Raw genomic sequence first — 54907 nt, forward strand, 5'->3', positions numbered from 1 at the left:
ACGGCATTCACGACCGACGCACTCACGCCCGCACTGTCCGCCCAGGCGCCCGCGCCCTCTGCTGGACCGTGCGCGCGTAGCCACGCCCACGCCGCCTCCTGCTTCGGCGTGAGCTTCCCCGGGCCCGCGTCGCGCGCCGCGAACCCACCGGTCACGCGGTGACGGACGTCCACGTGCGCCACGTCACGCGCGCGGTACGCCGTGACCGTCCGCGCACGCGGCTCGAACGTCTCGTCCAACAGGCCCTGCGCACGAATGGCGTCCAGCAGCGCTTCATCGAAAGCGCCCGCGTCCGTCCAGGCGGCGGTGGGCACGCGCCGCCCGAACGGGCTGAGGTCCGCGTCCGGCACGGCCCGCACGCGGTGCGTGACGCGCGCCTCCCAGCCGACCCCCACGAAGTCGCACCACAGCAGCCCGAGCGGCGTGCGCGCGAGCTGCGCGTGCTCCTGCAGTGCCGCCACGAACCCGGCATTCACCCAGGGGCGCCCGCCGTCCAGCACGGCCACAACCTCACGCAGGCGGTGCCCGCTCGCGTCGTCCGCGCCGACGACCACACCGACCTGCAGTTTCCCCTGCCACGGCACCAGCACCCGCGCGCCCACCGGCGCGGGGCCGCCGTGCCCGTGCGGCGGCGCAAACGCGTACGCCGGGATGGGGAGCGGCACCACCACCAGCCAGGCGGGGGAGGGGAGGGCACCGTCGGACATCGCGCCCAGTATCGAGCAAACCCGAGGGCGCCGGATGTGCCCGGCGCCCTGTATGAGTCCTGCGCGTGTGCTCACGCCATTGGCGGCGACGCCTGCGTCGTCAGTACGGCTGGGCTTCGTGGCCCTGCGTTTCGGCCTGCTGCACGGCCGCTTCCTGCTTGGCCTTGATGGTGTCCACGTCGAGCTTGAGGCCTTCGGCGACGCGGCGGCCGTAGTCGGCGTCGCACTGCGACAGCAGGTACACCATGCGTTCCTGGATGTGCGGTTCGGCGTCGCCGAGGCCGCTCACGAGGTTCGCGATGAGCTCGTCGCGTTCGAAGTCGCTGAACAGGCGGTAGCGTTCGCCCGCCTGCCCGAAGTCGTTGGTCTTCTCGATCTTCTGGCGCACGAGGCGGCCGCTGACTTCCGGCTGGTGTTCCACGCCGGCCGGCTGCGCTTCGTGCAGGCCGCCGAGCGAGGACGGTTCGTAGTTCACGTGCGGGTTCGTGCCGGTCTGGTCGACGTGGTACGCCATCTGCCCGCCGCGCTGGTGGGTGGCGACGCGCGTTTTGGGCGCGTTGATGGGGAGCTGCAGGTAGTTGCTGCCCACGCGGTAGCGCTGCGTGTCGCTGTACGAGAAGGTGCGGCCCTGCAGGAGCTTGTCGTCGCTGAAGTCGAGGCCGTCCACGAGGACGCCCGTGCCGAACGCGACCTGTTCGGTTTCTGCGTGGTAGTCGGTGACGTTGCGGTCGAGGACCATGCGGCCGACCGGCAGGAACGGGAACTGGTCTTCCGGCCAGAGTTTGGTGGGGTCGAGCGGGTCGAAGTCGAGTTCGGGATGCTCGCCGTCCTCCATGATCTGCACGCACAGTTCCCATTCGGGGAAGTCGCCGCGTTCGATGGCGAGGTACAGGTCCTGCGTGGCGTGGTTGAAGTTCTTGCTCTGAATCTGTTCCGCTTCGGCCTGGGTGAGGTTGCGGATGCCCTGCTTGGGTTCCCAGTGGTACTTCACGAGGACGCCGACGCCGTCCTTGTTGACCCATTTGTAGGTGTTCACGCCGCTGCCCTGCATCTCGCGGTAGTTAGCGGGGATGCCCCAGGGGCTGAACAGGAAGGTGATCATGTGCATCGCTTCGGGGGTGTTGCTGACGAAGTCGAAGAAGCGGCCCATGTGCTGCACGTTGGTGATCGGGTCGGGTTTGAAGGCGTGCACCATGTCGGGGAACTTCATGGCGTCGCGGATGAAGAACACCTTGAGGTTGTTGCCCACGAGGTCCCAGTTGCCGTCTTCGGTGTAGAACTTCACGGCGAAGCCGCGCGGGTCGCGGAGCGTTTCGGGCGAGTGGCCGCCGTGGATGACGCTGGAGAAGCGGACGAACACGGGCGTGCGTTTGCCGTTCTCCTGGAAGAGTTTCGCGCGGGTGTACGTGCTGACGGGTTCGTCGCCGACGGTGCCGTACGCTTCGAAGTACCCGTGGGCGCCGGCGCCGCGGGCGTGGACGACGCGTTCGGGGATGCGTTCGCGGTCGAAGTGCGTGATCTTCTCGAGGAAGTGGTAGTTCTCGAGGGTGGTGGGGCCGCGGCGGCCGACGGTGCGGTTGTTCTGGTTGTCGGTGACGGGGTGGCCCTGGCGGGTGGTGAGGATGCGGGGGTTGTTCTGGTCGCTCATGCGGTCCTCCTGCGGTTACTCGAGGGTGGCTTCGACGGTGATCTGAAGGTTGCCGCGCAGCGCGCCGGACACGGGGCAGCCCTGCTCGGCCTGTTCGGCGAGCGCCTGGAATTGCGTCTGGTCGAGGCCGTCGGCTTTGCCGCGGACGACGAGGTGCATGGTGGTGAGTTTCGGGCCGCCGTCCATGCTCATGCCGAGGGTCGCTTCGGTGGCGAGGTCGCGCGGTTCGTACCCGGCGGTTTTGAGGACGTTGCTGAACGCCATGGTGAAGCAGCCGGCGTGCGCGGCGGCGATGAGTTCCTCGGGGTTAGTGCCGGGCTGGTCCTCGAAGCGGGTGCGGAAGCTGTAGGGTGCGGCCTGCAGGACGCCGCTGGGGGTGGTGATGGTGCCGCTGCCGCTCTTGAGGTCGCCGGTCCATTGCGCGTTGGCTTTTCGGTGGATGTTCGCCATGAGGTGCTCCTTGAACGGGTTGGGTGAGGGCGGTGGGCGCCGCGCCTGAGGTCAGGGCGGCGAGCCGTTGGGGCTGGCCACACAATACTTTGCACACAAACTAATTGCCAGCCTGGGCATGCCATACTCCCTAACACACGCCCGCCCGCCCGAACTCGCCGCCGGACACTGAATGAAGGGACGACGAGCATGACCACCCGCAAACTGCCGTCCGACACCCCCAGCCAGCACCTCGAGGACCAGCTGTGCCTCGACCTGTACGTCGCGTCCCGCGCCATCATCGGCGCGTACCGCCCCTACCTCCACCCGCACGACCTCACGTACCCGCAGTACCTCGTGCTCCTCACCCTGTGGGACCACGGCCCGCAAAGCCTGAAGGCCCTGAGCGCCCGCCTCACCCTCGACGCCGGCACCCTCAGCCCGCTGCTCAAACGCCTCGAAGGCCGCGGGTACATCACCCGGGCCCGCGCGCCCCACGACGACCGCGCCCTCGCCATCACCCTCACGCCCACTGGCGAGGCCCTCAAGGCCACGCTCGCCGACGTCCCCCATCAGGTCGCGTGCATGACCGGCCTCAGCCCCCGCCAGTGGCGCGACCTGCGCGTCGCGCTGCAGGCCCTCACCGTCAGCCTCGGCACGACCGACAACGCCCCCCCCGACGACCCGCAGTAACCCCCTACGCCGCGGGCCGCAGCTCGCCGGCCCGAAAGCCCACGACCGGGTGCATCCATCAGGGCCGTTCCGGCTGAAGCTCGAACGACCCGTCCGCCTGCACGGTCACGGTCACCGTGCCGTTGCGGTCCGTGCGGTACACCTTCGCGCCCACGCTCTTGTACAGGTTCAGGGCGGTGCGCGTCGGGTGCCCGTAGTTGTTCTTCCCGACGCCGATCACGACGTTCTGGGGCTGCACTGCCGCGAGCCACGCGGCGTTGTCGCCGTTCGCGGCGCCGTGGTGGATACTCTTGTACACGTTCACGGGGCCCAGGCCGTCCAGTGCGCCCGCGGCCAGCCACGCTTTCGTCTCGGCCGTTTCGCTGTCGCCGGTCATCAGCGCGCGGAACGCCCCGAACTTCACCAGCACCCCCACCGAATTCAGGTTCTGGTCGTCCGGCATCCCGGCGGGCGGCGGCAGGATCTGCACGGTCGCGTCGCCCAGCGTGAACGTCCGCGCGGACGCCTTCACGAACGTCGTCTTCTGCGCTTGCAGGGCGTCCACGAGGCGCCGCCACGTGTCGGTGGTGCCCGCCAGGCCGCTGTTCACGAAGTAGCGCACTTTCGCGTCCTTCGCGACGGCTTCCAGGCCCGCGATGTGGTCGAAGTCCGCGTGCGACGCGACCATCAGGTCCACCTGATGCACCCCGAACGCCTGCAGGTGCGCGCGCATGCGCGTGGTGCTGCGCCCCCCGTCGTACAGCATCGTCTTGCCGTCGCTGGTCGTGACGAGCACGGCGTCACCCTGCCCGACATCCAGGAAGCGCAGGGTGAGCGTCCCCGACGGGCGGTCCGGCTTCGTGCGGGTGCCGGCGCTGCTGGCCCCCGCGTCTGCCTGGTCGCCTTTCTTGGGGGTGCAGGCGCTGAGCGCCACGAGCGTCACGGCAAGCAGAAGGGAGAAGCGCACCATGCTTCAGGGTAACGCGCGCACCTGAGCGGCGCGTGGCCCGCCCGGGCCATACAGCGCGGCGCCCCCTCGGATGAGGGGGCGCCAGCGTGCGCGTGCGGCTCGGCGTCCGAGAACCCCGCCTGGGCGGGTTGTCGATGCGTTCCGGAGTGGACGCTTTACCGGCCTTCAGGGTACGTGCGGGGGCGCCGCGCGGCATCCCCCGAAAGGCGTATGTCGAAATCGCCACACGCGTGGCTGGTCCTCAGCGGGCCAGCAGCGTCCCGCTCGCCAGCTGCCGCACGATCTCCTCAACGGCCACGACCGCGTGGTGCCGGCCGTTCTCGATGAACACCTGGTTCGTGCGCCCCGCGAAGCCCGCGCTGCCCGCCACGAACAGCCCCGGCACGCTGCTCTCGAAGTGCTCGTTCAGGACCAGACATTCGTCCTCGTGCTGCGCGAGGCCCAGGCCCTCCAGGAACGACAGGTCCGGGCGGTACCCGGTGAGCGCGAACGTGAAGTGCGTTGGCAGTTCCCACGCGCCGTCCGGGCCGTCCACGATGACGCTGTCCTCGCGGATTTCCGTGACGCGCGAGTTGAAGTGCGCCTGGATGCTGCCCTCCCGGATGCGGTTCTCAAGGTCCGGGCGCACCCAGTACTTGATGGTGCTCTTGAGTTCGGGTGCGCGGACGATCATGGTGACGTTCGCGCCGCCGCGCCACAGGTCGAGGGCGGCGTCCGCGGCGCTGTTGCCCGCGCCGAGCACCGTGACGTTCAGTTTCCAGAACGGGTGCGCCTCGGTGTAGTAGTGTGAGACGTTCTCGGCGTCCTCACCGGGAATGCCGAGCTGCACCGGGTTGTCGTAGTACCCGGTGGCGACGATCACGCGCCGCGCCTCGAACGTGCCGGGCGTCCCGTCGCGCCGCTCGGCTTCCACCGTGAAGCCCGCCGGGGCGGCGTGCACGCGCGTCACCTCGGTGTACTGCTCGATGTTGAGGGCCTCGCGGTCCGCGACGAGGCGGTAGTACATCAGGGCGTCCTTGCGGTCGGGCTTGTCGTGCCCGGTGACCATGGGGTGCCCGCCGATTTCCAGTTCCGGCGCGGTCGTGAAGAACGACATGTACGTCGGGTAATCGAAGATTGCGTTCACGACGCAGCCTTTTTCCAGCACCACGTAACTGAGGCCCGCGCGTTTGCACGCGATGGCCGCTGCGAGCCCCACCGGGCCCGCTCCGATAATCGCCACATCGAACATGTCCCGAATTGTGTCACGCGGACACCCGCGCGGACCGTGACGCGGCAAACGCCCCCGCCCAGGGAGCGGGGCGTTCAGGGCGCCTCAATTCCCGAGGTACTGTTCGAGGTCGTCGAGGACGCGGTTCGCGGCGAGAATGCCGATGCCCAGGAACCAGTGGTCGTCGTTCACCGCGAAGGCCCGCTTGTTCCGCACGGCGTTGAGGCGCGCCCACAGGGGACTGCTCAGGAACGCGCGCTGGTCGGTGGCGTCGGCGGGACCGTAGGTGCTGTAGAACAGCACGCTGCCGTCCGCGGCGGGCAGGCCCTCGGCGCTGATAACGTCCGAGAAGGTGTCCTTGCGCTGCGTGGCGGGGCGCAGCAGGCCGGCGTCGTCAAGGATGGTGCCGATGAAGTTCGCACGCTGCATCAGGCGCACCTGCCCGGGCACGAAGCGCAGGACGCTGATGGTGGTGCGTTTGCGGTCCACGCGGACCTGCAGTTTCTTGAGGCGCGCGTAGTAGGTCGAGAGGAGTTTGTTCGCCTGCGCTTCGCGGCCGAGCGCGCGGGCGTCGAGTTTGAGGTTGTCCTTCCAGACGACCCCGACCGTTTCGGCCATGACGGTCGGCGCGATGCGGCTGAGCTGCGCGTACAGGTTCCCGTGCCGGAGTTTGCTGCTGAGAATCAGGTCTGGTTTGAGCGCCAGGATGCGTTCCAGGCTGGGCTGCTGGATGGTGCCGACGTCGGCGACGCCGTCGGTGCGCCCCTTGAGGTAGGTGGGGAAGCCGCTGCCGAGCGCCGTGACGGCACCGACGGGTTTCACGCCGAGCGCGAGGACGCTGTCGAGTTCGCCGGTGTCGAGGACGATGACGCGTTTCGGGCTGTTGGGCACGCAGGTGGTGCCCATGGCGTGTTTCACGGTGCGGCCGGTGCAGGAGGTGTCCTGCGCGGCGGCGGTGCCGAGCGCGGCGGTCAGGAGCAGCGGGAGGAGTCGTTTCATGCGGAACCTGCTTTCTGGGGGGAAGGCGCCCGGCCTTAATCCGAGCGCAACGGTCGGAATAATACGGTGGCGGGTCGCCGCTCGGCAACGCACCGCTGTTCCCCGCAGCGTAACGAGCGCCCCGCGTTACACTCGCGTCATGACGAACACCCGCATCGAATCCGACACCATGGGCCAGCTGGACGTCGAATCCAGCCGCTACTGGGGCGCGCAGACGCAGCGCAGCATCCAGAACTTCCCCATCGGCCGCGACACGTTCGTGTGGGGCCGCCCGGTCATCCGCGCGCTCGGCATCCTCAAAAAAGGCGCCGCGCAGGCCAACGCGGACCTCGGCGAACTCCCCGGCAACATCGCCGACCTGATCGTCCAGGCCGCCGACGAGGTCATCGCCGGCAACCTCGACGACCACTTCCCCCTCGTGGTCTTCCAGACCGGCAGCGGCACCCAGAGCAACATGAACGCCAACGAGGTCATCAGCAACCGCGCCATTGAAATCGCCGGCGGCGAGATGGGCAGCAAGAAACCCGTCCACCCCAACGACCACGTGAACCGCGGCCAGAGCAGCAACGACACCTTCCCGACCGCCATGCACATTGCCGTCGTGCTGGAACTCAACGAACGCCTGTACGGCGCCGTCGCCAAGCTCCGCGACACCCTCGCCGCCAAGGCCGAGCAGCACAAGGGCCTCGTGAAGGTCGGCCGCACGCACCTGCAGGACGCCACGCCCATCACGCTCGGGCAGGAAATCGGCGGCTGGGTCGCGCAACTCGACTACGCCCTCGCGGAAGTCCGCCACGCCGAAAAAGGCCTGTACCAGCTCGCCATCGGCGGCACCGCCGTCGGCACCGGCCTGAACGCGCACCCGCAGTTCGGCGACCTCGCCGCGAAGAAATACAGCGAGGAAACCGGCTTCCCGTTCGTCAGCGCCGACGACAAGTTCGCCGCGCTCAGCGCGCACGACGCGCTCGTGCAGACCAGCGCCGCGCTGCGCACCCTCGCGGGCGCCCTCATGAAAATGGCGAACGACGTGCGCTGGCTCGCGTCCGGCCCCCGCAACGGCATCGGCGAGATCACCATTCCCGAGAACGAACCCGGCAGCAGCATCATGCCCGGCAAGGTCAACCCCACCCAGAGCGAGGCGCTCACCATGGTGGCCACGCGCGTGTTCGGCAATGACGCCACCGTCGCGTTCGCGGGCAGCCAGGGGAACTTCCAGCTCAACGTCTTCAAGCCCGTGATGGTGCACGCCGTGCTGGAAAGCATCCGCCTCATCGCGGACGCCAGCCTCGCCTTCAACGACAACTGCGCCGTCGGCATCGAACCGAACCTCGAGCGCATCCAGCACAACCTCGACATCAACCTGATGCAGGTGACCGCCCTGAACCGCCACATCGGCTACGACAAGGCGGCCGCCATCGCCAAGAAGGCCCATAAGGAAGGCACCAGCCTCAAGGACGCGGCCCTGGCGCTCGGGTACGTCACCGAGGAGCAGTTCGCCGACTGGGTCAAGCCCATCGAAATGACCCGCCCCACGATCTGAGCACCCCACGAGCAGGGCGGCCCCGGCAGTGGGCCGCCCTTTTGGGTTGCGGGGAAGCTGCCTGGGCAGCGGTCACCGGTGCTGGTCTGCACATTCGCGCCGCGTCGCCACAGAACTTGCCACAATGAAGATCCTGTGAAGTTTCGCACCTTCGCCCTGACCCTGCTGATGCTGACGGCCCCCGCCGCCCCCGCCGTCCCCACCACGCCTGGGCAGGTGCAACCCGTCGCGCCCGGCACCCGCGCCGAAACGGCCCTGCCGCAACTGCACCTCACGCCGCCCATCCCGCAGGTCGCGCACATCGAGTACGCCAGCAACGGCCACCTCACCGTCGCGCACGCCCTGCTGCTGCTCCAGCCCGACGAGCAGGCCCGCGCCCGCACCCTCGCCGCCGAAACCGCACGCCGCGCCCTCCAGGCCCTCCCCACCCTGAGCGAGGTGGACGTCAGCGTGTACCACCGCAGCACCTACGCCGGCCCGGGCGGCCCGCTGCCGCTGTTCACCGCGAGCGTCCCGCGCGCGCGCCTGCAGGACTTCGCGCGGTACGCCACGAACGCCGGGCCGTACGAGCGCGCCTGGACGAACCCCCGCCCGGACGCGCCCGGCGGGTCGGTCTGGCCCGCCCGCCCGCGCCCGCCCGAGGCGCTGGCCACCCGCACCCGCGCGCTCGCGGCGTACGGCGCGAACCGCTTCGCGGCGCGCCTGCTCGGCGGGGACCGCGACGGCCTGATCTACTGGGGCAACACCGGCCAGCCTCTCGCGGCGCTCACGTTCGATGACGCGCCGCACCCGCTGTACGCGCCGCTCGTGCTGGACGCCCTGCGGCGCGCGGGCGTGCGCGCGACGTTCTTCTGCATCGGCCGGAACGCCGAGGCGTACCCGTACTTCGTGCGCGACATGGTCGCGCAGGGCCACGAGGTCGCGAACCACACGTACCACCACGTGCGCCTGCCGGACCTGCCCGCCGCGCAGGTCCGCGAGGAACTTCTGCGCACGAACGCCGTGCTGCAGGGCATCACGGGCCGCCCCGTGCGGTACTTCCGCCCGCCCGGCGGGCGCTTCACGCCGCAGGTGCTGGACGCCGCGCGCGACGCCGGGCTCGTCACGGCGTTCTGGACGAACGACCCGGCGGACTTCGCGAACCACGGCGACACCGTCCTGCTCGGGCGCCTGGATCGCCTGCGCGGCGACGGTATCGCTCTGCTGCACGACAACGCGCCCGCCGCCCTCCGTATCCTCCCGGAGTTCCTGCAGCGCATGAATGCGCGCCGCCTGCGGCTGGTTTCCCTGGGTGAACTGGCCGGCACCTTTCGCCCCGTCGTCGCGCGGAAGTAGACGCGGGGGCACCCGGGGGCCCCGACCACGGATACGCGGCCTAGGGCCACGCCCTGAGACGCGCGCCGTGGCCCGTGCACCCGGCGCATAGACTTGACGTGGGCTGCATACCGGGCTAAACTATTTTTATCACCGCCGAAGAAGGCGGCTTTTTTTATGCCTCCTGCAGGAGGGCGCGGGCGGTGGGTTCGTCCACCACGAGGGTGTTCATCAGGCGGCCCCGCAGCGCCGCGCGCAGCGCCTCGACCTTCCCGAGGCCGCTCACGACGCAGATGGCGTGCGGCACGCGCGTCATGAGGGTCAGGTCCGGGCCGCTCGCGCGGGCGTTCATGGGGACGTTCGCGTGCGTGCCGTCCGCGCGGAAGAACACCGTGGCGATGTCGCCCACCACGCCGTCACGCTGCAGCGCCTCCAGGTCCGCCGGGTCGAGGTACGCGCCCGCGTACACGTGGCTGGGGGTGCGCGCGTTGGTGCTGCCGACCGAGTAGAGCAGCACGTCCGCGCGGTCCTGTAGTTCCAGCACATGCTGGACGCTGCGTTCGCGCCACATGGCGGCCTTGGTGTGCGGGTCGTCGAAGAAGGTCGGCACGGGGAAGAGGTACGCGCGCGCGTCGTAGTTGCGGGCGAGGCGCTGCAGTGTGTCGGTGACGAAGCCGTTCATCAGGTCGAGGGGGCTGGCGCTGCCGTTAAGCTGCACGAACGTGAGGTCGGGGACGCTGCGGGGCGTGAGGGCGCGGCTGACGGCGGCGAGGGTATTGCCCCACGCGAGGCCGACGACGTGGCGGGGGCGCAGGGTGTTGCTGAGGACCTGCGCGGTGTGCTGCGCGACGCGTTCCAGCCAGACGTCCTCGGTGCTGCCGGGGGGGACGCTGACGACGTGCGGGGTGAGGAACGGGTACGCGCTGCGCAGGTCGCCTTCGAGCGCCTGCGGGTGGGCGCTGGGGTCATGGATGCGGATCTCGACGAGGCCGGCGCGGCGGGCGTGGGTGAGCAGCCGGGACACCTTGGGGCGCGACAGGCCGAGTTCCTGGGCGATGGCGTCGGTGGTAAGGCCCTGGTAGTAGTACAGGCGCGCGACCTGCACGGCCAGCGCGTTGGTGTTGGAGGCGGCGGTCATGACGGTGCGTTCAGGGTAGCGCACCGGCCTAGACGGACACGCCCGGATTTGAACACTTGTTCATCATGCTTGACAAATCGTTCAATATGGGCCGAAGATTGCCCTGAACAGCACACTTCAGGTCGCGGGCCCCGGCTCGCGCTTCGCGTGAACGCTCATGCGAGGCAAGGGAGGAACGTATGACATTCACACGCACGCAGGAGTTCATGGCCGAACTGCTCGGCACGATGGTCCTCATCCTGTTCGGATGCGGCGTCGTCGCCATGGTGGTCCTCTTCGCCAACACCAACCCCACGATCCCCGGACAGATCGTGAACGGCGGCTACACCAACATCACCCTCGGGTGGGGCTTCGCCGTGCTCATGGGCATCTTCATCAGCGGCACCATCAGCGGCGCCCACCTCAACCCCGCCGTCACCATCGGCCTCGCCGCCACCGGCCGCTTCCCCTGGCGCAAAGTCGCGCACTACATCGCCGCGCAACTCATCGGCGCGTTCATCGGCGCGGCCATCGTGTTCGCCGTGTACCACGCCAAATGGATCCAGTTCGACCCCGGCCTCGCCAGCACCGCCGGCGTCTTCAGCACCTTCCCGGCCGTGCCCGGCTTCTGGCCCGGCTTCATTGACCAGGTGGTCGGCACCGCGCTGCTCATGGCCCTGATCCTCGCCATCGGCGACAAGCTCAACAACCCGCTCGGCGCGAACTGGGGCGGCCTCGCTGTCGCGTTCCTCGTGATGGCCATCGGCATGAGCTTCGGCGGCATGCACGGCTACGCCATCAACCCCGCCCGCGACCTCGGCCCGCGCCTGTTCTCCGCCCTCGCCGGCTTCCAGAACACCGGCTTCCAGAATGGCGTCTGGCTCGTGCCTGTCCTCGGCCCCATCGTGGGCGCCGTCATCGGCGCGTTCGTGTACGACCTCGGCATCGGCCGCACCCTGAATCGCGCGCACCTCGCCGCGCAGGGCGAACAGGGCGTCGACCCCGCGTACAACCTCGAAACCCGCTAACGCCGAAAGGACCCACCGCATGAGCCAGCTCAGCCAGGAACAGTTCATCCTCGCCCTCGACCAGGGCACCACCAGCAGCCGCGCCATCGTCTTCGACCGCACCGGGAACATCCGCGCGACCGCGCAGAAGGAATTCCGTCAGATCTTCCCGCAGCCCGGCTGGGTGGAGCACGACGCCACCGAAATCTGGAGCACCCAGATCGGCGTGGCGCAGGAAGCGCTCGCCAAAGCGGGCCTGCGCGCCAGCAACGTCGCCGGCATCGGCATCACCAACCAGCGCGAAACGGTCGTCGTGTGGGACCGCAAGACTGGCCAGCCCATCCACCACGCCATCGTGTGGCAGGACCGCCGCACCGCCGCGTACTGCGACGAGCTGCGCGACGCCGGACACGAGCAGACCATCCGCGAGAAGACCGGCCTGCTGATCGACGCGTACTTCAGCGGCACCAAACTCAAGTGGATCCTCGACCACGTGGACGGCGCGCGTGAACGCGCCGCGCGCGGCGAACTCGCGTTCGGCACGGTGGACTCCTGGCTGGTGTTCAACCTCACCGGCGGACACCTGCACATCACGGACGCCACCAACGCCAGCCGCACGCTGCTCTACAACATCCACACCGGCGACTGGGACGACGACCTGCTGCGCCTGCTGGACGTGCCCCGCGAGGTCCTGCCGGAGGTGCGCGGCAGCAGCGAGGTGTACGGCGAGACCGCCGAAGGGCTGTTCGGCACGCGCATCAAGGTCGCCGGGATTGCCGGGGACCAGCAGGCCGCGACGTTCGGGCAGGCGTGCCTGGAGCGCGGCATGGCGAAAAACACCTACGGCACCGGCTGCTTCATGCTGATGAACACCGCCGGGGAGGCCGTGCCGAGCCAGAACAAGCTGCTGACCACCGTCGCGTGGCAGCTGGGCGGCGAGCGCACGTACGCGCTGGAAGGCAGCGTGTTCGTGGCGGGCGCGGTGGTGCAGTGGCTGCGCGACGGCCTGAAGATCATCCGCAGCAGCAGCGAGGTCGAAGCGCTCGCCAGCAGCGTGGCGAGCAGCGAGGGCGTGTTCCTGGTGCCGGCGTTCGTGGGGCTGGGCGCGCCGTACTGGGACAGCTACGCGCGCGGCACCATGGTGGGCCTGACGCGCGGCACGACCGCCGCGCACATCGCGCGCGCGGCGCTGGAAGCCATCGCGTACCAGTCGGCGGAGGTGCTGCAGGCCATGGAGCACGATTCCGGCGCGGCCCTGAAGGAACTGCGCGTGGACGGCGGCGCCAGCACCAACAACACGCTGATGCAGTTCCAAGCGGACGTGCTGGGCGTGCAGGTCGTGCGGCCGAAGGTCACGGAGACGACGGCGCTGGGCGCGGCGTACCTGGCGGGCCTGGCGGTGGGGTACTGGAGCAGCACCGAGGAGATCACGACGCAGTGGGCGGAGGACCGGTGCTTCGAGCCGCAGATGACTGCGGACGAGCGCAGCGCGCGCATGGCGAAGTGGCGCCGCGCGGTGGAGCGCGCGCGCGACTGGGACCGCGAGCTGTAACGCCACCCCGGACGCTGTGGCGGAGGGGCGGTCCGGGCTGCCGGTCGCCCCTTTCCCACGCTTACAGTATGAACATCTGTTCATCAAATATGATCATTTGTGCAGAAGGTTTCGTCCTCACCTAAGGAGCCACCCATGACCACCGACCCCCGCACCACCACCCTCAACGCCCTCAACGCCCACGAACCCTGGGACGTCCTCGTCATCGGCGGCGGCGCCAGCGGCCTCGGCGCCGCCGTCGAAGCCGCCACCCGCGGCTACAAGACCCTGCTCGTCGAAGCGTTTGATTACGCCAAAGGCACCAGCAGCCGCAGCACCAAACTCGTGCACGGCGGCGTCCGCTACCTCGCGCAGGGCAACGTCAGCCTGGTGCGCGAAGCCCTGCGCGAACGCGGCCTGCTGCGCCGCAACGCCCCCCACCTCGTCCGCGACCTCGGCTTCGTCGTCCCCGCCTACGACTGGTGGGCCGGCCCCTTCTACGGCATCGGCCTCAAGCTCTACGACGTCCTCGCCGGCAAACTCAACCTCGGCCACAGCAAACTCCTCGACCGCGACGCCGCCCTCGCCCGCACCCCCACCCTCCAACGCGAAGGCCTGCGCGGCGGCATCCTCTACTTCGACGGACAATTCGACGACGCCCGCCTCGCCATCACCCTGCTGCGCACCTTCGAGGACCACGGCGGCGTCGCCCTCAACCACGCCCCCGTCACCGGCCTCATCAAGGACAACGGCAAAGTCGTCGGCGCCCGCCTGCGCGACGCCGAAACCGGCCAAGAACACGAAGTCCGCGCGCGCGCCGTCATCAACGCCACCGGCGTGTTCGTCGACGCCATCCGCCGCATGGACAACCCCGAAACGCCCGACATGCTCAGCCCCAGCCAGGGCGTGCACGTCGTCGTGGACCGCAAATTCCTGCCCGGCGACAGCGCCATCATGATCCCCCGCACCGACGACGGCCGCGTCCTGTTCGCCGTGCCCTGGCACGACCACGTCGTCATCGGCACCACCGACACCCCCGTCCCCGAAGCCAGCCTCGAACCCAAACCCCTCCCCGAAGAAATCGAGTTCATCCTCCGCACCGCCGGACGCTACATGGACCCCGCCCCCACCCGCGACGACGTCCGCAGCGTCTACGTCGGCCTGCGCCCCCTCGTGAAGGCCGAAACCACCGACGGCGCCGGCAGCACCGCGCAACTCAGCCGCGACCACGTCATCCGCATCAGCGACAGCGGCCTCGTCACGCTCACCGGCGGCAAATGGACCACCTACCGCCGCATGGGCGAAGACGCCGTGGACCGCGCCGCCCGCATCGCCGAACTGCCCGAACGCCTCACCGTCACGCCCGCCCTGCACCTCCACGGCTGGAGCGAAGACGACCGCCCCGACCACTGGAAGGTCTACGGCACCGACGCCCCCCACGTGCAGGCCCTGCCCGGCGCCACCACCCCCCTGCACCCGGACCTCCCATACACCGAAGCGGAAGTCCGCTGGGCCGCCCGCAAGGAACAGGCCCGCACCGTCGAGGACGTCCTCTCACGCCGCACCCGCGCCATCCTCCTGAACGCTCGCGCCAGCAGCGAAGCCGCCCCCAAAGTCGCCGCGATCCTCGCCGAGGAACTTGGCCGCGACGCGCAGTGGCAGGCCGCCCAGGTCCACGACTACCAGACGCTCGCGCAGCAGTACCAGCTGTAGACCCACTGAAAACCACAGCAAAGCGGACGGGGCCTGCGCCCCGTCCGCTCGCGTCAGAGCCTCAGAAGGCCCACTCGCCGCCGCGCATCACCGGCTCGCGCTCACCGTCGGCGCGCACGCCATCCACATCCACCTGCGCGCTGCCGATCATCCAGTCCACGTGAATCAGGCTGTCGTTCCCGCCGTCCTCCGCGCGGACCTTCCCGCGCTCGAAGTTGAAATCGTACGCGCGGCCCAACGCGAGGTGAATGGCGGCGTTCTCGTCGAACAGCGTGTCGTAGTACAAGTGCCCGGTGCGCGCCACCGGCGCCGACGCCGGCACGAGCGCCACCTCACCCAGGTGCCGCGCGCCCTCATCCGTGTCCAGCAGCGCCGTCAGGACGTCCTGCCCCGTATCGCTCGTGGCCTCCACGACGCGCCCCCCCTCGAACCGCACGCGAATCCCACTGATGGTCGTGCCCCGCGCGATCAGCGGCTTCGTCGCCGTCGCCACGCCGTCCACGCGGTCCCGGTGCGGCGCCGTGAACACCTCGTCCGTCGGCAGGTTCGGCACGCCCACGACGCCGTTCTGCGCCGCCCACGCCCCCCCCGCCCACACGTGCCCGTCCGCGAGGCCCACCGTCAGGTCCGTGCCCGGCCCCGTGAACTGCAGCGCCGCGTACCGCCGCCCGTTCAGGTGATCGCGCACGCGCGCCAGCTGCTTCAGGTGCGCGTCCCACGCGGCCACCGGGTCCGCCTCGTCCGCGCGGCTCACCGTGAAGATCGCGTCCCACAACCGCGCCACGGCCTCACCGTCCGGCACGCCCGGGAAGACCTTGCGCGCCCAGCTCGCCACCGGCATCGCGCCAATGCTCCAGTTCACCGCGAACGCGCTCATCTTCTGGCCCACCGGGCGGCTCGCGATGGCCAGCGCCTTCGAACGCACCCCGATCCGCTCCGCGTTCACGCCGCCCAGCAGGTCCGGGTCGTTACCGGTCAACGTCAGGAACGCGTACCCATCCGCGATCTTGTGCAGGCGCTCCTCCGCGAACCACTCCGGCACGAACGCGACCGCGCCGTCCTGCCCGTCCGTCAGGCGGCTGCGGTCCAGGTGCTCGTCCACGTACCGCACGTCCACCTCGGCGGCGCCCGCACGGTACGCCTCGCGCGTGATGAGCCGCGCGAGTTCCACCGCGCCCACCGGCGCGCTCAGGTGCAGCTTCCCGCCCGGCTGCAGGTTCACGCCCACCCGAACGAGCAGACGCGCGTAATTCTCGAGCTTCTGCTCGAACGACAATGCATTGGTCATGCCGCCCACTGTAACCTTCCGTCCATGTCCGGCGGGGGTCACGCACCGCGTCACTCATGCCGCCCACCACCCCACGAGCGCACGTCCAGCGGAACACCGTCCGGGCAGGCCCCGAAGAGGCCGACGCCGCACCCTCGCTCCCAGAAGCGCCGCCCACCTCCGGTACGGTGACCGTGCCCGAGGGAGCAGGACCAGGACCCGGCGGCCGGAGGCTGGGAGAACCCGTCCCCCGGGGTGTACCTCCGCGTGAAGCACGACGCCCGCGGCGACCTGTAGAGGGAGCAGTCCGTCACGACAACCGACGACGCCTTCCTCCGGCTGGTGCAGCGCAATGAGGAAGAGCTCGTTGCCCTCAGGGAGGGAAGATGGGCACCGCCGATCAAAGGGGACGCGGACCTTCGCCGTGGGCCGCTGATGCGGTCGCTATCCATGCCCGGAAAGCGCGTGAAAGCGGCACCCACGCAGGTGCCCCGATCCACAGGAAGCAGGGCCGCCCCCGCCGGGGGTGGTCCTGCTTCCTGAACGCACATGCCGTGGGGGTCCGCGTGACTGTGGTGAGCGCCGCCCGGACCGCGCCCGCTACCCTTCGAGGCCCTCGTCGTGCACGACGGGCATGCCCCGCGCGGACGCCCACGCGCTCACGTCCTGCCGGCCCAGCGCGGCCGCCATCAGGTCCGGGAAGTGCTCGGGCGTGCACGCGAACACCGGGATCCCCATGCCCGCGAGCGCCGAAGCGTTCTGCCGGTCGAAGCTCGGCTTCCCGTTGCGGTCCAGTGCGAGCAGCACGACCACCTGCACGCCCATGTCCCGGAACTCCCGCAGGCGCCGCAGCATCTCCGCGCTGCCGGAGCCTTCGTACAGGTCGCTGATCAGCACGAAAATGCTCTCCTCCGGCTGCGTCAGCAGGTCCTTGCAGTACCGCAGCGCGAGCGGCGTGTCGTTCCCGCCGCCCAGCTGCACGCCGAACAGTACGTCCACCGGGTCCTGCAGCTGATCCGTGAGGTCCACGACCGCCGTGTCGTACACCACCACGTTCGTCTTGATGGCGGGCAGGCTCGCGAGGACCGCGCCGAACACGCCCGCGTACACGACGCTGTCCGCCATGCTGCCGCTCTGGTCGACGCATAGCGTCACGCTCCGCATCTGCCGCCGCGCGCGCGCGTACCCCACCAGGCGCTCCGGGATGATGGTCCGCCGGTCCGGCTGGTACGTGCCCAGGTTCGCGCGGATCGTGCGGCCCCAGTCGATGTCCCGCGGGCGCGGGCGGTTCGTGCGGGCCGCGCGGTTCAGCGTGCCGGTCACGGCGGCGCGCAGCGGCTCCTCCAGGCGGCGCGTGAGTTCGTCCGTCACGTGCCGCACCACGCTGCGCGCGCGTTCCTTCGCGGCGTCCGGCATCACGTCCTTGAGGCTCAGCAGCGTCACCGCGAGGTTCACGTCCGGCTCGACGGCGTCCATGAGTTCCGGCTCCAGCAGCAGCTGCTTCAGGTTCAGCCGCTCGATGGCGTCCTGCTGCATCACCTTCACGGTGCCCTGCGGGAACAGCTCCCGCACCTCCGCGAGCCAGCGCGCCACTTTCGGGGCGCTCTTGCCGCGCCCGACGTTCAGGCGGTCCTTGCGCTCCACCTCGCCGCCTTCCGCGTCGCCGTACACCGCGGCCAGGGCCGCGTCGATCCGCTCGTCCTGCCCGCCCAGCGCGCAGCCGGTCCCGTCGGCGCTGCCGCCGCCCAGCACCAGCCGCCAGCGCCGCAGGCGTTCTTCCGTTCCTGTGGTCATGCATTCACCCCCAGCAGCCTGAGCACGAACGGCACGGGCAGCGCCGACCGCGCCTCGTGGACCTCCACGACCTCACCGCCGCGCCGGTGCCCGCGCACCTGCTCCCCGAGTTCCCGGCGGTCCCCGACGCTGAGGCGCGAGAACACCCGCCGCAGCGGCGGCAGCACCCCCTCGAACGCCTCGTCCGGCAGGCCCGCCAGCCAGGTGTCCAGCAGGTTCAGCAGGCGCGCGTCGTGCAGCAGCAGCGTCGCGTCCGCACCGAGAAACCCGTCCAGCCACGCGCTCACCGCCACGGGCGAACGCGCGGGCGCCAGCGCCAGCCCCACGCGCGCGCGCACGTCGCCCTCCGCGAGCGTGCCCGCATCGCGCAGGCGGCGGGTCGCGTCGCCCAGCAGCAGGTCATGCGCGCCGTCCTGCCCGGCCAGCTCGTGCAGCGCCGCGAGCCACACGCCCTGGCACTCCTCGTCGTTCACGAGCCGCACCGCCGCGTCCGCGTCCGCCACGACCCGCACGAGCGCCTGCGCCGCGTCGTCCGCGAGGTTCAGCGCCGCGCCCGGCAGGTTCAGCGCGCCGCGCGTGAGCAGCGTGCGGAACACCTCCAGTGCGCCCTCGTCCTCCTCGCGGGAGCGCACGTCCCCGTACCGCGCGAGCCGCGCGAGCGGCGGCAGCGCGCCCAGCAGTTCCGCCGCGTCCGACGTGGCCGCCCCGCGCGCGTCCAGCTGCGCGAGCGCCACGCGCGCCGCGTCCCGCAGGTTCGCGGCGCGCACGTCCTCCAGCAGGCCCGTAAGTTCAGGGAGGGTCCGCGCCGCCCGCGCCACCTGCGCCGCGCGCGCATTTGCGGCGCGCACGACCGTCCCGCCGTACCGCGAGGCCTCCACCAGGCGCACCGCGAACTCCGGCATCCACTTCAGCGCCCACGCCTCCTTGAACGTGCCGCGCCCGCCCACGTACCGCCGCTCACCCCACGGCACGCCCAGCACGTTCAGGCGGTGCAGGAACACACTCCGCGCCAGCCCGGCATCCTCGCGCAGGTCGAGCGTCACCTCGCGCACCACCGTTTCCGGCTTGAGCCGCAGGGTCTTTTGCTGCGCGGCCACGTCCTGCGCGAGCGGCACGCTCGGCACGTCGGTCGGCACGACCCCCAGCGCCGTGCCGATCACCAGTTCCTGCTCGATCAGCTGCAGGGGCGCGTCACTCACCCACGTGAACACGGCGCGCGCCGCCTCCATCAGCTCCGGCAGGCCCGCGAGCGGCAGCCCGCGCAGCGCCGCGAGCGCCTCGGCCAGGCGCGACGCCTCGATCACGTGCGCGCTCGAAATGTCCACGCCGCGCCCGCGCAGCATCCGCGCCGCCTCGGTCAGCCACGTCTCCACGGGCCGCGCGTGCCCGGCCCACAGGTGCGCGTACCACCCGGGCGAATGCACGCCCGCGCCGTACCCGCTCGCGTACGTGAGGCGGTCATGCGACCACGGCACCCACGTCACGCTCGTCTTCACCTTCGGCAGGCCCTTCAGGAGTGCCGCGTCCTCCTTCGCCCTGCCTCGGGCGTCCAGGTCCTCCAGCGCGGGCGCGTGCCACGCGCCGCACACGACCGCCACGCGCTGCGCGCCCGCTTTGAGCGCCGCGCGGATCGTCTGGCGCATCTGCGCTTCGCGTTGCGCCTCGCGTTCCGGCAGGTCATGGTCCTCGCGCGCCACGCGCATCAGGTCCCGCACCGCCGCGAACACGTCCTCGCCGCTCGGCGCGGCTTCCGCGAGTGCTTCCCACCACCGCTCGAAGTCCGTGAAGCCCGCCGCGCGCGCCATGGTGCCCAGCGGGTCCCGGCGCAGCAGGTCGGCTGGGGAGGGCTCGGCAGGCACCGCCTCGTTTTCCGTGGTGTCCTGAGGGGCTTCCGGAACATCCCGCTCGGCGAGCGTCACGCTCGACGGCAGGTCCATGAAGCCCGCGCGCACCCCGCGCTGCAGCGCCCAGCGGAACGCCACGAACTCCGGGCTGAACGCCGCGAACGGGTACATCACGCTGCGGCCCTCCTCGCCCGGCACGTACGCCAGCAGCGCCACCGGCGGCACCAGCGCCTCGTGCGCCAGGAACGGCAGCAGCGCGTCCGCGTCGGCGGGGCCCTCCACCAGCACCACGTCCGGCTGCAGCGCCTCCAGCGCGCCCAGCAGGCTGCGCGCCGACCCGGGGCCGTGGTGCCGGATGGGGAACACCTGCACCGCCGCGTCGGGCATCAGCCTACCTCGCGGCAGGCGCTGTAGAAGTCGCCCCAGCCGGCGCGTTTCTTCATGGCGGTTTCCAGGTACTCACGCCAGATGACGGGGTCCTGCGCGGGGTCCTTGATGACGGCGCCCGTGAGGCTCGCGGCGAGGTCGTGCGCGGTGGGGGTGCCGTCGCCGAAGTGCGCGGCGAGCGTGAGGCTCTGGTTCATGACGCTGATCGCTTCGGCGGTGCTCAGCGTGCCGCTCGGGGATTTCAGGGTGGTTTTGCCGTCGAGGGTGGCGCCGCCGCGCAACTCGCGGAACACGGTGATGACGCGCCGCACCTGCTCGTGCGCGGGGGGCACGTCCGGCAGGCCGAGCGCGCGCCCGAGCTGCTGCACCCGCTGCGTGACGATGCTGACCTCCTCGTCGAGCGTGGCGGGGGTGGGCAGGACGACGGTGTTGAAGCGGCGCTTCAGGGCGCTGGACAGTTCGTTCACGCCCTTGTCGCGGTTGTTGGCGGTGGCGATCATGTTGAAGCCGCGCGTCGCCTGCACCTCGGTGCGCAGTTCCGGCACGGGGAGGGTCTTCTCGCTGAGGACGGTGATGAGGGTGTCCTGCACGTCGCTCGGTACGCGCGTGAGTTCTTCGAGGCGCGCGATCTTGCCTTCGCGCATGGCGTGCATGACCGGGCTTTCCACGAGGGCCGCCTCGCTGGGGCCGTCTGCGAGGAGGCGCGCGTAGTTCCAGCCGTAACGGATGGCTTCTTCGCTGGTGCCGGCGGTGCCCTGCACGAGCAGGGTGCTGTCGCCGCTGATGGCGGCGGCGAGGTGTTCGCTCACCCAGCTTTTCGCGGTGCCGGGCACGCCGATCAGCAGCAGCGCGCGGTCCGTGGCGAGCGTGGCGACGGCCACTTCCATGAGGCGCTGGTCGCCGACGTATTTGGGCGTGATGACGGTGCCGTCCCCGAGGGTGCCGCCCATCAGGTACGTCACGACGGCGCGGGGGCTGAGGTTCCATTTCGGCGGGCGCGGGTGCGTGTCGTGCTGCGCGAGCGCGGTGAGTTCGTGGGCGTAGGCGTGTTCGGCGTGCTGGCGGAGGACGTTCGGGGTGGGGGTCATGCGGGCTCCTTGAGGTCGAATGCCGCCAGAATCTCGCGGCGGAGAAGCAGGGTGTGGGTGAGGTCGTTCCACTGCTGGCGGGCGTCGTCGGTGACGTTGTCCGGCAGGTCCGGCAGGTCCGGCAGGGGGGTGTGGACGCTGGCGTTCACGGCGGCGTCCCCCACGGCGGACGCCCAGCGCCAGCGGAAGCTGTAGTCGGGGCGTTGCTGGGGGGATGGCGCGTCGCGCGGGGCGGTGCGGGCGAGGGCGGCGACGGCGGCGGCACTCACGCGGGCGTTCCACGGGGCGGGCAGGTGGTGCAGGCCGCTGTGGTGCCCGTCGTGCCAGTTGGGGGTGCCTTCCAGCCACGCGAGGACGTGCGCTTCGAGGTCCGCGGGCGGCAGGTGCGCGATGAGGTCATCGGCGGCCTGGTGGCGGCGGGTTTTGGTGAGGGCCTGCGCGAGGTCGCCGCCGGGAGCGTTCGCGTGCGCTTCTTCGAGGGCCTTCAGGGCGTTGAGCTGCACGGCGCGCCGCACGGCGAGCGCCGCGTCCGGCCCGAGGACGTTCAGGACCGCCTGCGGGTGCATCAGGGGCAGCAGGGCGCGCAGGGCGTCGTGCGCCTTGAGGGGGCCGGCGGGCAGGTCGTCGCGGTGCGCGTCCGCGTCGGGCACGTAGTCGTTCAGGGTGGGTTTGGTGTCGCGCAGCGGGTTGAGTTTCGCGAGGCCTGTCGCTTCGGGGGGGAGGCGCACGAGGGCGCGCAGGCGGGCTTCCATGCGCGCCTGGTAGGCGGTGCCGGGCAGGCGCCGGAGGAGCTGCGCGGCGAGCGCCTGCGCGTTCTTGTTGCGGCCGGCGCGGGCGGCGTCCAGCGTGGCTTCGAGGGTGGCGTCGGCGTCGTCGAGGGTGCCCAGCAGGACGCGCAGCAGCCGTTCCTGCATTTCGCCGCGTTCCTGCGGGAAGCGCGCGGCGAGGAACGTGCGGGCGGCGTCCGGGTCGGCTTCGCGGGCGGCGCGGAACAGTTCCTCACGTACGGCGGGCGTCGCGTTCGTCCAGGTGTCCTCGTCGGGGAGGGCGGCGGGCAGCGCGAAGCGCCACTGCGGGTTCTGCCGGGCGAGCCAGGTGCCGCGCGCGCCCAGGACGGGCCGCACGGCGCGGCGGACGTCCGGGTCGCTGGCGGTGAGGTCCAGCACGTCCGGCAGCCAGCGGGCGGGGAGGTGCTGTCCGGCGGCAGTGCAGGCGCCCAGCCACGCGAGCAGCATGGGGCGCTGCGCGAGCACGGTGCCGAGCAGCGCGGCGGCGCGGTCGCTGACGGGCGGGGTGGGTTCGGGCGGGGCAGGGGCGGTGGGCTCCTGCGGGGCGGGGCGGGTGGTGCGTCCGGCGAGACGCGCGGCGCCGAGGACGGCGGCGCGGTCCAGCAGGGCGAGGGCCGCGTCGTTCCGTGCGGGCAGCGCGGGTTCGTTCGGGGTGCGTGGGGGGAGGGGGGCGCGGGCGGTGCCGAGCGCCGCGGCCTGCCGCAGGGCTGTCCAGGCGTCAGTCATGGTGGACCTCCAGCAGGCTGAGGGGCGTGAAGATCGCGCCGTCCCACTCGCCGAAGCAGGTGAGGGCCTGCCCGCCGCCGAGGGCGTGCAGGCGGAACAGGTCGTGGTCCGTGCCGCCCAGGGGGAGCGCCTGCCCGCGCGCGTCCACGAGGTGCCAGGGCGCGCCGGGCGCGAAGCGCACGCGGGTGACGTGGTGCGCGCTGCGTTCCAGCCAGGGGTTGCGGGCGAGTTGCGCGGCGTGCCGGTCGAGCACGTCGTCCAGGTGGCGTTCGGGAAGGCGGACGTCGAGGGGACGCGGGGCGCCCGTTTCGCCAAGGAGGGCGCGTTGCGGGTGGGCGGTGGCGGGGAAGTGCACGCTGGCGTGCACGGTGGTGTGGGCCATCAGGCCGGGCGGGAGGGGGCGGCCCTGCGGCGCGAAGTCCAGCAGCAGCGCGTCGCGGTTGGTGGTGGCGTCGTGCAGCCAGGTGCGCCGGACCGTGAGGTGATCCTCGGCGATGACGAGCTGCCCGAGCACGTGCCAGTCGGTGGTGATGGGGGGCTGCGCGAGGATTTCGGCGGCGTCGAACGGGTAGCCGACAGCGCTGCGGACCTCCTGCGCCTCTTCGGGCGTGAGGGTGGTCAGGTTTGCCCAGGCGCGGCACAGCAGGTGCAGGCGGCCCAGGTGCATGAGCAGCGCGTCCGGGTGGCTGAGCAGGGCGGGCGTGTGGCGGACGAGGCGGGCGGCGCCGGGGGCCTGCGCGTCGATGAGGCGCGCGGCCTGGGTGTCCCAGTCGCTGTAGGGGCGGTGTTGCGCGGCGGCGAGGCCGCCTTCGATCAGGTCGCGCAGGAAGAGGGCGAGGCCGTCGAGGCCGGCGGTGACTTTGGCGTCGCGGGCGGCGCGGCGTTGATTGGCGGCGGGGGCGCTGGCGTGCTCGGCGGCCCGGGTGGCCTTTTCGGTTTTCTTCTCGGCGCGTTCGCTGCGGCCGGTGAGCCAGGTCTGGATGGCGTCGGGGGGGGTGGTGGTGCCGAAGTGCCCGGGGTGGGTGGCGCGCAGGAGCATGAGGGCGAGGGCGTGTTTGCAGGGGAACTTGCGGCTGGGGCAGGAGCATTTGCTGGCGCCGCCCGCGTCGCGGAGGTCCACGGCGGTGAGGTAGGGGTGTTTGCCGCTGCCCTGGCATTCGCCCCACAGGGCGTGGTCGGTGGCGTGCAGGGTGGGCCATTTGGTGGGGGTGGCGAGGCCGCGGGCGTTTTTGGCGCTGCTGGCGTCGGGGGCGAGGGTCAGGATGCTGTCGGGTGTGAGTTCGACCAAGGCGTCACCTGCTTCGTAAATCCAAATCTATATTACGCTTAGAACGTAACACAGTTCGGATTCCACGTCCAGCGTACCCGCCACCCCCACCCCCGGCGCTCAGGGCGCCGCGCCCACCTGCCCCACCACCTCCGCCCGCTCACGCTCCAGCAACGCCCGCTTCCGCTCCACACCCCAGCGGTAACCGCTGAGCGCCCCACCACTCCGCACCACCCGGTGACACGGCACCACCAGCGCCAGCGGATTCGTCGCGCATGCCCGCGCCACCGCCCGCACCGCCGCCGGCGCCCCGATCATCGCCGCGACCTGCGCGTACGACCGCGTCTCCCCGTACGGAATGTCGCGCAGCGCCGCCCACACCCGATGCTGAAACGCCGTGCCCGGTGCGTCACTCGCCAGCGGCAACGCCCGCTGCACGCCCGCCAGATGCGCCTGCAGGGCCTCCACATACGCGCCCACCGCCTCGGCGGAGCGCTCCAGCGCCGCGTTCGGGTACTCCCCGCGCAGCTCCCGCTCCAGCGCGTCCGCCTCCCCGAACCGCACCGCCACCAGCCCCCGCGCCGTCGCGGCCACCAGCATCGGCCCCTGCGCGCTCTCCGCCACCGTGAAGGCAATGCGCTCCCCCGCCCCGCCCGCGCGGTACGCGCCCGGCGACATGCCCAGCTGATCGGTCGCGCGGTCGTACAGCGTGCGCGGCGACGCGTGCCCGGCGTCATACAGCGCCACCGTGACGCTCGCACCCTCACTCAGCCGACGCTTCAACCGCTCCGCCCGCCGCGCCATCGCGTACTGCTTCGGACTGACCCCCACGGCCGCCTTGAACACCCGCTGCAGATGAAACGCACTCACCCCCACCGCCTCCGCGAGCTGCGCGAGCGTCGGCGTGGGCTCAGCCGTGTCGAGCAGCTGCTGCACCTGCAGCACCACGGCCTGCCGGACGTGCACCTCATTGGGCGTGCAGCGTCGGCACGGCCGGAACCCGGCCCGCTCAGCGGCGTCCGCCGCCTCGAAGAACGTCACGTTCTCCCGGCGCGGCCGACGCGACGGGCAGGAAGGACGGCAATAGATGCCGGTGGTGCGCACGGCGTACAGGAACAGCCCATCCTGCGCGGCCTCACGCTGCACTACAGCCTGCCATCGGTCTTCGTCCAGCAACGCTCTCGTCATACGCCTCCTCGGACCCTCAGCGTAGCGAGGCGCCCGAACCGGCACCATCCGTTTCTTGCGGTCAAATTCAAATCCGCCGCCCACCGGACAGGCGCGCCGCGCGGTGGCAAGATACCCCTTGACGCATGTGGCATCAGACGACCCTCACCCTCCCGCCCCGCCCGCGCGGCTTTCACCTCATCACCCGCGACGTCCAGGTGGCGCTGCCCGAACTGCGGCAGGTCCGCACCGGCCTGCTGCACGTGTGGATTCAGCACACCAGCGCCAGCCTCACCGTCAACGAGAACGCCAGCCCGGACGTGCGCCGCGACTTCGAGCGGTACTTCAACCACGCCGTGCCCGACGGTTGGCGCGCCTTCGAGCACACCCTTGAAGGGGACGACGACATGCCCGCCCACATCAAAGCCAGCCTGCTCGGCCCCTCCGTCACACTGCCCGTCCGGCACGGCGCGCTGGCGCTCGGAACCTGGCAGGGCCTCTACCTGTGCGAGCACCGCGACCACGGCGGCCCCCGCACCCTCATCCTGACCCTGCACGGCGAACGGACCTGAGCCGCCCCCGGCGCCGCCCATGCATAAAAGCACCGTGAGGGCCACCGCGAACACACCCGCGCGCGCACGCGCCTACGATGACCGGGAGAAGGCAGGCTGGGGGCGACCCGTGGCCGGCCCCAGGAGGAGCACATGGTACGGACGTTTGCGCTCATCATCGGCATCATCTACCTCCTCGTGGGGATCATGGGATTCATTCCCAGCCTCGTGTCCGCGCCCACCGGCCCGGACCTCGTCGTGCACGCCAACCACGGGCGCCTGCTCGGCCTGTTCCCGGTGAACCTCACGCACAACCTCGTGCACCTCGCCATTGGCGTGTGGGCGCTCGCCGCGTCCCGCTCGTTCAGCGGGTCCGTGGGCTTCGCGCGGGGCCTCACCGTGCTGTACGGCCTTCTGGCGATCATGGGCCTGATCCCCGGCCTGAACACCATGTTCGGCCTCGCTCCGCTGCACGGCAACGACGTGTGGCTGCACGCCGGCCCCGCCGCCGTCGCCGCGTACTTCGGCTGGGTGGCGGCCCGGCGTGACGCCCCCGCCGACACCGGCACGCACCGTCACGTCTGACGCGGGCTGATGGGGCGCGCCGGGGCGAGCCCCGGCGCGCCTGCTGTGGTGGGCGGGCTCAGGCCGCGCCGAGACGCCCGAGCCACACGCCCACGCCGAACACCACCGCGCCGCCCACAATCACCTGCGTGATCGTCTGCGCCAGGGGGCTGCGCATGTAGCGGTAGCGGATGAACGCGATGACGAGCAACTCCACGACCACAACCGCGTACGCGAGCGTCAGGGCGGCGCGCAGGTCGGCGAGCAGGAACGGCAGGGTGTGCAGCATCCCGCCCACGATGGTCGCGAAGCCCGTGATGACGCCGCGCGCTGTGGGATGCCCGCGCCCGGACAGGACGCCGTCGTCACTAAGGGCTTCGGCGAGGCCCATGCTGATGCCCGCCCCGACGCTCGCCGCGAGGCCCACGTAGAACGCGTCGAGGGGCTTGCCCGTGAGGCCGGCGGTGGCGAACAGCGGCGCGAGGGTGCTGACGCTGCCATCCATCAGGCCGAGCAGGGCGGGCTGGATCTTCTGCAGAATGAAGGCCTGAGCGGGCGTGGACGTCGGCGAGGGCGAAGTCATGCCCCCCACTCTACTCCTTATTGGGAAAAATTCCTGATAAGGAGATTCAAGGGGACATTCCGCCGCGCGCCCAGCCGCCACACTCGAACGACATGGCCCTGCCCGCGCCTACCCACCCCCACGCGCGCACCGAAGCCAGGCGCTACCTCACCCAATACCACCACGAACGCGCCCTGCCCGGCCTGCACGACCGTCTCCACCAGCTCGACCACGACCTCCACACCCACGGCACCCCCACCCTCACCACCGACGAACTCACCTACGGCGCCCAACTCGCCTGGCGCAACAGCAACAAATGCATCGGCCGCCTGTACTGGCCGTCCCTGCACGTCCGCGACCTCCGCCACATCCACCACCCCGACGACATCTTCACGCACCTCGTCGAGCACCTCCGCCACGCCTGGAACGGCGGACACCTCCGCCCCACCATGAGCGTCTTCGCGCCCGGCGTCCGCCTCGTGAACGACCAACTCATCCGCTACGCCGGCTACCGCCAGCCCGACGGCCGCATCATCGGCGACCCCAAAAACGTCCCCCTCACCGACTTCCTGCACCGCCACGGCTGGACCGGCGGCCCCCGCACCCCCTTCGACGTCCTGCCCATCGCCATCCAGGCGCACGGACGCACCCACCTCTACACCCTCCCGCCAGACGCCGTCCACGAAGTGCCCATCACGCACCCGGACGCCCCCCGCATCGCCGAGCTCGGCCTGCGCTGGCACGCCCTCCCCGCCATCAGCGACCTCGCCCTCAGCGTCGCCGGCCTCACCTACACCTGCGCGCCCTTCAACGGCTGGTACATGGGCACCGAAATCGCCGCCCGCAACCTCGCCGACACGGACCGCTACAACACCCTGCCCGCCGTCGCCCGCGCCCTCGGCCTCGACACCCGCAGCGAACGCACCCTCTGGCGCGACCGCGCCCTTGTCGAACTCAACGTCGCGGTCCTGCACAGCTTCGACACGCACGGCGTCAAAATCGAGGACCACCACACCGCCACGCGCCGCTTCGTGCGCTTCGAACACAAAGAAGCGCAGGCCGGCCGCGCCGTCACCGGCCGCTGGTCCTGGCTGGTACCTCCCCTCAGCCCCGCCACCACCCCCGTATGGCACCGCACCTACACCGACACCCTCGTCACCCCCAACTTCCTCCCGCAGGCGCCCGCGTGGTCCGCCGAACTCCTGCGCCGCTGCCCCTTCCACTGACGCCCGGCCCGGGACCCACGCTCAACGCGCCCCGGCAGGCAGAGGCCGCAGATCGCCCGGCAGGGCCGCCCCGCCCCACCATGCCCGCAGTGCCCCCACCAGCAGGTCCGGGCGGCGCCCCAGCCACGCGTGATCCCCGCCCGGCACCACCGCCCCCCGCGCCCCCGGCACCCACGCCACCAGGTCCTGGGCCGACCGGACATTAAGCGCGCCCTCACGCGCGCCCACCAGCACCAGTGTCGGCACGCCCGGCCCCGGCCCGCCCGGCACGCGGAACGCCACGCCCTCCTCCAGCACCGCCCGCAGGGCCTCCGCTGTCAGCCCCAGCTGCTCACGCACGAACACCTCGCGGAACGCCTCCGGCACGCCCAGCAGGCGCGCCTGCACCGCCAGCACGCGCCGCCGCCGCACCCACCCACCCACCTGCAACGACGCGCCCACGAACGCCCGCTCGAACGGCACCGGCCGCGCCGTCACCCCGATCAGCACCGCGCTGCGCACCACCTCCGGGTGCGCCGCCAGCAACCGCGCCGCCACCGCCCCGCCCAACGAATGCCCCACCACATGCGCCGCCCCCTCCGGCACCTGCGCCCGAATAAACGCCGCCACCGCATCAGCCGCGCCCGCCACCCGGAACGGCCCCTGCGCGCCACTCCCCCCCAGGCCCGGCAGGTCCGGCGCGAACGTCCGCATGCCCGGAAACGCGCCCAGCACGTCCGCCCACATCCAACCCGACACGGCCGCCCCGTGCAAAAACACCACCGCCGGACCACCCGCCACGCCACCCTCACGGAAGAACAAACCCATACCCGCAGTGTCCGGGTACCCTACCGGAAATGACACCCCCCGATTCCGGTAGCGTCACCGTCCGCGACGAACCCACCGCGCACGCCCTCCTCGACCCCCGCACCCCCCGCATCCTCGGCGCCTTCTGGGACGCCCCCCGCAGCGTCAGCGACGCTGCCCGCCACCTCGGGATGCCCCTCGACCACCTGCTGTACCGCGTGCGCCGCCTCGAAACCCTCGGCCTGCTCCACGCCCCCACCCGCCAACCCCGCCAGGGCCGCCCCATCAAGCTCTACCGCACCACCGCCAGCGCCTACTTCGTCCCCTTCGAAGTCACCCGCCACGACACCCTCGAAACGTACCTCGCCGCCGCCGAACGCGACGTCATCCACCTCGTGCAACGCAACGTCACCCGCGCCCTGCGCGCCGCCGGCGACCACTGGGGCCTGCGCATCGCCCGCGGCCCCGACGGCCACATCCACACCAAACTCGCCCGCCAGGCCGACCAGGACTGGACCATGACCGACGACGGCCCCGCCCTGCTCTCCTTCGTGTACCCCACCCTGCACCTCGACGACCCCGACGCCAAAGCCCTCCAGGCCGAACTGCTCAGCGTCTTCAGCCGCTACGCCGCCCGCACCGGCGCCCGCCCCTACCTCTGCCAGATGGTCCTGTGCCCCGTCACCGACCCCCTCAGCTAACCAGCACCGCCAACGCCCCCCGCACCGCCCGCAACGCCGCACCAATCTGCCACGACGCCCGGTCCCGCGGACCCACCCAGTTGCTCACCCCCCGCACCTCCACCGCCGGCACCCCCGCCAGGAACGCCGCGTGCGCCACGCCCGCCCCCTCCATCCCCTCCATCACCGCGTCCGCATAACGCGCGCGCAACGCCGCCGCCGACCGCGCACTCCCCGTTGCCGTCTCCACCGTCACGAACGCCCCCAACGGCGCCCCCAGACGACCCGCGAACGCCGCCGCCCCCGACCACGCCGGAAACACCCCCACGTTCCCCGGCGCGACCTCCAACCCCAACGCCCCCAACGGCAGGAACGCCTCCCCGTCCTCCGCGCCCAGCTGCCCGTACACCATGCGCGACGACACCGCCACCCCGCCCAGCGCCGCCCCGCACCCCTCGAACGCCCCGCCGATCCCCGCGCTCACCACCAACGCCGCCCGCCCGGACGCCAACGCCCCCGCCGTCGCGAGCGCCGCCGCCACCGCCCCCACCCCACTCACGACCACCCGCACACCCAGGTCCCGCAACAAGGCCGCCTCACCCTCCGTCGCCACCACCACCAACACGTCCATCCCGCCAGGGTACGGCACGGCGCTCAGTTCGTCAGACGGTTCCATTCCGCCACGTACGCGGCCAGCTCAGCGGGCGAACTCACGATGCGCGCGGCACGCAGGCGCCGCTCCGCGATCTCTACTGCGTAGGGGTCGACCCGCAGCGCCTGGTTGCCCAGCAGCACCACCCGTGACCACTCGTGCGCGGCCTCGGCCTCACCAATGAGGCGTTCAAGCGTCAGAAGCAGTGTCGTGCGCACACGGTCGCGCATGCCGTCCACCCATTCACTGCCCGAGAAGCCCGGCAGAAACTCCCCACGGTACGCGGCGAGCGCACCCGCCACGTTCCCCTCCGACGCGAACTTCAGGGCCCGCTGGGAATCCAGCGTCACGGCCACCTTGCGGCTGAGGGTGTACCTGGGGGCCCGGTAGGGCCCTTCGGACAGCAGGACGTCGCCCCCCAGCCCTTCCCGGATGGCCTGCAGGCATTTCCGGACATACGCTCCCGCGCTTTCCGGTTCCCGGTCGGGGAACAACGCGGCCTGCACGTCCCCTCGGGTGCTGCCCGGGTGCAGCGCCAGATACACCAGAACAGGCACGACGCCCGCGACGCTGAAGGACACGGGCACGCCATTTTTCAACGCGGACTGCTGACCCAGCGTCAGGAGTTCCAGCGTCGACGACGGTGCGAACACGTCTGCAGGCATCGCCCCGCTGAGGTCCGCGAGATGCTCCATGACGCTGGGAAGGTACGGCGCCATTTCCGGTTGCAGCGAAGCGTAGTACAGCAGTTCGCTCAGCTCCTCCAGCTCCGGACGGATGCTGGTAGGCCCCCGTCCGCCTGCGATTTCGAGCAGGCCCTCAATGGCCGGCAGGAGGTCGTGCCCGCAAGCCTTGAAGTCGTTCAGCAGGTAATGCACGTACGCAATGTGCAGCTGCGCGCGGACGGACGTATACCGCGACTGGGCGGCTTCGGCGAGACTCGCCACTTCACGGAAGCGCCGCAGCGCGCCGAGCAGGTCGCCGCGCCGCCGCGCCATCAGGGCTTCCAGCAGCCGCGTTTCCATACTCTTGTGCGGGTACTGCTGGTTGAGGTCCAGCAGAAGTTTGATGGCCTCGGCGTGGTGCCCCGAAACGGAATGATGATCGGCGAGCCGAAGCGTGGCCCACTCGATCATCTGGTACTCGCCCAGCTGCAGGGCCTCGTGGCGGATGTCCTCAAGAAGCGCGAAGTAGTCCTGGTAGCTCCCGAGAATCAGGTGCAGTTGGGACTGCCCGATCTTGGCGTACAGCAACATGCGTGGGCTGCCGAGGTCGCGGGCGCCGGCGTGCAGCAGCCGGATCAACTCCTCGGCCTTTTCCACGTTGCCGGTTTCCAGTTCGATGTTAAGCAGGTTGTACATCGCAGACAGGTAAGGGAGTTTGTCGCTCGCCTGTTCAAGCGGCAGCAGGGACTGATCGATGATGGCTTTTGCCTGCCCGTGTTGCCCCGAAGCGAAGTAGATGCTGGAGATCATCACCCGGACCCGCAGGGCGATCTGCGGCAGTTGGGCGGTTTCGTAGCCGTGCAGAGCGCTGGACAGCCGCTCAAGGGCGTCCTCGTGCCGCCCCCCCTGATACAGGGCGGCACCCAGCCAGCGCAGGCAGGCGTAGTGGTGCAACCCGGAGGTTCGGGGGAGCACCTGCTGGAGGTGCTCGATGGCCTCCACCGTGCGGCCGCGGACACGCAACAGGTTTCCGTATTCCACGGACGCCTCGATTTCCCCGTGCTGATGGGCCTCAAGCAAATAAGGCTCGCACTCCTCAAATCGGGCGGTGCGGAACAGGCTCACGCCAAGGAGGGCTTTTTCTCGGAACGTCAGCTCATCTTTCGAGCTCAGAAGATCAATCGTCGATTGATAATCGAAGTCGTTCAAGCACTCAACGTTGTTGCTCTGAGCCATGGTTCCCTCGACGGACCGCTAGATGAAGCAGTTGGCTGTACCACCTGGGGTGTCAAAGCCCTACGAACTGCCAACAGAAGCCATCCTCTCTGAGTGTAGCGACGGAATCGGATGATGCTCGGATGAATGTCCACAATAGCCGTAACATCCTTTAGTACAGAAAGGCGGGTCGAAATGAAACCACTGAAAGCCCTGACGCTCGTGCTCTCGCTTCTGCTGTGCGGCGCAAGTCTCGCGCAGGCCACCGCTCCCACGACATTCGCGCCCATGAACTCCAGTGGTGGCGGAGGCATCCCCATCGACCTGGGCACGAACTAAGGGGGCAGGTATGCCGGGACGGGAAACGAGCCCAGTATATAAGCCCACTACCGCACCCATCGACTCTCGCGTGCAGCCCCGAGCTCAGGCCGCCGGCCGCACACTCCCGCCGCGCACCGACGCGTATGGCGTCCGAGTAGACTCGCTGCTGCTCGTCCATATGCCGGTGTTCTACGAACTGGAGTGACCCCGCGAAATTCGCGCTCAGGCGCACAGAAGTTCAACGCAGGAAAGACGTCGCAGGGTTCCTGGCGCCGCATCGAGGCCCACCTGTAGGACGTCCGGCTGACTGCGCACGCGCTGAAGAAGTCGGGGGGCTTCCCAGCCGCAGCGCCATGCGACCAGCACTGCCACGTGGCGCAGGAGCACCACGCCGGCACGGCCTGCGCAGTCAGCCTGAAGATCGCGGCGACCACCCTTGCAGGCCTCAACACCTGCCGAACGGTCCGGGGGGACCCGTTCACCATGGTTGCCGTTCAGGTGCACGGACCGCTACACTTGCGCTCACTTCGCAGGTCCGCACCATTTTGGCGTGGGGGGTTAACCGCGCTCGGGCCCATCAGGCGATTGCTTTCCTGCACTCGACTCCGCGTCGAGCGCGCAGAAGCAACGCCCGCCCGAAGGCCGGTGAGACCGTGGCCTCGCCCTACTCCTGGAGGGTGAGGGGGGAAAACTGGCGTCGTGCCGCAACGGGAACCGGGGGGGACTCGTGATCGCGAACGTTCGCTGGCGTCAAGCCGCCGAGGAGTCTCCTCGGCGGCTTTCGCGTACAGGAGCGGCCGCTAGAATGCCCGCGTGACGCCCATGGACCTGCCTGTGTTCGAGACCCTGCCGGCGCTGCGTGCGGCGCTCGCCGAGCACCCGCTGGTGATACTGCAGGCGCCGCCCGGCGCGGGCAAGAGTACCGGGTTGCCGCTGGCGCTGCTGAATGAGCCGTGGCTTGCGGGCCGCAAGGTGCTGCTGCTGCAGCCGCGCCGCGTGGCGGCCCGCGCGGTCGCGGCGCGCCTCGCGGAGTCCCTCGGGGAGGCAGTGGGCGAGACGGTCGGGTACCGCGTGCGGTTCGAGTCGCGCGTGGGGCCGCGCACGCGGCTGGAGGTCATTACGGAAGGCATCCTGACGCGGGATCTGCAGCGCGACCCGGAGCTGCCGGGCGTGGGGCTGGTGATGTTCGACGAGTTTCACGAGCGGAGCGTGCAGGCGGACGTGGCGTACACGCTCACGCGGGAGGTGCAGGGGGCGCTCCGCGACGACCTGCGCGCGCTCGTGATGAGCGCGACGCTCGCGCCGGACCTGCCGGCGCGTCTGGATGCGCGCGCGCCGCTGATCGTGTCGGAAGGGCGCGCGTACCCGGTGGAGGTGCGGTACGCGGCGGCGGACGCGCAGCCACCCGTGGCGGGCGCGGTGTCCGCGACGGTGCGGCGCGCGCTGGCGGACACGGACGGGGACGTGCTGGCGTTCCTGCCGGGCGTCGCGGATATTCGCGCGGCGCAGGCGCTGTTGGGGGACGTGGGGCCGGGCGTGCGGGTCCTGCCGCTGTACGGGGACCTGCCGCTGGAGGAGCAGCGCCGGGCGTTGCTGCCGGACCTGGAGGGGCTGCGCCGTGTGGTGCTGGCGACGAACATCGCGGAGACGAGCGTGACCCTTCCGAACGTGCGGGCGGTGGTGGACGGTGGGTTCTCGCGGCGCGCGCAGTTCGATCCGGGGAGTGGCCTGACGCGGCTGGTAACGGCGCGCGTCACGCGGGACGCGGCGGATCAGCGGGCGGGCCGTGCGGGGCGCGTGGCACCCGGCGTGGCGTACCGGTTGTGGACGGCGCGGACGCAGCCGCTGCTGGGGGCGGCGCGCGCGCCGGAAATCATGGACGCGGACCTCGCGGGCGTCCTGCTGGACCTGGCGCAGTGGGGCGTGACGGACCCGGCGGCGCTCGCGTGGCCGGACGCGCCGCCCGCGCGGCACTGGGCGGCAGCGCGCGCCCTCCTGACGGAACTGGGCGCTCTGGACGATGGTGGGCGGCTCACGCCGCACGGGGCGCGGCTGCTGACGTTCCCGACGCATCCGCGCCTCGCGCATCTGCTGGCGGTCGCGGCGGAGCGCGGTCTGGGGGCGCTCGCGGCGGACGTGGCGGCGTTGCTGGAGGAGCGCGACCCGTTCCCGCGTGGGAGCGGCGCGGACCTGACCGCGCGCGTGGACGCCTTGCGCGCGCACCGCGGGGGGCGGCGCACGCCGGGCGACCGGGGCGTGCTGGCGCGTGCGGAGCAGCTGGCGCGGCAGTGGCGGCGGGCGCTGGGGGCCGCGCAGGATGACCGTCCGGCGGACGCGTTCACGGTGGGCCTGTTGGTGGCGCTCGCGTACCCGGAGCGCGTGGCGGGGGCCCGCGCGAGCGGCGCGGGCCGGTACGTGCTGGCGGGCGGGCGCGGCGCGCGCCTTGCGGACGGTGACTCGCTGCTGGGTGAGCCGTTCCTCGCGGTGGCGCACCTCGACGCGCGGGACGCAGACGGGACCGTGCACCTCGCGGCGCCGTTGCCGCTCGCGGCGCTGGAGGCGCGCAGCGTGCCGGTGGACATCGTGCGGTGGGATGAGCGGACGGGCGCGCTGCTCGCGCACCGCGCGTGGCAGGTGGGCGCCGTGACGCTGCGTGAGGAACGCCTGGAGAAGCTCGCGCCGGAAGCGCGGGCGGCGGCAGTGGCGCAGGGCCTACGCGCGGCTGGCCTGGGCGCGCTGCCCTGGTCGGACGCGGCGGTGCAGTTGCGGGCGCGCGTCGCGTCCCTGCGCGCGTGGCGCCCGGACCTGGACCTCCCGGACCTGGGGGACGCGGCGCTGCTCGGCACGCTGGACGTGTGGCTCACGCCGCACCTCGGGGGTGTCCGCACACGCGACGACCTCGGGCGCCTCGACACCTTCACGCTGCTGCAGGCGCTGGTGCCGTGGGACGCGGCCCGCACGCTCGATGACCTGACGCCCACGCACCTGACGGTGCCGAGCGGCAGCCGCGTGCGCCTCACGTACCATCCGGACGGGGCCGCGCCGGTCCTCGCCGTGAAGCTGCAGGAGCTGTTCGGCCTGGCGGACACGCCCGCCGTGAACGCGGGGCGCACGCCGGTGCTGCTGCACCTGCTGTCCCCGGCGGGCCGGCCTGTGCAGGTCACGCAGGACCTCCGCTCGTTCTGGCAGGGCGGATACTTCGAGGTGCGCAAGGACCTGCGCGGCCGGTACCCGAAGCACCCGTGGCCCGATGACCCGTGGACGGCGACGCCCACGAAACACACCAAGAAGCGCCTGGAGCGCGAAGGGAACGGCTGAGGCCGGGGCCGGCGTGCGCGTTCAGTGCGGCGCGGTGACGCGCACGCCGGCGGCGGCCAGCGCTTCGCGGAGCGCGCGGGCGAGCGGCGCGGCTTCGGCGCCGTCGCCGTGCAGGCACAGCGTCCCGGCCGGGACGCGGACGACCTGACCGTCTGGCGTGAACGCCTGCGCCTGCGTGGCGATGCGCACCGCCTGCGTGATCGCGGCGTCGAGGGGCAGCAGGTCGCCGGGCTGGCCGCGCGGGACGAGCGTGCCGTCCGCCAGGTACCCGCGGTCCGCGAACGCCTCGCCGACCGGCGTGAGGCCGGCGGTGTGCGCCGCGCCCAGCATCACGCTGGCGTCCCCGGCGAGGCCGTAGTACAACGGCACGCCCGCGTCGGCGGCGCCCTGCGCGATGGCGGTGGCGAGCGCCGCATCCTGCGCGGCCATGTTGTACAGCATGCCGTGCGGTTTGACGTGCGTGAGCGTCGCGCCTTCCTGCACGGCGACGGCGCGGAGGGCCTCCACCTGCGCGCGCACGAACGTCCGCACTTGTTCCGGCGGGAGGTGCAGGGCGCGGCGCCCGAAGCCCTCGCGGTCCGGGAAGCCCGGGTGCGCGCCGATGCTCACGCCGTGCTGCAGCGCGAGGCGGACGCTGCGGCGCATGGTGTCGGCGTCCCCGGCGTGGCCGCCGCACGCGATGTTCGCGCTGGTGACGTACGGCATGACGCCCGCCTCGTGCGGACTGCCCTCGCCGAGGTCCGCGTTCAGGTCAATGCTCAGCATGGCTGAGTGTACCGGGCCGCGCGGCCGGGTTCGCCCAGTGCCAGCGGAGCGCGGCCTCGGCGGTGCGCAGGTCGTGTTCCAGGGCGCGCAGCGCGGCGGTGGCGACCTCGGGCGTGACGGGCACGAACGTCACGCGGTCGCCGGGGCGCAGGTGCGCGAGGCGGTGCCGGTCCGCGCGGATCACGCCGAGGGGCTGCGGGTAGCCGCCGTGCGTGCCCGCGTCGTTCAGCAGCACGATCGGCTGGCCGTCCGGGGGGAGCTGGACGCCGCCGAGCAGGTTCGCCTCGCTCGCGCGGCCTGCCTGCGTGGGCGCAGCCACCGCCTCGCGCAGGCGGGCGCCCATGCGGTCCGCCTGCGCGCTCACCGTGAACGTGCGGCCCAGCAGGGCGCGCAGGACCTCCGGGGTGGCCTCGGAGGTCGGGCGTACGCGCAGGCGCACGTGGCGCGCGGGCCCGCTGCGCAGCGCCGGGTCAATGGCCGCGCGGGGGGGTGGGCCGGCAGGCGCCGTCGCCCACGGCAGGACGTCCCCGCGGGCGAGCGGGCGGCCCTCGAAGCCGCCGTACCCGCCGCGCACGTCCGTGCTGAGGCTGCCCAGCACCGCTCCCAGCGGCAGGGCGCCCCGCACGGCGAGCAGGGTGCGCCCACCCGCGGGCGCCCCGCCGAGGTGCAGGGTGCCGCCGGCGGGCACGGGCACGGCCCGCCAGTGGGGGAGAGGCGCGCCGCCCAGCGTCGCCTCGAACGGCGCGCCGCACAGGGCCACCACGCCCCCCTCGGGAAAGTGCAGCGTCGGGCCGCTGAGCGTGACCTCCAGCGCCGCCGCGCCCGCCGGGTTCCCGACCAAGGCGTTACTCAGGCGCAGCGCCACGCCGTCGAGCGCGCCGCACACGGGAAAGCCCAGGTGCCGCGCGCGCCGCCCGGCGTCCTGCACGGTCGTGAACGTGCCGGGCCTCAGCACCCGGATCACCCCTGCACCTCGAAGCGGACGGTGTCGCCGTCACGCAGGAGCGTGGGCGGCTCGCGGTGCGGGTCGAACAGGCGCGCGGCCGTCCGGCCGATCAGGCGCCACCCGCCGGGCGCCGCGAGCGGGTACACGCCCGCCCACGGTCCGCCGAGCGCCACGCTGCCCGCCGGGACGACCGTGCGCGGCGCGGGCAGGCGCGGCATCTGCAACTCCGGCGGGGTGCCCGTCAGGAACACGAATCCGGGCGTGAACCCCAGGAACGCCACGCGGTACGTCGCGCCCGTGTGCCGCGCGATGACCTCCGGGACGCTCAGGCGTGCGTGCTCGGCCACCCAGCCGAGATCCGGGCCGTCGTACACCACCGGAAGCACGACGGTGCGCGCTGCCGTCGGGTCCGCTTCGGGCGGGAGGGCGGCCGCGTGGGCGTTCAGGGCCTCCCGGACGGTTGGCAGCGTCGTGACCAGCGGGTCGAATGTGACGAGCAGCACGCCGAGCGCCGGGATGGCCTCCTCGAAGCCCGGGAACGGCGCGGCGCGCACGGCGCGCGCGAGGGGCGCCGCGTGCGGCGTGAGGACGCGGGCGGCGCCGTCGCCGTGGGCCGTGACGGTCAGGTCGCTGGGCATGGGTGAGGTTCAGCATACCCACTCGGCAGACCACTTTGAAAAGTAAACCTCCTCGCGTGACGCGTGGGGCCCGAGTGGTACACTCGCCGTCATGCCGTGGCTCAGAGACCTCCACATCGACGCTGTCGCCGAAGGGGAATACACCGACTTCCTGACCTCCCTCGACGCGCGCCTGTGTGACGCCACGACGAACCGTGACGAACTCGTCCGCGACCTCCTCGCGTACTTCACGTATGGCCGCGACTACGCCGTCCTCCGCGCCGACGCGCCCATCGCCGCCCTGAACCTCGACCCGCGCAACGTCACCCTCGAAGCGGAATACTACGCTGCCACCGACCAGGAACGCTTCGCGCGCGTCAAACCGCTGCTGTGGCTCTGGAAGGGCGTGGACCTCACGCCCGCCGGGCAGAACCCCAGCTTCGGCATTCCGTTCCGCCGCGTGCTCGCGCAGCACGTGTTCGCGCGCGTCGGCGAGAACTTCAAGTGCTGGCAGAACGTCGAGTTCTCCGTCGGGTACAACATGGAAGTCGGCGACCACGTGGTTGTGCACCGCCACGTCCTGCTCGACGATATCGGCGGCATCGAACTGCAGGACGGTGCGAGCGTCAGCGACTACGCGAACATCTACAGCCACACGCACAGCGTCCTGAACGGCCCGGACGTGACCCTGCGCAAGACCATCATCGGGCGCGGCGCGCGCATCACGTACCACAGCACCATCCTCGCCGGCAGCGTGGTGAGCGACGACGCGATGATCGCCACCGGCGCGCTCGTGCGCGGCGACGTGCCCCCGCACGCCATTGCCATGGGCGTGCCCGCGCGCGTCACCCGCTACAAGGTCCGCGAGCCGCGCGCGGAGTACGGCGTGGACAGCCGCACCCGGGCGCCCGAACCGGCCCGCAAAGCGAACAGCGACTACCCGGACCCCACGCCCGTCCAGACCCGCCACCCGCAAAGCGGCGAGTGAAGGCCCGGGACCGCCTGCACAGGCGGCCCCGCTGGTTTACCCTGAGCGGAGCATGACGAACGCCGCCCCCCCCACCGCCGGGACCGTGCGTGAGCGCGCGTGGGACGCCCTCGCGCGCGCTCACGCGGCCGTGTACCCGCTGCCACCGCACGGGCACCACCCGAACTTCCGGGGTGCGCGCGCCGCCTGCCAGCGGCTGCTGAGCCACCCGGACTTCACGCGCGGCCCCCTGCTGATCGGCGCGGAACGCACCCTGATGCCCGCGCGGAAGCTCGCGCTGGCCGCCGGGCTGAGCATCATCGTCCCGGACGTGCGCGGGCGCGGGTACTACCGCGTCACCGACGAGGCCGGCGCGGACCTGCGCCGCCTGCCCGCCCTGGGCGAACGCACCGACGACCTCGGCAGCGTGACCGCCGTGATTCTCGCGAGCGCCGTCGTCGCGCGGGACGGCGCTCGGCTCAGCAAGGGCTTCGGGTGGGGCGCGCACGGTACCCCTCTCAACGTCCCGCACGGCACCGTCGCGCACCCGCTGATGCTGCTCGGCGCCCTCCCATGCGTAGCCGACAGCTTCGTGCACGTGATTGCCACGCCGCAGGAACTGCTCGCCCCACGCGAGCGGTAACCCGTACACTTGGGCATGCAACGCAACAAACTCTGGGTGCCGGTGGTCGTGTCCGTCGCGGCGGTCGGCGCGGCCGCGGCGGGCGTGGCGGTGGCCCGTCACCGCAAGGACGACCTCAAGGAATTCGCGGTGCAGCAGCTGGTGGAGGGGCCCGCCTCGAACCTCACGTACGCGCAGCTCGGCGCGAACCTGGAACGCGGCTGGCTCGCGCTGTCCGCCCGGCTGGAACGCACCGCCGACACGCCCGACGCGCGCGCGACCGTGCGGCACATCATCGGCATCGAACGCTGGGGGCAGGCGCGCCTGCGCGTCGCGCTCGGGCAGGCGGCGTTCGTCCGCGACGAGCACCACGTGTACAAACCGCCGAAGGACGCGTCCCTGCAGGAACTGCGTGAAACGATGTCCCAGACGCGTTCCGGTACGGTCGCCCTCGCTCGCGCGCTGCAGGCGAACCCACCCGAAGCGGGCACGAGCGTGGAGCACAACGGCCTGGGGCCGCTCACGCCCAAGGGATGGCTGCGCTACCTGAACGGCCACGCGGACCTCGAAAGTCGCCGCCTCCGCCTGCACTGAGCCGTCAGGAAGGGCGGCCCCACGCGCGGGGCCGCCCTTCCTGACGGCGGGCTCAGCTGTCCAGCAGGGCCGCGAGGAGCCGCGCAACCGTTTTCGGGTCCGCCTGCCCGTTCGTGGCGCGCATGACCTGCCCAGTGAAGAATCCGGTGAGGCCCTTCTTGCCGCCGCGGTACTCCTCGACCTTGCCGGGGTTTGCGTCCAGCACCGCCTGAATCGCGGTGCGCAGGGCGCCCTCATCGTTCAGGACGCGCAGACCCTTGCGTTCGATGATCGCGGCGGGCGCCTCGCCGCTCGCCTGCGCCTCGGCGAGGGCGTCTTTCGCGATGCGCGCGCTGATGCTGCCCTCCGCGAGGAGCGCCACGAGGTCCGCGAGGGCCTCACGCGGCACCTTGTTCGTGCCGTCACGCAGCGCCACCGCCAGGTCGTTCACGACCCACGGCGCGAGCGCCGCCATGTCCGGCGCGCCGTCGAGGTACGCGAGCAGCGGCGCCTCGCGTGCGAGGAGGTGCGCGTCGTTCTCGCTCAGGCCCGCGCCCTGCAGGCGCGTGAACGTCGCCGTCTGCTCGTCCGTGAGGGCCGGGCGGGTGGGCGCCGCCGGGGCCGCCTCGGCCTTCTCGCCCCTGGGCTGCTCGCGCTTCTCCCTTGTGGGCGCGGCCTTCGTCTGCTCCTTCGCCCACGCGTCCTTCAGGGTGATGATGCGGTTCAGCACGAGGGCGCCCTCGCGGCTGTCCTGCGGGTCACGCCAGAAGTACCCGAGTCGCTCGAACTGGTAGCGGGTGTCGCTCGGGTCCCGCAGGACGCTGGGCTCCACGAACCCCTGCGTGACCGCGAGGCTCTGCGGGTTCACGAAGCGCAGGAAGTCGGTGTTCAGCGGCTCGCGCTCGTCCTCGTGCCCGGGCTCCTCCGGGTCGAAGTGCTGCGCTTCCGTGTCCGGGTTCGGCACGGTGAACAGGCGGTCGAACAGGCGGAACTCGGCGGGCACGCCCTGCGACGCGCTCACCCAGTGGATCACGCCGCTGGCTTTGGCGTCCTCGCCGAGCAGCGTCACGCGCAGTTCGGTGACGGTGCCGCCCTCGTCGGTGAGCACGTCGTCGCAGCGGATGATGCCCGCGCCGCGCAGGCGCACCGTGCCGCCCGGCGTGAGGCGCTTGAAGCCCTTCGGCGGGTCCACCGCGAAATCGTCCCGTTCGATCACGAGGTCCGCGGTGAGCGGCACGTCCCGCACGGCCTGCTCGGGCGTCACGCGCGCGCCGCCGGGCAGGCCCACCAGGCCGTCCGCGCTGTCGCGAATCACGTCGTGCGGCCAGTAGGGGAGGCTCAGCGTGCGCGCGCCGTCCAGGTTCGTGATCGTCACGCGCAGCGGCTGCGCGACCGCCATCACGCGCGGCGCGCGGGCGTTCAGGTCGTCACGCACGGCATTCTCGAACACCGCGAGGTCCACGGTGCGGTTCGTGCGGCTCACGCCGATCTGCGCCGCAAACGCCCGCACGGCGTCCGGCGTGACGCCCCGGCGGCGCTGCGCGCTGATGGTCGGCATGCGCGGGTCGTCCCAGCCGCGCACCACGCCCTCCTGCACCAGGCGGCGCAGTTTGCGTTTGCTGACGACCGTGTACTCCAGGCTGCGCCGCCCGAACTCGTACTGCCGGGGCGGCGTGCGGCCGGTCTGCGCTTCCGGGAACAGGTGCTCCATCAGCCAGTCGTAGATGGCGCGGTTGTCGATGAACTCCAGGCTGCACATGCTGTGCGTGATGCCCTCAATCGCGTCACTGATGGGGTGCGCGAAATCGTACATCGGGTAGATGCACCACGCGCTGCCGGTGCGGTAGTGCGTTTCGTGCAGGATGCGGTACAGCACCGGGTCGCGCAGCTTGAAGTTCGGGCTGGCCAGGTCGATCTTCGCGCGCAGGGCGTGCTCGCCGTTGCCGAACTCGCCGGCGCGCATGCGGGCGAACATCTCCAGGTTCTCCTCGACGCTGCGCTCACGGTACGGGCTGGGCGTGCCCGGCTGGTCCACCGTGCCGCGCAGGCGCGCCATTTCGTCGCCGCTCACGCTCTCCACGTACGCGAGGCCCTTGCGGATCAATTCCTGCGCGTAGCTGTACAGCTGCTCGTAGTAATCCGACGCGTAGAACAGTCTCGAGGTATCCCACCCGACCCACTGCATGTCGCGGATGATGCTGTCCGCGTACTCCTGCGTTTCGCCGGTGGGGTTGGTGTCGTCGAGGCGGAAGTTGCATACGCCGCCGTAGTCCTGCGCGGTCATGTAGTCGAGGAAGCTCGCGAAGGCGTGCCCGAGGTGCGCGTACCCGTTCGGTTCGGGGGGGAAGCGCGTCACGACGCGGTCCACGCGGCCTGATTGCAGGTCCGCGTCGATCACGTCCGTGATGAAGTTTGGATTGACGCGGCGCGCGTCAGGCGCGGGGATGAGGGCGGCGCGAAGGTCGGTCATTCGGCCATTCTAGAGCGCGCTCATGCGTTGCGGCGTCCGCTGAAGGGCGCACCGCCGTGGCGTGCTCATCAGGGCGGCGGGGCGCCCGGCCTACATCGGCGCGAGGGCGAGGCGCAGGCAGTACGTCCGGGCGTCGCCCTCATCGGGCTCGGGCAGGGCCGCGTAGCGTTTCGCGAGGGCGTCGAGGTCCGCGCGCAGCGCGAGGGCGTCCGCGTGGCGGTACGGGCGTTCCAGCCACGTGCTGAGCAGCGGCGTGCCCGGCGCGCCCTCGGGCACCGAGCGGATGCGCAGGCCCTCGTCGGTTTCGGGCATGCGCTCGATCAGCTGCCCGTGGCCAGGCGGGAGCTGCCCGAGCGCGCGGGCGTGCGCGGCGCTCAGGTGCCGCTGCCGCACCTCCTGGTCGTGCGTGATCTGCGCCGCGACCGTCTCGGCGGCCGTGAGCGCGAACGGCACGAAGAACGCGGGCGCGGTGGCGGTGTAGTGCCGGACAGCGCGCCCGGCGCGCGGCGCCGCGCGCGTGACGCGCAGCAGGTCCAGCTGCACGAGGCGGCCCGCCCAGTAGTGCACGCGGCCCAGCGGGAGCGCCAGTTCGCGCGCGGCGGCGCTGAGCGTCACCTCGCGCTGCAGGAACGGCGCGAGGTACAGCTGACGGTCCGGGTCCGTGAGGAACGCCGCCGCGTCCGCCCGCGTGATGACCTGCGTGCCGGGCGGCAAGCTACTCAGTTCTGCCTCTGTCATTGGAAGTAGGGTACCTGGCACCGTGCAGGTGGAGGCAACCATGACCCTGACCACCCCCCACCCCACCTGGCACCCCGACGACCGCGCGTCCGTGGTGGACGCCGCCGCGCACGCCCTCGCCGAGCAGTACGTCTTTCCGGACGTGGGCGCCGCCCTCGCCGACGCCCTGCGCATCTGGTGGGCGACGACGCCCGAGCGGCCCGACACCCCGGAAGCGTTCTGCGCCGCCGTCTCGGCGGCCCTGCGCGCGCACACCCCGGACGGGCACCTGCGCCTGCGCGTGAAGCCCGAGAAGCACCCGCACCACGGACGCGAACCGTTCGCGAGCGCGCACGGCCTCACCCGCGCTGAAATCCTCGACGGGAACGTCGGGCTGCTGGAACTGCGCGGCTTCTTCGACGTCACGGCAGCCGCGCCCATCATCGCGGCCGCCCTGCAGCTCATGGCGGGCACGCGCGCGCTGATCCTCGACCTGCGCCGCAACGGCGGCGGCGACCCGGCGTGCACAGCGTTTCTGCAGGGGTTCTTCTTCGCGGAGCCGCTGCACGTGAACACCTTCTGGCACCGCGGCGCCACCGAGGGCGTGCAGACGTGGACGCCCTCAGTGCTGCCCGCCCCGCGCTACCTGGACCGGCCGGTGTTCGTGCTGACCAGCCGCCGCACGGCGTCCGGTGCGGAGGAGGTCGCGTACGTGCTGCGCCACGCGGGCCGCGCGACGCTCATCGGCGAGACGACGGCCGGCGCGGCGCACCCGGGGGAGTTCGTGAGCGTCCACCCGCACCTGGAGCTGTTCGTGCCGGGCGGGCGCCCGGTGGTGCCCCTCACGGGCGGCAACTGGGAGGGCGTGGGCGTCGAGCCGCACATCGCCGTGCCGGCCGCGGAGGCGCTGGAGGTGGCGCTGGGGCAGCTCTAGGTGCGGGGCGTTTGTGCGCTTCGGCCCGCTCGGGCCCGCAGGCGCGCGGTACGCTCCCGGCATGTTGAGCATTCGTGCGGTCACCGACCCGTCCGACCCGGCCATTGCGGCGTTCGGCGCGCTGCAGGAACGCGCGTACTTCGAGCCGGACATGCTGATTCCCGCGCCGTACATCGCGCACATGCTCGCCCGGCCCGGCGGCGCGCGCCGCGACACGCTGCTCGTCGCGGAGGACGAGCGCGGGCGGGTGCTGGGCGGCACGCTCTTCCACTACCTGCCGGACGCCGGGACGGGCTTCAGCAGCTTCCTGGGCGTGGAGGCAGACGCGCGCGGGCGTGGCGTGGCGCGCGCCCTGAACGCCGCGCGACGCGAGACCCTGCAGGGGCAGGGCGCGGCAGGCGTGTTCATTGACGTCGTGAACCCGGAGCGCCTGAGCGACGAGCAGCGCGCCGCCGAGGCCGCCGTCGGCAGTGACCCGCGCTCGCGGCGCGCATCGTTCCACGCGCTGGGGTTCCGTACGGTGGACGTCCGCTACGAACAGCCGGTCGGGGGCGAGGACGGCGGGCCCGTCACGGACATGGACCTGCTGTACCAGCCGTTCACGGACGAGCAGGGCAGCGTGCCGGCGGCGCTGGTGTCGGAGACCATGCGGGCGTACTGGACGCCGTGGCTGGGGGCGGTGCGGGCGGCGCAGCACGCGCAGGAACTGCAGGACCGCGCGGGCGGGCGCGAGCGTGTGCCGCTGCTGCCCGCCACGGCGTCCCCGTCCGCCTTCCAGAGATAAATCCAGGGGCCGGTACACCAGCCCCGGGGTCTTAGTGGGCGAGGCGCAGGATCGCTTCGACGTCCGCGCGGCCCAGCGGGCGGAGGTTCCCGAACGGCTCGCCGCGCAGCACGCTCAGTTCCGCGAGCTTCGGGATGTCCGTGTCGGGGATGTTCAGCTCGTGCAGGCGCGTGGGCGCGCCGAGCGACCGCCAGAAGCTGCGCAGGCGCGTGATCCCCTCGCGCGCGACCAGCGCGTCGCTGCGCTCCATGCGGTGCACGCCGAGGACCCGCTCGGCGAGTCGCGCGAGCTTCTCGGGGCGCTCCTGGGCGGCGTATTCCATCCACGCGGGCATCACGACGCTCAGGCCCGCGGCGTGCGGCACGTCGTGCAGCGCGCTGAGGGCGTGCTCGATGCGGTGCGAGGCCCAGTCGCCGTCCTTGCCCATGGCGAGCGCGCCGTTGAACGCCCAGGTGCCCGCCAGCATGGCCGTTTCGCGCAGTTCGAGGTTCCCGAGGTCCGCGACGAGCTTCGGGCCGGTGTCGATGAGGACGCGCAGCAGCCCTTCGGCCCAGGCGTCCTGTACGGGCGTGTTGGTGGTCGTGTCGAGGTAGTCCTCGAGGACGTGGCTCATCATGTCGATGAGGCCGTACGCGGTCTGGTCGCGCGGGGCAGTAAGCGTGAAGGCCGGGTCGAGGATGCTGAAGGTCGGGTAGGCGTGCGCGCTCGCCCAGCCGCGCTTGTCGAGGGTGCCTTCGTTGGTGATGACGCTGATGGGGTTCATTTCGCTGCCGGTGGCGGCGTGCGTGAGGACCACGCCGAGCGGCAGGGCGCCGGTGATGAGGGAGGGGTTGAGGATCAGGTCCCAGGCATCGTGCGCGCTGCGGGCGCTCACGGCGATGGCTTTGGCGGCGTCGATGACGCTGCCGCCGCCCACGGCGAGGATGTGCGTGACGCTGCCCTGCGCGAGGGTGACGCCGCGCCGAACGGTGCTGAGGCGCGGGTTGGGTTCCACGCCGGCGAGTTCCGTGACGACCGCGCCAAGCGCTTGAAGGTGCGCGTGCACCTGGTCGTACAGGCCGCTGCGTTTGATGCTGCCGCCGCCGTAGACCAGCAGGACGTGCGCGCCGTGGGGGACTTCGTCGCGGAGGCGTTCGAGTTGACCGGCGCCGAAGTGCAGGCGCGTGGGGTTCTGGAAGCTGAAGGGCTGCATGACCGCTGAGCATGGCCCGAACGGGGGCGGCGGAGGGTGCGCTCGTCACACACGCGGGTCATGCGGAAGGCGCCGCGCTCCGTGCGGTCACGGGCGCGGCGCGGCGGTGTTGAATGGTTATGCGGCGGGCGTGGCGGGCGCGTCGCCTTCGGCGCGGCGGGTGCGCGCGGGCTTTTCGGGCGCGTCGCTGGGGGGCGTCGCGGCGGCAGCCGGGGCGGGGGCGGGCGCGGCGGTGGGGGCGCTGATGCGCGCGAGGGCGTCGCCGAACGCGCGGAGCTCGTCGCTGCCTTCGAGGTCTTGGACGGCGCGGGCGTTCAGGGCGCGCAGTTCATCGCGGGTGACGGCGTACTCGTCGGACGCAAAGCCCTTGAGGGACTGCAGGGTGCGGTAAGCGTCTTCGGCGCTGAGTGTGACGCCTTTGCTGGTGGTGATGGTGGCGTCGCTGGTCATGTCGGCACCGTACAGCGTCATGGTGCCGGGCGCGACGAGGGCGGCGCGGTCACCTCGCTCGTCCATGTGGTTGGCAAGCTGGATGAGTTTGCGCAGGTCGCTCATGCGGTGGAAGAGGTCGAGGTGGGCGAGCATGGCGCCGGCTTTTTTCAGCAGGTCGTTCTTCTGGGGGTCCATACTCGCATTGTTCTGTTTTGCGCGAATTATGCAAGTGTTTTAAGCCACATTGCAGATCAATGAAGCCTCGACCTGCCTCAAAGACGCCTCCGCCCGGTTGTCGCGGGCGGAGGCTCGGATCGAACAAACTCGATGTACAGCCGAAAATCGATGGATGAGTGCGCCATCGGCACTCCCATTTCGGTAATCACAGAATATGTCCAGTGCAGAAAATTGTCAACACGCTCGTTGAATATGAAGTGCATATGAGGATGCTAGGCAAAAATGCCTACTCCTCACTTTTGCGACCTCCTACACCCTGCCCCTACCCTCAACCCATGCCCTACGCCACCGTGCGCCCCGCCGCCCCCACCGACGCCCACACCCTCGCCCTGCTGCACAACAGCACCACCGAACCGCACTTCCACACCACCGCCGCCCGGCAGCACACCCGCCTCAGCAAACCCAACCACACCCCCACCCTCGTGCTCGAACAACACGGTCGACTGCTCGGCGCCATGACCCTCTGGCTCAACCCCGACCACCCCGCGCACCTCTGGATCGGCCCCATGCTCCACCCCGACGAACGCACCACCGCCACCGCCACCCACCTGCTCACCGCCGCCCGCCACCACGCCCGCACCCACGGCGCCGCCCACCTCTGGCTCAGCCTCCGCGAGGACTACCTCCCCACCGCGCCCGACCCCCTTACGCACGGCTTCCACGAGGTGCACCGCACCTTCGGCGGTGGCTTCCACCTCACCACCCCGCCCCTCAACCCTGACCGCTTCAGCGTGCCCGGCATCAGCATCCAGCCGGCCCTCCCTCACCGAGACGACCCCCGCCTCGCCGCGCTCTACGCCCTCACCCGCCACGACAAGGTCACCGCCGACCCCACCATCCCCCCTGCCAGCGACACGCTGCACACCCCGGACCAGCTCTGGGCGCAGGCGTTCATCGCCACGCACGGCGAAGACCTCATCGGGCTCGCCGTGCCCGAACGCAGCGGCCTCGGCGCCTGGAACGCCCTCCTGACCGTCCACCCGCACCACCGCCACCGCGGCCTCGGCACCGCCCTGCAGGCCCACGTGAACGCCGCCCTGCACCACGCAGGCACCCCCTTCCTGAACACCGCCGGCGTCACCACGGACGCCGCGTACCTGCGGGTGCTCACACGGCTCGGCGCGCGCATCGAACCCGACTGGATCGCCTACCGCGCCCCCGTGGACGCCTGAATGCCGCACATCCGCCCCGCCACGCCCGACGACGCCGATACCCTCGCCGCGCTCGTCCACGCCGCGTACCTCGGGCAGTTCCCTGTGCACCCCGAGCAGTACCGCACCGCGAACCCCGCGCCCGGCCACCTGCACCTCGTCGCCGCGCAGGGCCACGACGTCACCGCCGCCGTGCACATCACCCCGTTCGGTGAGCGCGCCCCCCGCGCCGCCCGCCTGCAATTCGCCGGCGATCACGCGCAGTACGCCGCGCTGTACACTGCCGCACTCACGCACCTGCCGTCCGGAACACGCACGCTCATCAGCGTCGTCCGCGAGGACCACACCCCACAACGCGCGTTCCTGGACGCTGCCGCCTTCCGCAATGCCCACCAGTCCTGGGGCGCGCACCTTGACCTCCGAACCTTCAACCCGGACGCGCACCGCGCCCTCGACGAACGCCGCTACCTCGAAGGGTACGAGATCGCGCGCCTCACCCACCCCGCTCCCGCCCCCACCTGGGCGGCGCTGCACGCGCTCACCCTCGAAGCCGTCCGCGACGCCCCCCGCAACCCCACCACCACTCCTGACGACCTGACGCCCGAAACCCTGCGCGCCACCGTGGAACGCGAGGAGCAGGTCTGGGTCGCCACGTACCGAAACGAAATCACCGGGTTCACGCGCCTCACGCCGCGCGGCACGCACGCCGAATCGGAACTCACGGCCGTCACCCGCGCGCACCGCAGGCGTGGCCTGGCCACCCTGCTCAAGATGCACGCACTCACCTGGGCCAGAACCCAGGGCCTCACGTCCGCAGGCACGGGCGGCAACGTCCACAACCTCCCCATGCTGCGCGTGAACGCCCGCCTCGGCTACCGTGTGGAACCCATGTGGATCACCTACACCCGTGACATGCCCGGACACGGAAACTCAGACGCCTGACAGCACCCGGAACGAACCATGCGCCCCGGGCGGGAAGGGCACCACGCACGTACGGCCTCCAGGTCGATGGAGCCGTGCACGTGCGGGAACAGCAGGCTGCGCGTCCGGCTCGAACTCCACGGGCACCGCCAACGCGTCCGCATCGATCAGCAGCACCCGCCCGAACTCCCCCACGAAGTGCGCGGTCGCCACGGCCAGCAGCGGCCCGGGGTTCGGCAGGGCGCAATGAAGGTAGCCGTCACGGTCCAGGCGCGCCCGAGCAGCCTACTTCCGGCGTTTCGGCGCGTACTGCGTCACGCCACCAGCCGCCTCGAACGCGGCCTGCAGTTCCGCCAGCGGCCGCTCCGGGTGACTCTGCGCGTCGCCTGGCAGGGTCCGCGCGTACACCTCCACGGCGTCCGGGTAGCCGTCCGCGTCCGCGTCGCCGTTCGCGCGCAGCACCCCGTACAGCACCGCCCCGAAGTCCGCACGCGGACTCGCGCGGAACCCCGCCCGGAGCGCCTCCCCGAACGGGTTCCACGGCGCGCCGCCATGCACGTTCACATGGCAGAACGTGCAGCTCATGACCGTCCGGTCGTACTGCCACAGCGGATTCCCCACGTCGTAATGCAACTGCTGAATGGCCGCCGTGCGGTACTTCGGCATGGCGAGCGCCACCGGCACGCTCAGCGCCGCCGCGCCCACCAGCACCGCCACGGCGCCCCTCAAGCGATCCACGTCGGCCCCCGGAAATCCCCGCCCAGAATGTCGCGCGGGTTGAGGTTCAGCCAGCGCCCGAGCGCCTCGGCGTACACGCCCCGGAAATCCTGCCGGTACTTGATGTCGCCGTCCGCGAGGTCCTCCAGGTCCGGGCTGTCACCGTGCACGCCGCCCCGCACGCCCGGCCCGAGCGCGAACATCACGCTGCCCTGCCCGTGATCCGTGCCGGCACTGTCGTTCTCCGCGACGCGCCGCCCGAACTCCGAGAAGCCCATCACGATCACGCGGTCCGCAGCACCCTGCCGCTCCAGGTCCGCCATGAATGCACTGAGCCCCCCCGCGAGTTCCGTCAGCAGGTCATCCTGCTCGGCGCGCTGGCCTGCGTGCGTGTCGAAACTCCCCAGGCTGGTGTACAGCACCCGCTGCCCGGTGCCGCCCGCAATCAGGCGCGCCACGTCCCGCAGTTGCGCCGCGAACTTCCCTTCCGGGTACGTGGCGCCCGCGCGGTACTTCCCGGCGTTCGCCTGCACCTTGCGGGTGTTGGCGAGCATCTGCCGCGTGGCGCGCTGCAGGTACGCGGCCTCGCCGGACCTCGGCGCGTTCAGCATCCCCTCAAACGCCCCCTGTAGCCCCTCGGGCAGCTTCAGCTGAAAACCATCGACGCTGTCGATGCTCGGCAGCGCGAACTCGCTCGCCATCAGGGCGCGCGGGGTCGTTCCGCCCACGTTGCTCGCGCAGAACGGGTCGCCGATCCGCTCCGCGATCCGCCCGATCCAACCGTCATCGGCCGCCTGGGTCGGGTCCGCCGTGTGCCAGATCGCCATGCTCGCGAAGTGACTGCGGTTCGGGTTCGGGTACCCGACGTTCTCGATCCACGCGAGGTCCCCGGCGTCCCAGTGCTTCATCAGGGGCCGCAGCGCCGGGTGCATGCCGAGGTCGCCGTTGAGCGTCAGCACGTCCTTCCTGGGGATGGCGATGTTCGGCCGGGCCGCGTAGTACGCGCCGTTCGAGTACGGCACCAGGGTGTTCAGCCCGTCGTTGCCGCCCGTGAGTTGCACCACGACGAGGGTTTTGTCGCCGCCGGCACTGGCGGCGGCGCGCGCGAGGAACCCGGGCATCCCGGAGGTGGCGGCGAGCGCCACGGCGGACAGTTTCAGGAATTCACGGCGATCCATGGGCGTCTCCTTGCAGTGGCCGCTTCACAGCAGCTGAAACTCGGGCGAAATCAGCGTCAGGTACGTGGCCTGCGCGCGCTTCAGGCCGCGCAGCGCCGCGGGCGGCTCCGCGTGGCCGGTCAGCGCGAGCATGGACGGTGGCGCGTCCACCTTCGGCGCGTTCTTCCCGAGCGTGAGGGCCGCGGCCGTCTGCATGCGCAGCAGCAGTGAACTGTCGTTGATCCACTCGCGCCCCCCGTCCCAACCCTTCACGTTCGGCGGTTTCAGCAGGTCCTGCCCGAGCCGCGCCAGCGTGCTCGTCAGGTTCAGGATCTGCTTCTCGTCGAGTTTCGGGCGACCCATGCTCCGCAGCGCCCCCACCACGAACTCCACCGGGCTGCGGATGATGCTCGCGCGGTTGCCCGGCGCGTAAAACGCCTCGCTCGTCAGCAGCGCCTCCAGGGTCACGCGCAGGTTTCCGCCATGCGCGCGGAACACGTCCCCGAGGGCGCGCACGCCCGTCTCGTCCGGCGTGTCATTCACGAACGCCCGCCACAACTTGCGCGCCACGAAGTCTCCCGTGGCCGGGTGCGCGCACGCGAGCGCCACGACCTGCTCCGGCGTGAACGCCCCGCTCTGCCCCAGGTACGTCTTGCGCCCCGCATCATGGTTCTTGACCTGAAACGCGAACTTCGGCACCTCCAGGTACTGCTTGTTGCCGCGCCCGCCCGTGAACGTCCAGCCGGTCAGGGCGCGCGCACCCTCCTGCACGTCCCGCTCCGAGTACGGCCCGATCCCGGTCGTGAACAGCTCCAGCAGCTCCCGGCTGAAGTTCTCGTTCGGCTTGCCCTTCCGGTTCTGGTCGTTGTCGAGGTAGCGCAGCATCGCCGGGGATTTCGCGATGTCCGTTGCGAACGGCGTGAACTCCCCCGCAGCGTGCGTCCGCAGCAGCGTCAGGTATTGCCCGAGCGCCGCGAGGTTCCGGACCTTATCCGTGCCAATCACGAAATGATTGCTCCACAGCAGCGCGAGACGCTCGCGAAGCGGATGCGGCGTGTACAGCATCTCGAACAGCCACGCCGTCTGCGTCAGCTTGATGCCCGCGCCGGGCGACGCGCCATTCTCCGGCTTGAACGGATTGCCGCTCACGAGCGTCTGCGGAAAGTCCAGCAGCTTCCGCGCCGCGCCCTGCGGGCCGAGTTGCTGCAACGCCCGGATTTCAGCGTCGGTCGCGCCGAAACCCGCGCGGCGCGCCAGGTGCGCCGCGTCCTCAGGCGTGTACGTACGGGGTTGGTAGGGGGTGAGTGCCACGGTCATCTCCTGACAGGAACGGCTGGGGTTGACGAACCTACTCCTTAGAGGGCGGCGGTGCCACGAAAGTTCCCAGGGCGTCCGGACGTACGTCCCGGACGCCGGTGAGGGCCGCGCTCAGCGCGCGCGCCGGGAGGTTCCCAATCAGCCACACGAACGCGCCCGCCCGCACGCGCCGCGCGGCCACGCCCGGCGCAGTCTGCACGTTCCGCGTGGCCAGCACGAGCACGAGCGTATTCAGGCCGTCACTGAGCTGCACCTCCGTGCCGCGCCCGCTCACGCTCACTGCGACCGGCTCGAACCCCGCCGGGCACGCCAGCCCGGGCACGGCCGCCAGGACCGCCCGCCGCAGGCCCTCCGGCCGCACCGGCGCGGCGCGGCTGCGCGCGCGCACGCCACTGACCTGCTGGAGGGCCGCGCGGCGCGCCAGCGTCCCGTCCGCGCTGCGCTCCTCGAACGCGAGCGGCACGTTCCACGCGCGGTCCACCCACACCGTCCAACGCGCCGCGTCCCCCACCTTCGGTGTGAGCGTCAGCCGCGTCGCGTCCCGCCCGGCCACGCGCTCCACGCCCCCGACGTTCACCTCGAAATTCCGCCGCAGCAGACCCGCGTAGACGCTCACGTTCGGCAGGACCGCCGCCGTCCGCGTGGGATTCGCGCGCGGCGGGAAGAACACGCTCACTTCCGCCACGCCACGCGCCTCCGTCCGCAACGCCCGCGCGAACGCCGACACCGCCGGATTCGCGTCCGCCGCCTGCGCCGACGCCCCCAGCAGCGCGATGAGCATCGTCGCGCGCCTCACCACTCGTCCCCCTGCGCCGCGCTGTACGCCGCGTACGCCGCCGACGCCGGCAGGGTCGGCGCGGGCCGCCACGCCAGCACGCCCGCCACCACCGCCGCTGCCGCGAGCGCCGCCGACACGCCCCCCGCCGCCCGGCGCCGCGCGACCCGCGCGCGGCGCGTCAGAAACCGCGCCGCCGCGCCCGCATCCTCCGCCGTGCCCGCCCGCGCGCCCACGAACAGCGCGTCCAAGTCCGCTTCCGTCCACTCGCTCACTCCGGCCTCACCCCCTGCGCGCTCAGCAGCGCCCGCAGCGCCACCCGCCCACGATTGATCCGCGACTTCACCGTGCCCAGTTCCACACCCATCACCTCGGCCACCTCCTCGTACGTCAACCCCGATAACTCCCGCAACGCCACCGCCTCCCGCTGCTCCCTCGGGAGCTGCGCGAGTGCCCACGTGAGCCGCGCCCGCAGGTCCGCCCGCTCCCCCTCCCGCACCGGGTCGCTCCCCGACACCGGCTCCGGCACCTCCGAGAACGGCACGCTCGGCCGTACCCGCAACGCCGCGTAACACGCGTTCAACGTCACGCGGTGCAGCCACGTCCCGAACGCTGCGTCCCCCCGGAACGCCCCCAGATGCCGGTGCACACTCACGAACACCTCCTGCACCACGTCATCCGCTGCGCCCACACCCACCAGCGACCGCGCGAGCGCATGCACGCGCGGCGCATGCCGCCGCACCAGCGTCTCGAACGCCGCCTCCCGCCCACGCGAGAACGGCGCGCGGGCGCGCGCGATCAACTCGGTATCCGTGAGGTGCTCCACCGTCACACCCATCAGATGCACGTCCCGCCCGGAAAGTTCCAGCCCCAGGGCGTACTAGCATGCCCGCATGGCCGACACGCCCCCCCTCACGCTCCCCGAAGCGCTGCGCCGCACCCTTCCTGCCGCACGCTGGGAACTCACGCACACGAATGACGCCGGCACCCGCGTGTACCGCTCGCAACGCTTCCTCATCAAGGTCCACCCACGCGGCCCCAGTCATCCCCTGTTCAGCGAGAAGGAACGCCTCCGCTGGCTCGCGCCCCGCGTGCCCGTCCCGCCACTCGCCGGGTACGCCGAAGACGCCGACCACGCCTACCTCGCCCTCGCCCGCTTGCCCGGCATGCCCATGAACCACCCCGATGCCCGCCTCCACGCCCGCCGCAACGCCGACCTTCTCGCGCGCGCCCTCGCGGAACTCCACGCCCTGCCCATCCGCGACTGCCCCTTCACCCACACCCTCACCGAGCGCCTCCGCGACCTCCGCACCCGCCTCACCGCGTCCGGAGAGATCCCCACGCCCGTGGCCGAACGCTTCAACGCCCTCGTGCGCCAGCGCCCACACGACGAGGACCTCGTCGTCACGCACGGCCACGCTACCCTCGAGCACGTCCTCGTGAACGGCGAGTACGTCGAGGCACTCACCGGCGTCGGCCGGGCTGGCCTCGCCGACCGGCACGTGGACCTCGCTGCCGCGCACACCAGCCTCACGCAAGACTACGATCCGGACGCCGCCGCGCACTTCCTCGACACCTACGGACGCGCCCGCATTGACCTGCACAAGCTGGACTACTACGCCCGCCTGAACGCCCTCGCCTGACCCGACGCTGACCGCCCGTAAAGGTTTCCTCAGGGCCCCCTCAGGGCGCGTCATGCCCCCCGGGCTACGCTCGGAACCATGATGAAACGAGCCACCCTGCTTCTTTGCGCCGCCCTGGCCGCCGCGACCGCCGGTCAGGCCAGCGCCGGACGCCTCGATCCCGACCTGCAGAAAAAACTGCAGACCGCGCCCAACACTAAAGTCGGCGTCATCGTGCGCTTCTCCGTTGCGAACAACACCCAGGG

Annotated in this window: 52 protein-coding genes (2 of these 52 only partly in view); 21 read left to right on the top strand and 31 right to left on the bottom strand. The window is 71.5% G+C overall.

All coding sequences use genetic code 11. The features are described 5' to 3' along the window. The 3 genes from DEIMA_RS03385 to DEIMA_RS03395 form a co-directional block, all read right to left on the bottom strand. Window positions 1-707, bottom strand: partial view of a primosomal protein N' family DNA-binding protein gene (locus DEIMA_RS03385; protein ID WP_013555827.1) — the start only. It extends 1780 nt beyond the left edge of the window; only the first 707 of its 2487 coding nucleotides appear in the window; it begins with the start codon at window positions 705-707; its stop codon lies off the left edge, out of view. Window positions 708-807: 100 nt separating this feature from the next. Then, window positions 808-2355, bottom strand: a complete 1548-nt coding sequence (locus tag DEIMA_RS03390; RefSeq protein ID WP_013555828.1) for a catalase — start codon at window positions 2353-2355, stop codon at window positions 808-810. A 15-nt stretch (window positions 2356-2370) separates the two neighbouring features. After that, window positions 2371-2805 carry an OsmC family protein gene (locus DEIMA_RS03395; RefSeq protein WP_013555829.1) on the bottom strand — a complete coding sequence of 145 codons (435 nt, stop codon included), beginning with the start codon at window positions 2803-2805 and terminating at the stop codon, window positions 2371-2373. 189 nt (window positions 2806-2994) lie between these two features. On the opposite strand from DEIMA_RS03395, the gene DEIMA_RS03400 reads away from it, so the two are divergent. Continuing rightward, a complete protein-coding gene (locus DEIMA_RS03400) occupies window positions 2995-3477 on the top strand; it encodes a MarR family winged helix-turn-helix transcriptional regulator (protein WP_013555830.1) in 483 nt (160 codons plus the stop codon). 58 nt (window positions 3478-3535) lie between these two features. On the opposite strand, the gene DEIMA_RS03405 is transcribed toward DEIMA_RS03400, so the two are convergent. From DEIMA_RS03405 to DEIMA_RS03415, 3 genes are all read right to left on the bottom strand, one after another. Next, complete coding sequence (locus tag DEIMA_RS03405; RefSeq protein ID WP_013555831.1) at window positions 3536-4426, bottom strand: ComEC/Rec2 family competence protein; 891 nt, start codon at window positions 4424-4426, stop codon at window positions 3536-3538. 241 nt (window positions 4427-4667) lie between these two features. Then, entirely contained in the window at window positions 4668-5657 is a 990-nt protein-coding gene (locus DEIMA_RS03410) for a YpdA family putative bacillithiol disulfide reductase (protein WP_013555832.1), read from the bottom strand. Between the two features lie 84 nt (window positions 5658-5741). After that, complete coding sequence (locus DEIMA_RS03415) at window positions 5742-6635, bottom strand: ABC transporter substrate-binding protein (protein ID WP_013555833.1); 894 nt, start codon at window positions 6633-6635, stop codon at window positions 5742-5744. A gap of 139 nt (window positions 6636-6774) precedes the next feature. On the opposite strand from DEIMA_RS03415, the gene fumC reads away from it, so the two are divergent. Together fumC and DEIMA_RS03425 are read left to right on the top strand one after the other, a co-directional pair. Beyond that, window positions 6775-8175 carry a class II fumarate hydratase gene (fumC, locus tag DEIMA_RS03420; RefSeq protein ID WP_013555834.1) on the top strand — a complete coding sequence of 467 codons (1401 nt, stop codon included), beginning with the start codon at window positions 6775-6777 and terminating at the stop codon, window positions 8173-8175. A 135-nt stretch (window positions 8176-8310) separates the two neighbouring features. Next, window positions 8311-9510 (top strand): polysaccharide deacetylase family protein, encoded by a 1200-nt coding sequence (locus tag DEIMA_RS03425; protein ID WP_013555835.1) that lies wholly within the window; start codon window positions 8311-8313, stop codon window positions 9508-9510. A gap of 154 nt (window positions 9511-9664) precedes the next feature. On the opposite strand, the gene DEIMA_RS03430 is transcribed toward DEIMA_RS03425, so the two are convergent. Next, window positions 9665-10627, bottom strand: a complete 963-nt coding sequence (locus tag DEIMA_RS03430; protein WP_013555836.1) for a sugar-binding transcriptional regulator — start codon at window positions 10625-10627, stop codon at window positions 9665-9667. A gap of 179 nt (window positions 10628-10806) precedes the next feature. On the opposite strand from DEIMA_RS03430, the gene DEIMA_RS03435 reads away from it, so the two are divergent. The 3 genes from DEIMA_RS03435 to DEIMA_RS03445 all read left to right on the top strand — a co-directional run bounded on the left by DEIMA_RS03435 (window position 10807) and on the right by DEIMA_RS03445 (window position 14857). Then, window positions 10807-11634, top strand: a complete 828-nt coding sequence (locus tag DEIMA_RS03435; protein ID WP_013555837.1) for an MIP/aquaporin family protein — start codon at window positions 10807-10809, stop codon at window positions 11632-11634. Window positions 11635-11653: 19 nt separating this feature from the next. Then, window positions 11654-13165 carry a glycerol kinase GlpK gene (gene glpK, locus DEIMA_RS03440; RefSeq protein WP_013555838.1) on the top strand — a complete coding sequence of 504 codons (1512 nt, stop codon included), beginning with the start codon at window positions 11654-11656 and terminating at the stop codon, window positions 13163-13165. 135 nt (window positions 13166-13300) lie between these two features. Further along, on the top strand, window positions 13301-14857 hold the full coding sequence (locus DEIMA_RS03445) for a glycerol-3-phosphate dehydrogenase/oxidase (protein WP_013555839.1): 1557 nt from the start codon (window positions 13301-13303) through the stop codon (window positions 14855-14857). Window positions 14858-14918: 61 nt separating this feature from the next. On the opposite strand, the gene DEIMA_RS03450 is transcribed toward DEIMA_RS03445, so the two are convergent. From DEIMA_RS03450 to ada, 7 genes are all read right to left on the bottom strand, one after another. Beyond that, entirely contained in the window at window positions 14919-16145 is a 1227-nt protein-coding gene (locus tag DEIMA_RS03450; protein WP_043816424.1) for an aminopeptidase, read from the bottom strand. Between the two features lie 579 nt (window positions 16146-16724). After that, window positions 16725-17918: a VWA domain-containing protein gene (locus DEIMA_RS03455; protein ID WP_013555841.1), complete on the bottom strand. Its 1194-nt coding sequence runs from the start codon at window positions 17916-17918 to the stop codon at window positions 16725-16727. Beyond that, window positions 17915-20149 (bottom strand): DUF5682 family protein, encoded by a 2235-nt coding sequence (locus DEIMA_RS03460; protein WP_013555842.1) that lies wholly within the window; start codon window positions 20147-20149, stop codon window positions 17915-17917. The genes DEIMA_RS03455 and DEIMA_RS03460 overlap by 4 nt, the downstream gene beginning before the upstream one ends. Continuing rightward, window positions 20149-21237 carry an ATP-binding protein gene (locus DEIMA_RS03465; protein ID WP_013555843.1) on the bottom strand — a complete coding sequence of 363 codons (1089 nt, stop codon included), beginning with the start codon at window positions 21235-21237 and terminating at the stop codon, window positions 20149-20151. The genes DEIMA_RS03460 and DEIMA_RS03465 overlap by 1 nt, the downstream gene beginning before the upstream one ends. Next, complete coding sequence (locus tag DEIMA_RS16730; protein WP_013555844.1) at window positions 21234-22751, bottom strand: DUF5691 domain-containing protein; 1518 nt, start codon at window positions 22749-22751, stop codon at window positions 21234-21236. Before DEIMA_RS16730 ends, DEIMA_RS03465 begins: the two co-directional genes overlap by 4 nt. After that, window positions 22744-24039, bottom strand: a complete 1296-nt coding sequence (locus DEIMA_RS03475; RefSeq protein ID WP_013555845.1) for an SWIM zinc finger family protein — start codon at window positions 24037-24039, stop codon at window positions 22744-22746. The genes DEIMA_RS16730 and DEIMA_RS03475 overlap by 8 nt, the downstream gene beginning before the upstream one ends. A 99-nt stretch (window positions 24040-24138) precedes the next feature. Next, a complete protein-coding gene (gene ada, locus DEIMA_RS03480; RefSeq protein ID WP_013555846.1) occupies window positions 24139-25206 on the bottom strand; it encodes a bifunctional DNA-binding transcriptional regulator/O6-methylguanine-DNA methyltransferase Ada in 1068 nt (355 codons plus the stop codon). A gap of 125 nt (window positions 25207-25331) precedes the next feature. Between ada and DEIMA_RS03485 the strand changes: the two genes are divergently transcribed. Both DEIMA_RS03485 and DEIMA_RS03490 read left to right on the top strand, forming a co-directional pair. After that, window positions 25332-25757 (top strand): secondary thiamine-phosphate synthase enzyme YjbQ, encoded by a 426-nt coding sequence (locus DEIMA_RS03485; RefSeq protein ID WP_013555847.1) that lies wholly within the window; start codon window positions 25332-25334, stop codon window positions 25755-25757. Between the two features lie 132 nt (window positions 25758-25889). Continuing rightward, window positions 25890-26321: a DUF4383 domain-containing protein gene (locus tag DEIMA_RS03490; protein WP_013555848.1), complete on the top strand. Its 432-nt coding sequence runs from the start codon at window positions 25890-25892 to the stop codon at window positions 26319-26321. Window positions 26322-26379: 58 nt separating this feature from the next. On the opposite strand, the gene DEIMA_RS03495 is transcribed toward DEIMA_RS03490, so the two are convergent. Continuing rightward, window positions 26380-26883 (bottom strand): VIT1/CCC1 transporter family protein, encoded by a 504-nt coding sequence (locus DEIMA_RS03495; RefSeq protein ID WP_043816430.1) that lies wholly within the window; start codon window positions 26881-26883, stop codon window positions 26380-26382. 92 nt (window positions 26884-26975) lie between these two features. Between DEIMA_RS03495 and DEIMA_RS03500 the strand changes: the two genes are divergently transcribed. Further along, window positions 26976-28088, top strand: coding sequence for a nitric oxide synthase oxygenase (locus tag DEIMA_RS03500; RefSeq protein WP_013555849.1), 1113 nt, complete (start codon window positions 26976-26978; stop codon window positions 28086-28088). 21 nt (window positions 28089-28109) lie between these two features. Here DEIMA_RS03500 and DEIMA_RS16735 read toward each other — a convergent pair whose 3' ends face one another. Beyond that, window positions 28110-28895: an alpha/beta fold hydrolase gene (locus tag DEIMA_RS16735; protein ID WP_013555850.1), complete on the bottom strand. Its 786-nt coding sequence runs from the start codon at window positions 28893-28895 to the stop codon at window positions 28110-28112. A gap of 29 nt (window positions 28896-28924) precedes the next feature. Here DEIMA_RS16735 and DEIMA_RS03510 point away from each other — a divergent pair, with 29 nt between their 5' ends. Then, a complete protein-coding gene (locus DEIMA_RS03510) occupies window positions 28925-29575 on the top strand; it encodes a winged helix-turn-helix domain-containing protein (protein ID WP_013555851.1) in 651 nt (216 codons plus the stop codon). Here the strand turns inward: DEIMA_RS03510 and mqnB are convergent. Together mqnB and DEIMA_RS03520 are read right to left on the bottom strand one after the other, a co-directional pair. After that, a complete protein-coding gene (gene mqnB / locus DEIMA_RS03515) occupies window positions 29568-30185 on the bottom strand; it encodes a futalosine hydrolase (protein WP_043816431.1) in 618 nt (205 codons plus the stop codon). The two genes, DEIMA_RS03510 and mqnB, sit on opposite strands and share 8 nt — an antisense overlap. 23 nt (window positions 30186-30208) lie before the next feature. Further along, complete coding sequence (locus DEIMA_RS03520; RefSeq protein WP_148234892.1) at window positions 30209-32080, bottom strand: hypothetical protein; 1872 nt, start codon at window positions 32078-32080, stop codon at window positions 30209-30211. A 201-nt stretch (window positions 32081-32281) separates the two neighbouring features. On the opposite strand from DEIMA_RS03520, the gene DEIMA_RS18160 reads away from it, so the two are divergent. Beyond that, window positions 32282-32425: a hypothetical protein gene (locus DEIMA_RS18160; protein WP_013555854.1), complete on the top strand. Its 144-nt coding sequence runs from the start codon at window positions 32282-32284 to the stop codon at window positions 32423-32425. An 804-nt stretch (window positions 32426-33229) separates the two neighbouring features. Beyond that, entirely contained in the window at window positions 33230-35725 is a 2496-nt protein-coding gene (gene hrpB, locus DEIMA_RS03525; protein ID WP_013555855.1) for an ATP-dependent helicase HrpB, read from the top strand. A gap of 21 nt (window positions 35726-35746) precedes the next feature. Here hrpB and DEIMA_RS03530 read toward each other — a convergent pair whose 3' ends face one another. The 3 genes from DEIMA_RS03530 to pxpB are packed head-to-tail and all read right to left on the bottom strand — an operon-like array spanning window position 35747 to window position 38074. Next, entirely contained in the window at window positions 35747-36490 is a 744-nt protein-coding gene (locus DEIMA_RS03530) for a 5-oxoprolinase subunit PxpA (protein WP_013555856.1), read from the bottom strand. Then, on the bottom strand, window positions 36477-37454 hold the full coding sequence (locus tag DEIMA_RS03535) for a 5-oxoprolinase subunit C family protein (protein ID WP_013555857.1): 978 nt from the start codon (window positions 37452-37454) through the stop codon (window positions 36477-36479). The genes DEIMA_RS03530 and DEIMA_RS03535 overlap by 14 nt, the downstream gene beginning before the upstream one ends. Then, window positions 37451-38074 (bottom strand): 5-oxoprolinase subunit PxpB, encoded by a 624-nt coding sequence (pxpB, locus tag DEIMA_RS03540; protein ID WP_013555858.1) that lies wholly within the window; start codon window positions 38072-38074, stop codon window positions 37451-37453. The genes DEIMA_RS03535 and pxpB overlap by 4 nt, the downstream gene beginning before the upstream one ends. A 91-nt stretch (window positions 38075-38165) precedes the next feature. On the opposite strand from pxpB, the gene DEIMA_RS03545 reads away from it, so the two are divergent. Genes DEIMA_RS03545 through DEIMA_RS03555 form a run of 3 tightly spaced genes read left to right on the top strand, consistent with a single transcriptional unit; the run spans window position 38166 to window position 40236 of the window. Continuing rightward, window positions 38166-39041, top strand: a complete 876-nt coding sequence (locus tag DEIMA_RS03545; protein WP_013555859.1) for an acyltransferase — start codon at window positions 38166-38168, stop codon at window positions 39039-39041. Window positions 39042-39093: 52 nt separating this feature from the next. After that, entirely contained in the window at window positions 39094-39663 is a 570-nt protein-coding gene (locus DEIMA_RS03550) for a hypothetical protein (protein WP_013555860.1), read from the top strand. A 15-nt stretch (window positions 39664-39678) separates the two neighbouring features. After that, the gene (locus DEIMA_RS03555) at window positions 39679-40236 is read left to right on the top strand and encodes a hypothetical protein (RefSeq protein ID WP_013555861.1); all 558 of its coding nucleotides are present in this window, start codon (window positions 39679-39681) and stop codon (window positions 40234-40236) included. 52 nt (window positions 40237-40288) lie between these two features. Here the strand turns inward: DEIMA_RS03555 and DEIMA_RS03560 are convergent, their stop codons facing one another. Then, window positions 40289-42685, bottom strand: a complete 2397-nt coding sequence (locus tag DEIMA_RS03560; protein ID WP_013555862.1) for a glutamine--tRNA ligase/YqeY domain fusion protein — start codon at window positions 42683-42685, stop codon at window positions 40289-40291. 90 nt (window positions 42686-42775) lie between these two features. After that, window positions 42776-43423, bottom strand: a complete 648-nt coding sequence (locus DEIMA_RS16740) for a hypothetical protein (protein WP_013555863.1) — start codon at window positions 43421-43423, stop codon at window positions 42776-42778. Between the two features lie 40 nt (window positions 43424-43463). On the opposite strand from DEIMA_RS16740, the gene DEIMA_RS03570 reads away from it, so the two are divergent. Together DEIMA_RS03570 and DEIMA_RS03575 are read left to right on the top strand one after the other, a co-directional pair. Continuing rightward, the gene (locus tag DEIMA_RS03570) at window positions 43464-44336 is read left to right on the top strand and encodes a S41 family peptidase (protein ID WP_013555864.1); all 873 of its coding nucleotides are present in this window, start codon (window positions 43464-43466) and stop codon (window positions 44334-44336) included. 61 nt (window positions 44337-44397) lie between these two features. Further along, a complete protein-coding gene (locus DEIMA_RS03575) occupies window positions 44398-45120 on the top strand; it encodes a GNAT family N-acetyltransferase (RefSeq protein ID WP_013555865.1) in 723 nt (240 codons plus the stop codon). 31 nt (window positions 45121-45151) lie between these two features. Here DEIMA_RS03575 and DEIMA_RS03580 read toward each other — a convergent pair whose 3' ends face one another. Both DEIMA_RS03580 and DEIMA_RS03585 read right to left on the bottom strand, forming a co-directional pair. Next, entirely contained in the window at window positions 45152-46312 is a 1161-nt protein-coding gene (locus DEIMA_RS03580; RefSeq protein ID WP_013555866.1) for an iron-containing alcohol dehydrogenase, read from the bottom strand. Window positions 46313-46429: 117 nt separating this feature from the next. Then, on the bottom strand, window positions 46430-46939 hold the full coding sequence (locus tag DEIMA_RS03585) for a hypothetical protein (RefSeq protein WP_013555867.1): 510 nt from the start codon (window positions 46937-46939) through the stop codon (window positions 46430-46432). Between the two features lie 317 nt (window positions 46940-47256). On the opposite strand from DEIMA_RS03585, the gene DEIMA_RS03590 reads away from it, so the two are divergent. Further along, on the top strand, window positions 47257-48153 hold the full coding sequence (locus tag DEIMA_RS03590) for a GNAT family N-acetyltransferase (RefSeq protein WP_013555868.1): 897 nt from the start codon (window positions 47257-47259) through the stop codon (window positions 48151-48153). After that, a complete protein-coding gene (locus tag DEIMA_RS03595) occupies window positions 48154-49074 on the top strand; it encodes a GNAT family N-acetyltransferase (protein ID WP_013555869.1) in 921 nt (306 codons plus the stop codon). A gap of 264 nt (window positions 49075-49338) precedes the next feature. On the opposite strand, the gene DEIMA_RS03600 is transcribed toward DEIMA_RS03595, so the two are convergent. Genes DEIMA_RS03600 through DEIMA_RS03625 form a run of 6 tightly spaced genes read right to left on the bottom strand, consistent with a single transcriptional unit; the run spans window position 49339 to window position 53857 of the window. Beyond that, on the bottom strand, window positions 49339-49791 hold the full coding sequence (locus tag DEIMA_RS03600; protein WP_245528344.1) for a hypothetical protein: 453 nt from the start codon (window positions 49789-49791) through the stop codon (window positions 49339-49341). Next, window positions 49779-50948 (bottom strand): DUF1501 domain-containing protein, encoded by a 1170-nt coding sequence (locus DEIMA_RS03605; protein WP_013555871.1) that lies wholly within the window; start codon window positions 50946-50948, stop codon window positions 49779-49781. Before DEIMA_RS03605 ends, DEIMA_RS03600 begins: the two co-directional genes overlap by 13 nt. Before the next feature lie 24 nt (window positions 50949-50972). After that, window positions 50973-52238 (bottom strand): DUF1800 domain-containing protein, encoded by a 1266-nt coding sequence (locus DEIMA_RS03610; protein WP_013555872.1) that lies wholly within the window; start codon window positions 52236-52238, stop codon window positions 50973-50975. Window positions 52239-52275: 37 nt separating this feature from the next. Beyond that, window positions 52276-53040 carry a LolA-like protein gene (locus DEIMA_RS03615; protein ID WP_245528345.1) on the bottom strand — a complete coding sequence of 255 codons (765 nt, stop codon included), beginning with the start codon at window positions 53038-53040 and terminating at the stop codon, window positions 52276-52278. Then, window positions 53037-53294, bottom strand: coding sequence for a hypothetical protein (locus DEIMA_RS03620; RefSeq protein ID WP_013555874.1), 258 nt, complete (start codon window positions 53292-53294; stop codon window positions 53037-53039). Before DEIMA_RS03620 ends, DEIMA_RS03615 begins: the two co-directional genes overlap by 4 nt. Then, window positions 53291-53857: an RNA polymerase sigma factor gene (locus tag DEIMA_RS03625; protein WP_013555875.1), complete on the bottom strand. Its 567-nt coding sequence runs from the start codon at window positions 53855-53857 to the stop codon at window positions 53291-53293. The genes DEIMA_RS03620 and DEIMA_RS03625 overlap by 4 nt, the downstream gene beginning before the upstream one ends. 55 nt (window positions 53858-53912) lie before the next feature. Here DEIMA_RS03625 and DEIMA_RS03630 point away from each other — a divergent pair, with 55 nt between their 5' ends. Beyond that, window positions 53913-54662: an aminoglycoside 3'-phosphotransferase gene (locus DEIMA_RS03630; protein ID WP_013555876.1), complete on the top strand. Its 750-nt coding sequence runs from the start codon at window positions 53913-53915 to the stop codon at window positions 54660-54662. A gap of 81 nt (window positions 54663-54743) precedes the next feature. After that, window positions 54744-54907 carry the 5' portion of a S8 family peptidase gene (locus tag DEIMA_RS03635; RefSeq protein WP_013555877.1) on the top strand. Its footprint extends 2134 nt past the window's final position, so only the first 164 of its 2298 coding nucleotides appear in the window; its start codon is at window positions 54744-54746; its stop codon lies off the right edge, out of view.

This window comes from Deinococcus maricopensis DSM 21211 (assembly GCF_000186385.1).
Taxonomy (GTDB): Bacteria; Deinococcota; Deinococci; order Deinococcales; family Deinococcaceae; genus Deinococcus_B; species Deinococcus_B maricopensis.

Excerpts from the sequence above, each read along its gene's own strand:
- DEIMA_RS03390 (WP_013555828.1), bottom strand. The coding sequence starts at position 2,355 with ATGAGCGACCAGAACAACCCCCGCATCCTCACCACCCGCCAGGGCCAC.
- DEIMA_RS03395 (WP_013555829.1), bottom strand. The coding sequence starts at position 2,805 with ATGGCGAACATCCACCGAAAAGCCAACGCGCAATGGACCGGCGACCTC.
- DEIMA_RS03400 (WP_013555830.1), top strand. The coding sequence starts at position 2,995 with ATGACCACCCGCAAACTGCCGTCCGACACCCCCAGCCAGCACCTCGAG.
- DEIMA_RS03405 (WP_013555831.1), bottom strand. The coding sequence starts at position 4,426 with ATGGTGCGCTTCTCCCTTCTGCTTGCCGTGACGCTCGTGGCGCTCAGC.
- DEIMA_RS03410 (WP_013555832.1), bottom strand. The coding sequence starts at position 5,657 with ATGTTCGATGTGGCGATTATCGGAGCGGGCCCGGTGGGGCTCGCAGCG.
- DEIMA_RS03415 (WP_013555833.1), bottom strand. The coding sequence starts at position 6,635 with ATGAAACGACTCCTCCCGCTGCTCCTGACCGCCGCGCTCGGCACCGCC.
- fumC (WP_013555834.1), top strand. The coding sequence starts at position 6,775 with ATGACGAACACCCGCATCGAATCCGACACCATGGGCCAGCTGGACGTC.
- DEIMA_RS03430 (WP_013555836.1), bottom strand. The coding sequence starts at position 10,627 with ATGACCGCCGCCTCCAACACCAACGCGCTGGCCGTGCAGGTCGCGCGC.
- DEIMA_RS03435 (WP_013555837.1), top strand. The coding sequence starts at position 10,807 with ATGACATTCACACGCACGCAGGAGTTCATGGCCGAACTGCTCGGCACG.
- glpK (WP_013555838.1), top strand. The coding sequence starts at position 11,654 with ATGAGCCAGCTCAGCCAGGAACAGTTCATCCTCGCCCTCGACCAGGGC.
- DEIMA_RS03445 (WP_013555839.1), top strand. The coding sequence starts at position 13,301 with ATGACCACCGACCCCCGCACCACCACCCTCAACGCCCTCAACGCCCAC.
- DEIMA_RS03450 (WP_043816424.1), bottom strand. The coding sequence starts at position 16,145 with ATGACCAATGCATTGTCGTTCGAGCAGAAGCTCGAGAATTACGCGCGT.
- DEIMA_RS03455 (WP_013555841.1), bottom strand. The coding sequence starts at position 17,918 with ATGACCACAGGAACGGAAGAACGCCTGCGGCGCTGGCGGCTGGTGCTG.
- DEIMA_RS03460 (WP_013555842.1), bottom strand. The coding sequence starts at position 20,149 with ATGCCCGACGCGGCGGTGCAGGTGTTCCCCATCCGGCACCACGGCCCC.
- DEIMA_RS03465 (WP_013555843.1), bottom strand. The coding sequence starts at position 21,237 with ATGACCCCCACCCCGAACGTCCTCCGCCAGCACGCCGAACACGCCTAC.
- DEIMA_RS16730 (WP_013555844.1), bottom strand. The coding sequence starts at position 22,751 with ATGACTGACGCCTGGACAGCCCTGCGGCAGGCCGCGGCGCTCGGCACC.
- ada (WP_013555846.1), bottom strand. The coding sequence starts at position 25,206 with ATGACGAGAGCGTTGCTGGACGAAGACCGATGGCAGGCTGTAGTGCAG.
- DEIMA_RS03485 (WP_013555847.1), top strand. The coding sequence starts at position 25,332 with ATGTGGCATCAGACGACCCTCACCCTCCCGCCCCGCCCGCGCGGCTTT.
- DEIMA_RS03490 (WP_013555848.1), top strand. The coding sequence starts at position 25,890 with ATGGTACGGACGTTTGCGCTCATCATCGGCATCATCTACCTCCTCGTG.
- DEIMA_RS03495 (WP_043816430.1), bottom strand. The coding sequence starts at position 26,883 with ATGACTTCGCCCTCGCCGACGTCCACGCCCGCTCAGGCCTTCATTCTG.
- DEIMA_RS03500 (WP_013555849.1), top strand. The coding sequence starts at position 26,976 with ATGGCCCTGCCCGCGCCTACCCACCCCCACGCGCGCACCGAAGCCAGG.
- DEIMA_RS16735 (WP_013555850.1), bottom strand. The coding sequence starts at position 28,895 with ATGGGTTTGTTCTTCCGTGAGGGTGGCGTGGCGGGTGGTCCGGCGGTG.
- DEIMA_RS03510 (WP_013555851.1), top strand. The coding sequence starts at position 28,925 with ATGACACCCCCCGATTCCGGTAGCGTCACCGTCCGCGACGAACCCACC.
- mqnB (WP_043816431.1), bottom strand. The coding sequence starts at position 30,185 with ATGGACGTGTTGGTGGTGGTGGCGACGGAGGGTGAGGCGGCCTTGTTG.
- DEIMA_RS18160 (WP_013555854.1), top strand. The coding sequence starts at position 32,282 with ATGAAACCACTGAAAGCCCTGACGCTCGTGCTCTCGCTTCTGCTGTGC.
- hrpB (WP_013555855.1), top strand. The coding sequence starts at position 33,230 with ATGGACCTGCCTGTGTTCGAGACCCTGCCGGCGCTGCGTGCGGCGCTC.
- DEIMA_RS03530 (WP_013555856.1), bottom strand. The coding sequence starts at position 36,490 with ATGCTGAGCATTGACCTGAACGCGGACCTCGGCGAGGGCAGTCCGCAC.
- pxpB (WP_013555858.1), bottom strand. The coding sequence starts at position 38,074 with ATGCCCAGCGACCTGACCGTCACGGCCCACGGCGACGGCGCCGCCCGC.
- DEIMA_RS03545 (WP_013555859.1), top strand. The coding sequence starts at position 38,166 with ATGCCGTGGCTCAGAGACCTCCACATCGACGCTGTCGCCGAAGGGGAA.
- DEIMA_RS03550 (WP_013555860.1), top strand. The coding sequence starts at position 39,094 with ATGACGAACGCCGCCCCCCCCACCGCCGGGACCGTGCGTGAGCGCGCG.
- DEIMA_RS03555 (WP_013555861.1), top strand. The coding sequence starts at position 39,679 with ATGCAACGCAACAAACTCTGGGTGCCGGTGGTCGTGTCCGTCGCGGCG.
- DEIMA_RS03560 (WP_013555862.1), bottom strand. The coding sequence starts at position 42,685 with ATGACCGACCTTCGCGCCGCCCTCATCCCCGCGCCTGACGCGCGCCGC.
- DEIMA_RS16740 (WP_013555863.1), bottom strand. The coding sequence starts at position 43,423 with ATGACAGAGGCAGAACTGAGTAGCTTGCCGCCCGGCACGCAGGTCATC.
- DEIMA_RS03570 (WP_013555864.1), top strand. The coding sequence starts at position 43,464 with ATGACCCTGACCACCCCCCACCCCACCTGGCACCCCGACGACCGCGCG.
- DEIMA_RS03575 (WP_013555865.1), top strand. The coding sequence starts at position 44,398 with ATGTTGAGCATTCGTGCGGTCACCGACCCGTCCGACCCGGCCATTGCG.
- DEIMA_RS03580 (WP_013555866.1), bottom strand. The coding sequence starts at position 46,312 with ATGCAGCCCTTCAGCTTCCAGAACCCCACGCGCCTGCACTTCGGCGCC.
- DEIMA_RS03585 (WP_013555867.1), bottom strand. The coding sequence starts at position 46,939 with ATGGACCCCCAGAAGAACGACCTGCTGAAAAAAGCCGGCGCCATGCTC.
- DEIMA_RS03590 (WP_013555868.1), top strand. The coding sequence starts at position 47,257 with ATGCCCTACGCCACCGTGCGCCCCGCCGCCCCCACCGACGCCCACACC.
- DEIMA_RS03595 (WP_013555869.1), top strand. The coding sequence starts at position 48,154 with ATGCCGCACATCCGCCCCGCCACGCCCGACGACGCCGATACCCTCGCC.
- DEIMA_RS03605 (WP_013555871.1), bottom strand. The coding sequence starts at position 50,948 with ATGGATCGCCGTGAATTCCTGAAACTGTCCGCCGTGGCGCTCGCCGCC.
- DEIMA_RS03625 (WP_013555875.1), bottom strand. The coding sequence starts at position 53,857 with ATGGGTGTGACGGTGGAGCACCTCACGGATACCGAGTTGATCGCGCGC.
- DEIMA_RS03630 (WP_013555876.1), top strand. The coding sequence starts at position 53,913 with ATGGCCGACACGCCCCCCCTCACGCTCCCCGAAGCGCTGCGCCGCACC.